42 protein-coding genes and 1 pseudogene (1 of these 43 only partly in view) are annotated in these 46,533 nt (G+C 71.9%); 17 read left to right on the top strand and 26 right to left on the bottom strand.

The window, feature by feature from the left end:
- The first annotated feature begins 564 nt into the window (after positions 1-564).
- The gene (locus tag ACFRAR_RS08775; RefSeq protein ID WP_380696304.1) at positions 565-1,275 is read left to right on the top strand and encodes a hypothetical protein; all 711 of its coding nucleotides are present in this window, start codon (positions 565-567) and stop codon (positions 1,273-1,275) included.
- 75 nt (positions 1,276-1,350) lie between these two features.
- On the opposite strand, the gene ACFRAR_RS08770 is transcribed toward ACFRAR_RS08775, so the two are convergent.
- The gene (locus ACFRAR_RS08770; protein ID WP_380696302.1) at positions 1,351-2,097 is read right to left on the bottom strand and encodes a hypothetical protein; all 747 of its coding nucleotides are present in this window, start codon (positions 2,095-2,097) and stop codon (positions 1,351-1,353) included.
- Entirely contained in the window at positions 2,094-2,351 is a 258-nt protein-coding gene (locus ACFRAR_RS08765) for a hypothetical protein (protein ID WP_380696300.1), read from the bottom strand. Before ACFRAR_RS08765 ends, ACFRAR_RS08770 begins: the two co-directional genes overlap by 4 nt.
- 959 nt (positions 2,352-3,310) lie before the next feature.
- Between ACFRAR_RS08765 and ACFRAR_RS08760 the strand changes: the two genes are divergently transcribed.
- Positions 3,311-3,526 carry a KTSC domain-containing protein gene (locus ACFRAR_RS08760; protein ID WP_380696298.1) on the top strand — a complete coding sequence of 72 codons (216 nt, stop codon included), beginning with the start codon at positions 3,311-3,313 and terminating at the stop codon, positions 3,524-3,526.
- Positions 3,527-3,584: 58 nt separating this feature from the next.
- Positions 3,585-5,402 carry an ATP-dependent endonuclease gene (locus ACFRAR_RS08755; protein ID WP_380696296.1) on the top strand — a complete coding sequence of 606 codons (1,818 nt, stop codon included), beginning with the start codon at positions 3,585-3,587 and terminating at the stop codon, positions 5,400-5,402.
- An 873-nt stretch (positions 5,403-6,275) separates the two neighbouring features.
- Here ACFRAR_RS08755 and glnA read toward each other — a convergent pair.
- Positions 6,276-7,688 carry a type I glutamate--ammonia ligase gene (glnA, locus tag ACFRAR_RS08750; protein ID WP_380696294.1) on the bottom strand — a complete coding sequence of 471 codons (1,413 nt, stop codon included), beginning with the start codon at positions 7,686-7,688 and terminating at the stop codon, positions 6,276-6,278.
- Positions 7,689-7,964: 276 nt separating this feature from the next.
- Here glnA and ACFRAR_RS08745 point away from each other — a divergent pair, with 276 nt between their 5' ends.
- Positions 7,965-8,432, top strand: coding sequence for an RDD family protein (locus ACFRAR_RS08745; RefSeq protein ID WP_380696292.1), 468 nt, complete (start codon positions 7,965-7,967; stop codon positions 8,430-8,432).
- Positions 8,433-8,626: 194 nt separating this feature from the next.
- On the opposite strand, the gene ACFRAR_RS08740 is transcribed toward ACFRAR_RS08745, so the two are convergent.
- The 7 genes from ACFRAR_RS08740 to ACFRAR_RS08710 form a co-directional block, all read right to left on the bottom strand.
- Positions 8,627-9,316, bottom strand: a complete 690-nt coding sequence (locus ACFRAR_RS08740; RefSeq protein ID WP_380696290.1) for a DUF4191 domain-containing protein — start codon at positions 9,314-9,316, stop codon at positions 8,627-8,629.
- Between the two features lie 175 nt (positions 9,317-9,491).
- A complete protein-coding gene (locus ACFRAR_RS08735) occupies positions 9,492-9,722 on the bottom strand; it encodes a hypothetical protein (protein ID WP_380696288.1) in 231 nt (76 codons plus the stop codon).
- A 195-nt stretch (positions 9,723-9,917) separates the two neighbouring features.
- A complete protein-coding gene (gene lipA / locus ACFRAR_RS08730; RefSeq protein ID WP_360349931.1) occupies positions 9,918-10,871 on the bottom strand; it encodes a lipoyl synthase in 954 nt (317 codons plus the stop codon).
- 183 nt (positions 10,872-11,054) lie between these two features.
- Complete coding sequence (lipB, locus tag ACFRAR_RS08725) at positions 11,055-11,825, bottom strand: lipoyl(octanoyl) transferase LipB (protein ID WP_380696314.1); 771 nt, start codon at positions 11,823-11,825, stop codon at positions 11,055-11,057.
- A gap of 125 nt (positions 11,826-11,950) precedes the next feature.
- On the bottom strand, positions 11,951-13,888 hold the full coding sequence (locus tag ACFRAR_RS08720) for a helix-turn-helix domain-containing protein (RefSeq protein WP_380696286.1): 1,938 nt from the start codon (positions 13,886-13,888) through the stop codon (positions 11,951-11,953).
- 66 nt (positions 13,889-13,954) lie between these two features.
- Positions 13,955-15,373, bottom strand: coding sequence for an MFS transporter (locus ACFRAR_RS08715; RefSeq protein WP_380696284.1), 1,419 nt, complete (start codon positions 15,371-15,373; stop codon positions 13,955-13,957).
- 147 nt (positions 15,374-15,520) lie between these two features.
- A complete protein-coding gene (locus tag ACFRAR_RS08710) occupies positions 15,521-16,282 on the bottom strand; it encodes a 3-hydroxybutyrate dehydrogenase (protein WP_380696282.1) in 762 nt (253 codons plus the stop codon).
- A gap of 344 nt (positions 16,283-16,626) precedes the next feature.
- Here ACFRAR_RS08710 and ACFRAR_RS08705 point away from each other — a divergent pair, with 344 nt between their 5' ends.
- On the top strand, positions 16,627-18,480 hold the full coding sequence (locus tag ACFRAR_RS08705) for a regulator (RefSeq protein WP_380696280.1): 1,854 nt from the start codon (positions 16,627-16,629) through the stop codon (positions 18,478-18,480).
- Positions 18,481-18,639: 159 nt separating this feature from the next.
- Here ACFRAR_RS08705 and ACFRAR_RS08700 read toward each other — a convergent pair whose 3' ends face one another.
- On the bottom strand, positions 18,640-19,971 hold the full coding sequence (locus ACFRAR_RS08700) for an FAD-dependent oxidoreductase (protein ID WP_380696278.1): 1,332 nt from the start codon (positions 19,969-19,971) through the stop codon (positions 18,640-18,642).
- Between the two features lie 544 nt (positions 19,972-20,515).
- Positions 20,516-21,421 (bottom strand): TIGR01777 family oxidoreductase, encoded by a 906-nt coding sequence (locus ACFRAR_RS08695; RefSeq protein ID WP_380696276.1) that lies wholly within the window; start codon positions 21,419-21,421, stop codon positions 20,516-20,518.
- A gap of 78 nt (positions 21,422-21,499) precedes the next feature.
- On the opposite strand from ACFRAR_RS08695, the gene ACFRAR_RS08690 reads away from it, so the two are divergent.
- Positions 21,500-22,006 carry a GNAT family N-acetyltransferase gene (locus ACFRAR_RS08690; protein ID WP_380696274.1) on the top strand — a complete coding sequence of 169 codons (507 nt, stop codon included), beginning with the start codon at positions 21,500-21,502 and terminating at the stop codon, positions 22,004-22,006.
- 153 nt (positions 22,007-22,159) lie between these two features.
- The gene (locus ACFRAR_RS08685; protein WP_380696272.1) at positions 22,160-23,242 is read left to right on the top strand and encodes a DUF2510 domain-containing protein; all 1,083 of its coding nucleotides are present in this window, start codon (positions 22,160-22,162) and stop codon (positions 23,240-23,242) included.
- Positions 23,243-23,328: 86 nt separating this feature from the next.
- On the opposite strand, the gene ACFRAR_RS08680 is transcribed toward ACFRAR_RS08685, so the two are convergent.
- The 7 genes and pseudogenes from ACFRAR_RS08680 to cobU all read right to left on the bottom strand — a co-directional run.
- A complete protein-coding gene (locus ACFRAR_RS08680) occupies positions 23,329-23,844 on the bottom strand; it encodes a DUF4240 domain-containing protein (RefSeq protein WP_380696312.1) in 516 nt (171 codons plus the stop codon).
- A gap of 164 nt (positions 23,845-24,008) precedes the next feature.
- Positions 24,009-25,820: a 2-oxoglutarate dehydrogenase, E2 component, dihydrolipoamide succinyltransferase gene (gene sucB, locus ACFRAR_RS08675; RefSeq protein ID WP_380696270.1), complete on the bottom strand. Its 1,812-nt coding sequence runs from the start codon at positions 25,818-25,820 to the stop codon at positions 24,009-24,011.
- 81 nt (positions 25,821-25,901) lie between these two features.
- Positions 25,902-27,308 (bottom strand): dihydrolipoyl dehydrogenase, encoded by a 1,407-nt coding sequence (gene lpdA / locus ACFRAR_RS08670; RefSeq protein ID WP_380696268.1) that lies wholly within the window; start codon positions 27,306-27,308, stop codon positions 25,902-25,904.
- 396 nt (positions 27,309-27,704) lie between these two features.
- Entirely contained in the window at positions 27,705-29,207 is a 1,503-nt protein-coding gene (locus ACFRAR_RS08665; protein ID WP_380696266.1) for a leucyl aminopeptidase, read from the bottom strand.
- Positions 29,208-29,464: 257 nt separating this feature from the next.
- On the bottom strand, positions 29,465-30,256 hold the full coding sequence (locus ACFRAR_RS08660) for an adenosylcobinamide-GDP ribazoletransferase (protein WP_380696264.1): 792 nt from the start codon (positions 30,254-30,256) through the stop codon (positions 29,465-29,467).
- A 124-nt stretch (positions 30,257-30,380) separates the two neighbouring features.
- Entirely contained in the window at positions 30,381-31,505 is a 1,125-nt protein-coding gene (locus tag ACFRAR_RS08655) for a nicotinate-nucleotide--dimethylbenzimidazole phosphoribosyltransferase (RefSeq protein ID WP_380696262.1), read from the bottom strand.
- Between the two features lie 31 nt (positions 31,506-31,536).
- Positions 31,537-32,094, bottom strand: a pseudogene (gene cobU, locus ACFRAR_RS08650) (bifunctional adenosylcobinamide kinase/adenosylcobinamide-phosphate guanylyltransferase); the annotation flags it as partial.
- A 108-nt stretch (positions 32,095-32,202) separates the two neighbouring features.
- Here cobU and ACFRAR_RS08645 point away from each other — a divergent pair.
- Positions 32,203-32,403, top strand: coding sequence for a hypothetical protein (locus ACFRAR_RS08645; protein WP_380696260.1), 201 nt, complete (start codon positions 32,203-32,205; stop codon positions 32,401-32,403).
- Positions 32,404-32,472: 69 nt separating this feature from the next.
- Here ACFRAR_RS08645 and ACFRAR_RS08640 read toward each other — a convergent pair whose 3' ends face one another.
- Complete coding sequence (locus tag ACFRAR_RS08640; protein WP_380696310.1) at positions 32,473-33,213, bottom strand: class I SAM-dependent methyltransferase; 741 nt, start codon at positions 33,211-33,213, stop codon at positions 32,473-32,475.
- A gap of 179 nt (positions 33,214-33,392) precedes the next feature.
- Positions 33,393-33,992: a DUF3043 domain-containing protein gene (locus ACFRAR_RS08635; protein ID WP_380696258.1), complete on the bottom strand. Its 600-nt coding sequence runs from the start codon at positions 33,990-33,992 to the stop codon at positions 33,393-33,395.
- 301 nt (positions 33,993-34,293) lie between these two features.
- Between ACFRAR_RS08635 and ACFRAR_RS08630 the strand changes: the two genes are divergently transcribed.
- Positions 34,294-35,100, top strand: coding sequence for a PspA/IM30 family protein (locus tag ACFRAR_RS08630; protein ID WP_380696256.1), 807 nt, complete (start codon positions 34,294-34,296; stop codon positions 35,098-35,100).
- 38 nt (positions 35,101-35,138) lie between these two features.
- Positions 35,139-35,432, top strand: a complete 294-nt coding sequence (locus tag ACFRAR_RS08625; protein ID WP_380696254.1) for a hypothetical protein — start codon at positions 35,139-35,141, stop codon at positions 35,430-35,432.
- An 81-nt stretch (positions 35,433-35,513) separates the two neighbouring features.
- Here the strand turns inward: ACFRAR_RS08625 and nadA are convergent, their stop codons facing one another.
- Entirely contained in the window at positions 35,514-36,698 is a 1,185-nt protein-coding gene (nadA, locus tag ACFRAR_RS08620; RefSeq protein ID WP_380696252.1) for a quinolinate synthase NadA, read from the bottom strand.
- 220 nt (positions 36,699-36,918) lie between these two features.
- Here nadA and ACFRAR_RS08615 point away from each other — a divergent pair, with 220 nt between their 5' ends.
- From ACFRAR_RS08615 to ACFRAR_RS08605, 3 genes are all read left to right on the top strand, one after another.
- Positions 36,919-37,839, top strand: a complete 921-nt coding sequence (locus tag ACFRAR_RS08615; RefSeq protein ID WP_380696250.1) for an NADP-dependent oxidoreductase — start codon at positions 36,919-36,921, stop codon at positions 37,837-37,839.
- A gap of 143 nt (positions 37,840-37,982) precedes the next feature.
- Positions 37,983-38,447 carry an Lrp/AsnC family transcriptional regulator gene (locus tag ACFRAR_RS08610; protein ID WP_380696248.1) on the top strand — a complete coding sequence of 155 codons (465 nt, stop codon included), beginning with the start codon at positions 37,983-37,985 and terminating at the stop codon, positions 38,445-38,447.
- 185 nt (positions 38,448-38,632) lie between these two features.
- Positions 38,633-40,000, top strand: coding sequence for a pyridoxal phosphate-dependent decarboxylase family protein (locus tag ACFRAR_RS08605; protein WP_380696246.1), 1,368 nt, complete (start codon positions 38,633-38,635; stop codon positions 39,998-40,000).
- A 73-nt stretch (positions 40,001-40,073) separates the two neighbouring features.
- On the opposite strand, the gene ACFRAR_RS08600 is transcribed toward ACFRAR_RS08605, so the two are convergent.
- Positions 40,074-40,937: a GNAT family N-acetyltransferase gene (locus ACFRAR_RS08600; RefSeq protein WP_380696244.1), complete on the bottom strand. Its 864-nt coding sequence runs from the start codon at positions 40,935-40,937 to the stop codon at positions 40,074-40,076.
- Positions 40,938-41,182: 245 nt separating this feature from the next.
- Between ACFRAR_RS08600 and erpA the strand changes: the two genes are divergently transcribed.
- Complete coding sequence (erpA, locus tag ACFRAR_RS08595; protein ID WP_380696242.1) at positions 41,183-41,536, top strand: iron-sulfur cluster insertion protein ErpA; 354 nt, start codon at positions 41,183-41,185, stop codon at positions 41,534-41,536.
- A 62-nt stretch (positions 41,537-41,598) separates the two neighbouring features.
- Here erpA and ACFRAR_RS08590 read toward each other — a convergent pair whose 3' ends face one another.
- Positions 41,599-42,273 carry a hypothetical protein gene (locus tag ACFRAR_RS08590; protein WP_380696240.1) on the bottom strand — a complete coding sequence of 225 codons (675 nt, stop codon included), beginning with the start codon at positions 42,271-42,273 and terminating at the stop codon, positions 41,599-41,601.
- Positions 42,274-42,392: 119 nt separating this feature from the next.
- A complete protein-coding gene (locus ACFRAR_RS08585; RefSeq protein ID WP_380696238.1) occupies positions 42,393-42,599 on the bottom strand; it encodes a hypothetical protein in 207 nt (68 codons plus the stop codon).
- A gap of 275 nt (positions 42,600-42,874) precedes the next feature.
- Between ACFRAR_RS08585 and ACFRAR_RS08580 the strand changes: the two genes are divergently transcribed.
- Positions 42,875-43,852 carry a carbohydrate kinase family protein gene (locus ACFRAR_RS08580; protein WP_380696236.1) on the top strand — a complete coding sequence of 326 codons (978 nt, stop codon included), beginning with the start codon at positions 42,875-42,877 and terminating at the stop codon, positions 43,850-43,852.
- A 15-nt stretch (positions 43,853-43,867) separates the two neighbouring features.
- On the opposite strand, the gene ACFRAR_RS08575 is transcribed toward ACFRAR_RS08580, so the two are convergent.
- Positions 43,868-45,280, bottom strand: a complete 1,413-nt coding sequence (locus tag ACFRAR_RS08575; RefSeq protein WP_380696234.1) for a cysteine desulfurase/sulfurtransferase TusA family protein — start codon at positions 45,278-45,280, stop codon at positions 43,868-43,870.
- A 368-nt stretch (positions 45,281-45,648) separates the two neighbouring features.
- Between ACFRAR_RS08575 and coxB the strand changes: the two genes are divergently transcribed.
- Together coxB and ctaD are read left to right on the top strand one after the other, a co-directional pair.
- On the top strand, positions 45,649-46,503 hold the full coding sequence (coxB, locus tag ACFRAR_RS08570) for a cytochrome c oxidase subunit II (protein WP_380696232.1): 855 nt from the start codon (positions 45,649-45,651) through the stop codon (positions 46,501-46,503).
- Positions 46,500-46,533, top strand: the 5' end (the start) of a protein-coding gene (gene ctaD / locus ACFRAR_RS08565) for a cytochrome c oxidase subunit I (protein ID WP_380696230.1). Its footprint extends 1,742 nt past the window's final position; the window shows 34 of its 1,776 coding nt (coding positions 1-34); it begins with the start codon at positions 46,500-46,502; its stop codon lies off the right edge, out of view. Before coxB ends, ctaD begins: the two co-directional genes overlap by 4 nt.

The raw sequence follows: 46,533 nt of genomic DNA, 5'->3' as shown, positions 1-46,533 counted from the left end.
GTCCGACGGAGGTCGGACCGGCCGCCCGGCGTGGTCCCTCGGGAAGGTGCCCTTTAGAGGTCGTAGTTCTGATCGAACATGCCTCTGACCTGCAGAAATAGTGGCCACCTAGAAGGTCATTTCACAACCAGTGCACACGCGGCGGCCTCAACGGATGAGAAGAGCCGAGAGGTGTCGGGCGGTGATGAGAGGTCGCGCGGCTGGGTGTTGCGCGTCACTACGGAGTGCCACCGAAGCGCGAACCCACCCCTGGCCGCGAGGTGGGCGAACTGGAAGGACAGAGGTGGTGACCAGGGCGACGACGATAGTCAGCTCGGACCTGATGGACGCCGCGATGCACGCGCTGACCGAGCTCGCTGGCCCGGACCAGTTGGCGGTGTTGGCCGGCGGGACGCTGGATGGGCGGCTCGCCCGCTGTCGGTAGGTTGAGTGGATGGTGGGCTGTGTCTCCTGGCGCCCGGCAGCGGCGCCACGGCGTGCGCTGGAAGAACGGTGCCCACCCCCTGCTCCTAGGATGGCTCGCCAAGACGAGAACACGGCGGACTCTGTACGGCTGGGGGCGGCATGGCTGGCTACACCTTCATCGAACTCACTGCATTGCCTACCAAGCCGCGAGGCACAGCGATCAGTCCGGCGTGGCGGTACCTAAAGGGTGCCCATGCCACCGTTCAGGGAGTGTTCGACGGGCTCACCGCTGTTCGGGTTGCCAAACAGAAGGATGATCCCCGTGGTCGGCTTGGCAGGGATGAGGCGGATCTGCTGCGGGCCGCCATCGTCTTCACCTCCAGCGGTATCGACGCCTGCGCCAAGAGGCTGCTCAGGGACACCGTCCCGCTGCTGATCAATGGCAATGCCAACGCCGCGAGAAAGTTCGACGACTATGTGAAGCAGGATCTTGCTGATGGTCCATCAGATTCTATGTCCAAAGCGATCCTCAGCCTGAACCCGCGCGAGGAGATGGTCCGGCTGTACGTCGCAGCACGCGCCAAAGCGAGCTTTCAAGGCAGCAGCGACTTGAAGTCGCGCCTCTGTGACACCCTCGGCCTGACCAATGCTCAGATGCCAGCGGCGAAGCTCAAGGCTCTCGACGACTTCTTCATCGCGCGAAACGCCATTGTGCACGATCTTGACTACGTCAACCCGAGTGGGACGAGTGAGGCCCGAAACGTGCGGAGTCTCGACGGTGTGTGGGCAGAATGCGACGCAGCTCTGGTACTGGTCGCCGAAATCATCGCCGAGGCCGCGGTGAACATTCGAGCTCTACCGAAGGTGTGAACCACCCCGCTGCCTCTGGTGGTACCTTGCGGCTCCCACTTGGCTGAACTGGGCCAACGGCAGGAACGAGGTCTTCTACGAGTAGGCTGTGAAAATGATTGATATCGCAATCCCAAGGAAAATTCCAATGCCAAGCCACCGAAATCTTCCTTCCCAGTCGGGGAGGACTATTGGGGGAGGTGGAGTTACTCTTGCCTCAACTCGTTTCGCGATCTCCGCAAGTGATATAGTCACTTGCTTGAGCTCTGCCGTGTGGACGCTGCCGCCTTTTGGATGATTCATTTGATCTGTTGCAGTGCCAAGGCTTTCAATGCTGCTTTCGAGTCGGACTGCGAGCCCGTCGAGGCTGCCATTGTTGTGAGATCCGAGAATTTCCTCAAGACGCCTGACTAGATTAGCAAGCGATTCGAAGTCGATTCTTGTAGAGAGCCGGGAAAGCTGATCCGCGGCTTGGGCTATCTGGCTTGCCACGTCTTCGTTGATGCTGTGGCTTGCATGGGTGAGAAGGCCGGCGACGTCCTCATTTATCCGATGTGAGGCGTATGTGAGACGGTCGGCTACGTCTTCATTGATGCTTCGGGCGGCCACGGAGAGCTGGCTGGCCGTGTCGGGTGAGATTATTCCGTCGTGCAGGGCATTTTCGAGCATCTGGGAAAGCCTAGGTGCCGACTTTCCCAGCTTTGCGAGTGTGGCCTTGGTTTTCGGGTCGATCTCATGGTGAATATTGATGTCGCCATGCTGGTCGCCGCCGATAAATGCACCGTTGCCGTAGTTATTTTGAATCGACTGCGACTTTTGAGGCACTGGGGCGTCGGTGGTCACCTGTCGTTCCGGGTGCTGATATTGATTTCACCATAGTGATTGTTGCCGATGAATACCCCAGAACTGTAGTTGTTTTGAGAGCCGATGGTAGTCGCCCTGTTTGGTGCTGCGGTCGCGAGTTCCTCAATATCGGCCCGGGCGTCGGTGTGGGCACCAAGAAAAGCTGCGAACAGCTCGGTCCAGTTGTCGGTGACGGCGCGCTCAGTAATCTCGCGCCGGCTCAGCGCTTCCGCGTGCTCATTCAGCATCTGCAAGGCGGAGGTCTCCTCTTGGGGGTTGCTACTGCGACGGAAGATGGCTGAGATCCGAGTGCTCAATGCGTCGACCTGGCCTTGGAGTAGGTAGGAGAGAACTCCACTGGCGGCTCCCGTACTCACTGCCATAACTGCTTCTCCGTACATGGGACGGTTCTCCTTTGAAGTAGCTGGATGGCCCTCGCATGGGTTGCACAACCCGGCCTGGACCGTCTTGCGTGCCAGGTTCGTCGACAGTATCGGCCGTAGTGCGGTCCTGGCCGGGCAACGTTGAGCGCTGTCTGAAAGGCGATGCTGGGATGTCTGTGCACCGTGTCTACTGTGCGGACAGGCGCCTTCCTCGCTCACGGGGTACCTGGGCCAGGTCGACACGGGTGGGAGGACGGCCGGAACGACGCCGTCGAGTGCGACCCCGGTCGGGAAGCCGACGGTGCAGGGCGCTGGCCGGATCGATTAGGAGCGGGACGAGAGGGTGACGGCGGCGCAAGTCCCGGAGACGGTAAGCACCGCAGTGAGCAGGCCGAGGATGACGGGGAGAGCAGGACGGCGGCGAACCGAGCGGGTGGCGCCTGCGGCTCGACGGATGGTCAGCTCAGGGGTCCGGTCGCGGACGGTGGCGAGGCCGATGTTGAGCAGGTCAAGCGCGGCGGCCAGGAGCGTGGCCAGAGCGATGCCGAGCAGGGCCTTGTGGGTGGCAGGAAGGTCCTCGGCGAGTTGGGTCGACGGTGTGGGCGCGCCGGACCTCTACCCCGCCCGGGTCCATGCTGTTGGCGTCGCTGCGGAGGAGGTTCCAGCCACTACGCCAAGGGTTCACCGCGCGGTTGCCCGGCAGCAGTGGCCTCCCATGGTTGGCACGCTGCCCGACGCCAACCTCCCTTTCCGGGCGGGCTCTTGGCGCACTGCTGATAGCATCAACGGCTAACCGGGCACCTTCCGGCGCATGAATCGCAGGAGGCGTTGTGCTGCACCAGCCGGTCCAGTCCACTAATGTCCTGTCCGTCGGCTACGACGACTGCTCCAGCACCCTGCAGATCGCCTTCCACAGCGGATCCCTTTACGAGTACACGTGCGTGCCCGTGCAGGTGCACACCGCACTGATGGCCGCCGCGAGCAAGGGCGGGTTCGTGGCCCGGTATATCAAGGGACGGTACCCGACCCGCAAGCTTGCGGGCTGACCCGGCTCTGAGTCCACTCGTTCCTGGCCAAGTCGAGGCGTGCGTGCAGATTTCTGATGTGTCGGTCGAGGGTTTCCGCTGCCTCGCGGAGATCAAGCAAGTGCCGGTCTTGCGGCAGACCGTACTGACCGGCCAGAACGAGGGCGGGAAGACGGCGCTGTTGGACGCCCTCGCGTTCTTGTTGAAGGGCACGGCACTCAGCGAGCGTGACCTGACCTACCTCGGTGAGGGTGAAGCCGAGGATGCCGACGCGCAGGCGCGCGTGGCACAGACGGTGGTCGAGGGCTCCTTCGCACTGCGTCCTCACGAGCAGGAAGACCTGGGCCTGCCCGAGCAAGTGCGGATCCGGCGCCGCTACCGGCCGGAGGCGGGTTCGTTCCTGGAGGTGCGGCGCCGCGTCTGCGAGGAGGCGGCGCTGCAGGACCTCGCATCACTCAAGCTCCCTGCTTTGAAGACGATCGCGAACTCCTACGGTGTACTCCCGGTCGGCCCGGCCACCGCGCGCGACAGCTGGGAGAAGCCGCTGCGGCAGCTCGCTGACACCATGCCGCAGGTCGACGAGTGGGTAGCGGCGGACTCTTCCATTGAAGCCGCGCTGCCGTCGCTCGTGTACTTCCGCGGCGATGCGGTCCAGGCGCCTGAGACGGTGATCCATACTTTGCTGGGGTCTCGCCTGCGGGAATACAGCCGAGCCGATGACGCCGCCAAGCGGGTCGAGGAGCTTGAGGAGTACCTCGCGAACTCGCTTACTGTGGACATCGACCGTATCCGCAAGCACGTCGCGGACCGCTGCGAACTGCCGTCGGTCGAGCTAGACCCGAAGGTGCAGGTCAAGCCTGCCCTGACTGGCGTGGAACTGACCATTGTGGACGCGGGCGGACATCGCATCCCGTTGTCCTCGGCCGGAACGGGCCGTTCCCGCCGCATCTCCCTGGCTCTCTGGGAGAGCAGCAATGAGCTGACCCAGAACGACGACGGCACCACGAGCGACGTCGTGTTTGTCTACGACGAGCCGGACACCCATCTGGACTACACTCGCCAGCGGCGGATCATGTCGCTCATCCAAGAGCAGTCGGCACAGCCAAACGCCCGGGTGATCGTGGCCACCCACTCACTCAACCTGATCGACGGGGTCGACATCTCCTCCGTGGTGCACCTGCGCACCCATCAGGGACAGGTCTGCGTGGAGGTCCTCGATGAAGGCGGCGCCGACGCGGACGTGCGCCGCCACCTGTCGACTATTGCGACGACGCTTGGGTTCCGCAATAGCGTCCTGCTGCACGAGCGGTTCTTTGTTGCCGTGGAGGGCGTATCGGAGACGTCCGCGTTCCCGATCCTGTTTCGCAAGTACACCGGCGTACCCATCCAGTCCGCAGGCGTGTGCCTGATGGCCGGCGGCAGCAACGAGGGTGCGCTGCGCTTCGCGAAGTTCCTGGCCGACCACCGGCGGGACGTGGCATTCGTGGTCGACAAGGACAGCCGTACGAACCAGAAGCAGGCCTTTCGCGACGACAAGCTCAAGGAGTACGGTTTCACTCCCCACAAGCACTGCTTCTACCTGGGCGCGCCCAACGAACTGGAGGACCTGTTCCAGAACGCGGACTGGGCTGACACTGCCAACGCCCTGTGGCCGCGAACCGACGGCTTGGGACCGTGGGAACCTGACGACCTAGCCGGGCTGCGGTCGGGCAAGAAGTTCAGTTCCGCGCTGCTGGACATGTTCAAGACCGGCTCCCTGGAGGGGCCTCAGTCCAAGGAAGACTTGATGGTCGGGATTGCCGCGCACCTGCCCAAGGAGCGCATTCCCGAGGACCTCACCAAGCTCTTCGACGATCTGGTCATGCGCGCCCGGAACGCGGGGCCGCATCTGTGGTGACTGCCGTAGACGTGGCCTGCCGGGCCGCCCGCCGCGCCTGCATGCGGCGAAGCCGCTGCTCGGGCGTTGGCTCCGCCCAAGTGTGCTGACCGACCGAGGCCACCCACTGAGTGCCGTGGTGGCCTTGGGCGTCGCCGCACCACCGACAGCCGTTCGGGTCGGGTGGTAGAACTCTGTTCGTGCGTATCACCCGTGCGCCGCCCATGAGACACCGTCCGTGTGTATCGGAGCACCTTCGCTGGGAGTAGTTACCCCGGAGCGTCATGTTCAAAGAGTCCCACACGCCACCGACAAGCGGATTTATGCAGTCCGAATGGCTCCGCTACTGACCGCGCTGGCGACCTGGGCCCTCGGACTGGGCGGCCTGGGGCAGATGCTGGGCCACATCCTGTAGGTACGGTCGCCGCCCAGGCGCGCATTGGCGTACTGATCGCCGTCAGCGGGGGCGGTTCACCCGGGCGACCACCGCAGGTTTCTCGACGGCGCTGCTGACCCCCGGGCTGGCCGCTATCCCGATCAGCTGCCAACTGGACTGGCGCGACCCGATGACTGCAGGCTCCGTTGCTTGGCGAGCACTGGTGACGTCTCACCGGAGGGGGCGCAGTGCCGGTAAGAGATCGAACCCGTTGAGTCGGGAGTCCTGAGTGATGACTACTGAAAGTAGCGAGATCGCGCACTGCCCAGTGCTGGCAAGGGTGACGGGGTGGTCATCGTGAGTTCGATCTAAGCGTGCCCATTTCACACTCGTTTCACATCGCGAGCCGCAGAGGTGTTGCAGCCGCCCCCCTCCACGCGTTTCCGCAGGTCAGGACCCTGCCTGACCTGCGGAAACGATGAGAGATCAACCTGCGTTTCCGCAGGTCAGAGGGGGTCCTACAGGTCGTAGTAGAGCTCGAACTCGTGCGGGTGGGGGCGGAGGGCGATGGGGGCGATCTCGTTGGTGCGCTTGAAGTCGATCCAGGTCTCGATCAGGTCCGGGGTGAAGACGTTGCCGGCGAGGAGGTACTCGTGGTCGGCTTCGAGGGCCTCCAGGACGGCGGGGAGGGAGGAGGGGACCTGGGGGACGTTGGCGTGCTCTTCGGGGGCGAGCTCGTAGAGGTCCTTGTCGACCGGCTCCAGCGGCTCGATCTTGTTGCGGATGCCGTCGAGGCCGGCCATCAGCATGGCGGAGAAGGCCAGGTAGGGGTTGGAGGACGGGTCCGGGGCGCGGAACTCGATGCGCTTGGCCTTGGCGTTGGAGCCGGTGATCGGGATGCGGATCGCGGCCGAGCGGTTGCGCTGGGAGTAGACGAGGTTGACCGGGGCCTCGAAGCCGGGGACCAGGCGGTGGTAGGAGTTCACCGAGGGGTTGGTGAAGGCCAGCAGCGAGGGGGCGTGGCGCAGCAGGCCGCCGATGTAGTAGCGGGCGGTGTCGGAGAGGCCGGCGTAGCCCTGCTCGTCGTAGAAGAGCGGGGAGCCCTCGGTCCACAGCGACTGGTGGACGTGCATGCCCGAGCCGTTGTCGCCGAAGATCGGCTTCGGCATGAAGGTGGCGGTCTTGCCGTTGCGCCAGGCGACGTTCTTGATGATGTACTTGAACAGCATCAGGTCGTCGGCGGCGTGCAGCAGGGTGTTGAACTTGTAGTTGATCTCGGCCTGGCCGGCGGTGCCGACCTCGTGGTGCTGGCGCTCGATCTCCAGCCCGGCCCGTTCGAGTTCCAGCGACATCTCGGCGCGCAGGTCGGCGAAGTGGTCCACCGGGGAGACGGGGAAGTAGCCGCCCTTGTACTTGACCTTGTAGCCGCGCACGTCGCCCTCGGCGGCGCCGCTGTTCCAGGCGCCGGCCTCCGAGTCGATGTGGTAGAAGGACGCGTTGGCGCTGGTCTCGAAGCGGACCGAGTCGAAGACGTAGAACTCGGCCTCGGGCCCGAAGAACGCGGTGTCGGCGATGCCGGAGGAGGCGAGGTAGGCTTCGGCCTTCTTGGCGACGTTGCGCGGGTCGCGGCTGTACGCCTCGCCGGTGACCGGGTCCTGGATGAAGAAGTTGATGTTGAGGTGCTTCTCGGTCCGGAAGGGGTCGAGCCGGGCAGTGGCGAGGTCGGGGACCAGCGCCATGTCGGACTCGTGGATGGCCTGGAAGCCGCGGATCGACGAGCCGTCGAACATCAGGGTCTCGGACGGGTCGAAGGTCGCTGCGGGTACGGAGAAGTGCTGCAGGACGCCAGGCAGGTCACAGAAGCGGACGTCGATGAACTTCACGTCGTTGTCCTGGATGAACTGCTTCACTTCGGCGGCGTTGTTGAACATCCATCCTCCTCGGCTCGCGAATTTGGCTCACCATAGGAATGGGTCGTTTCCGGTTGGTGACCCGCTCGTTTCCTAGATGTTAACCAGGGGCGCCGACTGGGGCGGCAAAAATGTACGGGACAGTACAAATCGCCCTGCCGAGCTGGGCACCTTCCCTTGAGTGATCTGGACCACGTGGAAACCTCCGGAACGACGGTTCACCCGGTCGGGGGGTACTGCCCGGGCCGGAGGGGAGGCGGTGGCAGCGGAAGCCGTCAGCCCGGTTAGTGTGGATTCGTGGACACCAGAGAAGCGTTGGGATCGTGGATCGACGGCCCCAAGGCCGCCGCCGAGAAGATGGGTACCGACTTCGGCTACCGCGGCGAACGCCTCGGGCTGCCGAAGGAAGGCCCCGGCTCGATCGCCGGCCCCGGCCGACGGATCGGCGCCCTGTTCGTGGACGGCTGGCTGGTCTCGCTGGTCTCGTACGGGCTGCTCGCCCATGGGGACAAGGGCGAGGCCAACCTGTGGACCAGCCCGCTGTTCTTCCTGGTCGCGGCCCTGCTGCTGTCCACCACCGGCACCACGGTCGGCAAGCGGCTGTTCGGCCTCCGGGTGGTCCGGCTGGACGGCGGCCGCGCGACCATCCCGCAGGTCCTGCTGCGCACCCTGCTGCTCTGCCTGGTGGTGCCGCCGCTGGTCTGGGACCGGGACACCCGCGGGCTGCACGACAAGGCGGTCGGCACCGTCGAGGTCCGGATCTGACCCGGTTCGGGAAGGGAGCCTGACCCGGTTCGGGAAGGAAGGGAGCCTGACCCGGTTCGGGAAGGGAGTCCGATCCCGGTCCGGGAGGGCATCCGGCCCGGTCCGGGAACGGCACGGCGCACGACGACACCGAACGGCCCCGCCGCGGAGCTTCCGCGGCGGGGCCGTTCTCGTGTCGTCAGGGGAGGGGAGGGCTAGCGGGCCTGGCCGCCCTTGGGCATCCGGGCACCCTTGGGCATCGGGCCCTTGGGGATCGGCGCCTTGGAGAGCAGGTCGCCCAGCGCGCGCAGGCGGTCGTTGGTCTCGGTGACCTGGGCGGCGGTGATGGCGCGGGGCAGGCGCATCAGGTGGATCTGGAGCTTCTTCAGCGGGATCTCGCCCTCGCCGTTGCCCACCACGATGTCGTGCACCGGCACGTCGCCGACCACGCGGGCCATCTTCTTCTTCTCGGAGGCCAGCAGCTGGCGGACCCGGTTCGGGTTGCCCTCGCCGATCAGCGCGATGCCGGCCCGGCCCACGGCGCGGTAGACCGCGTCCTGGCTGCGGGTGACCGCGACCGGGGTGGTGTTGGAGCTCCAGCCGCGCCGGATGTTGTCCAGCACCGCCGCGACGGCGCCCGGCTGCCCCTCCATCTGCCCGAACGCGGCACGCTCGGCCCGGCGCCCGAAGACGATCGCCATGGCCAGCACGGCCACGATGAAGCCCAGGATGCCCAGGTAGACGGGGTGCTCGATCGCGAAGCCGATGGCGAGGAACACGCCGAAGGTCAGCAGGCCGATGCCGGCGATGATCAGGCCGATCTTGGTGTCGACCTTCTTGGTCATGGTGTACGCCAGACGGATCTGCTTCAGTCGCCCGGTGTTCTCGGATGTTTCCCTCGCCATAACGGTCATGGTACTTGGCACGGGTACGGGATATCCAAGCCCGGGTACCCGTTCGCTCCAACCGTGACGCGGGAGCCCGTACATCGTCGCGCACAGCGACGCCGGGGCGCGACAGTCGTAGCGCTGAGCGACGTCGGACCGCCTCGACGTCGGACCGCCTCAGCGCCGGACCGCCTCAGCGCCGGACCGGCCGCGCTCCCAGCGCCCCCCGAGTCCCGGCCTCCGGCGTTCCCGCCCCGGCTCCCGCGCCCGCCACCGCGTCGTCGTGCTCGCGGTCCGCCGCGTACTCGCGGTTCTCGCAGACCGCCGCCCAGGCATTGCGGCGCGCGTGCCGCTGCCCGGGGGCCGACAGGACGCTCTCGGCGAACCGCAGCGCCACCCCCACCGATCGGATCCGCATCCGCATGCCGAACAGCTCCTCTCCTGGCTGGAATGGCCGAGAAGAATCGAACGCCCATCAGGGGGCCAGTGTCCCCACCCCGTGTTACCAGTCCGTGACCAGGCAGTCAAAGCGGGGTGAAAACCGAAAGGGCGGAGCCGTGGCTCCGCCCTTCGAACGGCTGGAATGGCTCGAACGGATCGAACCCCGGTCGGGAGACCGTCAGACCGCGGCCTGCTCGCGCCGCTCCAGCGCCTGCCGGTACAGCCGGCCGGCCCGGTACGAGGAGCGCACCAGCGGGCCCGACATGACGCCGGCGAAGCCCAGCTCCTCGGCCTCCTCCTGGAGCTCGACGAACTCCTGCGGCTTCACCCAGCGCTCGACCGGGTGGTGGCGCAGCGAGGGGCGCAGGTACTGGGTGATGGTGATCAGCTCGCAGCCGGCGCCGACCAGGTCGGCCAGCGCCTGGCTGACCTCCTCGCGGGTCTCGCCCATGCCCAGGATCAGGTTGGACTTGGTCACCAGTCCGGCCGCGCGGGCCTGGGTGATGACGTCCAGCGAGCGCTCGTAGCGGAACGCGGGGCGGATCCGCTTGAAGATCCGGGGGACCGTCTCGACGTTGTGCGCGAGCACCTCGGGACGGGAGGAGAAGACCTCGGCCAGCTGCTCGGGGACCGCGTTGAAGTCGGGGATGAGCAGCTCGACGCCGGTGCGGCCGGCCTCGCGGCCGGCGGTCATCGCGTGCACCTGGCGCACGGTCTCCGCGTACAGCCAGGCGCCGCCGTCCTCCAGGTCGTCGCGGGCGACGCCGGTGATGGTGGCGTAGTTGAGGTCCATGGTGACGATGGACTCGGCGACCCGGCGCGGCTCGTCGCGGTCGAACTCGGCGGGCTTGCCGGTGTCGATCTGGCAGAAGTCACAGCGGCGGGTGCACTGGTCGCCGCCGATGAGGAAGGTCGCCTCGCGGTCCTCCCAGCACTCGAAGATGTTGGGGCAGCCGGCCTCCTGGCAGACCGTGTGCAGCCCCTCCTTCTTCACCAGCGACTGGAGGGCGTTGTACTCCGGGCCCATCTTCGCGCGGGTCTTGATCCACTCGGGCTTCCGCTCGATGGGGGTCTCGCTGTTGCGGACCTCCAGGCGGAGAAGCTTCCTGCCGTCGGGCGCGACAGCGGACACGTGCGACTCCTAGAACTAGACGGGGTACCCCCAGGGTACGCCCGTGGTTGTACGGCCTTCGCCGGGCCTGCTGCCCAGCAATCGCAGGGCAACGCGGCTACCGGCCAGTAGATTCCCGTGGCCGCCGGGACGTTCCGGAGGGGACCTTCCGGGCGGGACGTCCGACGGCCGCCGAAGGGGTGGTCAGCGGCTGAGCGCCGGTTCCGGCAGCTCGGCGAAGAGCTCCGCCAGGTGCCGTTCGACCACCGGTGCCGCCTCGGCGGCGGACAGCTCGCGCTTCAGCTCTCCGGTGAGCGAGGCGACGCCCGCGTCCCGGATGCCGCACGGCACGATCTTGTCGAACCAGGTCATGTCCGGGTCGCAGTTGAGCGCGAAGCCGTGCATGGTCACCCCGCGGGCGACCCGCACGCCGATCGCGGCGAGCTTGCGGTCGTCGCCGCGCTGGCCGGCGTTGGAGGGCGCGTACTCGGGGCCGGCCAGTCGCGGGTCGATGCCCAGCGGCAGGCCCATCCGCAGGGTCAGCTTGCCGATGTCCACCACCTGCGCCGGGTCCACCACGGCGTCCGGCAGGGACTGGCCCAGCACCCAGACCCCGCTGCGGCCCTCGACCCGGGTGGTCCCGACGCCGAACTCGCCGGCGGCACGGATCAGCGCCTCCTCCAGCCGGCGGACGTAGGCGATGACGTCGATCGGGTCGGGCAGCTTGACGATCGGGTAGCCGACCAGCTGGCCGGGGCCGTGCCAGGTGATCTCCCCGCCCCGGTTGACCTCGACCACCGGGGTGCCGTCCAGCGGCAGGTCGGCCGGGTTGGTGCGCTTGCCCATGGTGTACACCGACTGGTGCTCCAGGAGCAGGACGGTGTCCGGGATCTCGTCCGCGACCCGCAGGGCGTGCAGCCGCTGCTGCTCCGCCCAGGCCTCCTGGTAGGGCACGGTCCGCTCACCTATGCCCATGTGCACGAAACGCACGTTCTCGCTCACCGCTGCCGCTCCTTGCCAGGCGTTCGAGACCAACCTCGCCACTGTACGCCCAGCCCGGACCGGGCCCACCCGGCCCGTGCCCACCCGGCCCGTGCCCGTCAGCCGCCCGAACCCGCCTGGTCCCCGGCGAGCAGCTGGAGCCGCAGCGCGAGCTGGAGCTCCAGCGAGCGCTCCGGGTGGTTCCAGTCCCGCCCGAGCAGGGCCTCGACCCGGTCCAGCCGCTGGACCACGGTGTTCACGTGGACGTGCAGCTCGTCCTTGGCCCGGGTCAGGCTGCCGCCGCAGTCGAAGTAGGCGCGCAGGGTGCGGACCAGCTCGGTGCCGCGCCGGGCGTCGTACGCCAGCAGCGGGCCGAGCGTGGCGCCGACGAAGCCGTCCACGTCGTGACCGTCGCCGAGCAGCACGCCGAGGAAGCCGAGCGCGCGGGCCGAGGCGCCCTCCCCGGCGCGGCCGAGCACTCGCAGCGCCCGGACGCAGCGCAGGCCCTCGGCGTAGGAGGCGGCCAGTGCGGACGGCCCGGCGGCCGGCCGGCCGGCCCCGACGGTGACCGGGAACCCGGCCAGCCGGGCCAGCCGCTCGGCGGCCTGCCGGGCGGTCGCCTCCGGGCCGTCGGTGCCCTCGGCGCCGCCGGTGTCGACGGGCGTCAGCAGCACCACCGTGTCGGCGTGCTCGGCGCTGACGCCGCGGGAGCCGAACAGGTAGCGCCGGGCCGCGCCCGCCAGCCGTCCCCGGTCGTCGTCCTTCCCGTCGGCCGGCTCCGCGACCAGCACCAGGTGCGGCCGGGCGAGGTCGACGCCGAGCCGGCGGCCGCGCGCGGTGAGCCCGGCCGGGTCGCGCTCGGGCGCGGTCAGCAGGTCGGTGAGCAGTTCGCCGCGCACCCGGTTCTCGGTCTCGGCGACCGAGCGGCGCAGCAGCAGGAGCAGTGCGGTGACCACACTGGCCCGCTCGAACAGCCGCCGGTCGGCGTCGTCGAGGTCGGGCCGGCCGCGCAGCACCATGGTGCCGAGCGCGTCGTGCCCGGCCAGCACCGCGCAGACCCACAGCTCGCCGTGCCGTACGGACCGGCCCTCGGCGCGCGAGGCGGTGACCGCCTCGGCCAGCTCGGCGGCGGGTGCGGAGCGTCCGGCCAGCGGCTCGCCCTCGGCGTCCAGGACCGCTATCTCGCCGCCCAGCAGGACCGCGACGGCGGCGGCGACGTCCGGCACCTCGGCGCCGCGCAGCACCAGGTCGGTGAGCCGGTCGTGGGCCTGCTCGGCGCGCTGGACGGCGGCGGAGTGGGCCCGGACCAGTTCGTTGGCGGCGTTCAGCTCGGCGAGCGCGGCCCGGGTGTCGGCCAGCGACTTGGCGGTGTCCAGGGCGATCGCGGCGTGGGCGGCCAGCGAGCAGAGCAGCGCGACCTCGTCGGGGGAGAAGGCGCGCGGAGTGCGGTCGGCGGCGAACAGGACGCCGATGACCTGCCCGCCGATCAGCAGCGGCACCCCGATGATCGCCACCAGGCCCTCGTCCAGCACGCCCGCGTCGATCGTGCCGGTGTGGTGGAAGCGTTCGTCGGTGCGGTAGTCGGGGGTGGCGTACGGGCGGGCGGTCTGCGCGACCAGCCCGCCCAGGCCGTGGCCGAGGCTGAGCCGCAGGGTCTGGAACAGTGCGGAGACCGAGCCGTCGGTGACCCGCATGTAGGTGTCGCCCGCGGCCTCGTCCGGCAGGGTCAGGTACGCGATGTCGGTGCCGAGCAGCATTCGGGCCCGGCGGACGATCGCCTGGAGCACGCTGTCCAGGTCCCGGGAGGCGGCGAGGTCTCCGGCGGTGTCGAACAGTGCGGTCAACTCGGCTTCGCGGCGCCGGTGTTGACGCAGGGTGCGGTGGACCCGCAGGGCCTGCCAGGTGGCGTCGTCGATCTCGGCGAGGACGGCGGCCGGCGCGCCGCGGCGGCGGGCGTCGGCCAGCACGTCGGCGAAGTCCTCGGTGGCGGCGCCGGAGGCGAGCAGGTCGAGCAGCCGCCGCAGCGCGGGCGCGGCGCTTTCGTGAGGGTGGTTCATGGTGCGTGCTGCCAATCGGCGTCGGTTCCGTCGGTTCCGAGAAAGCGCGATCGTATCGGCTCGGCCTCAGGCGACGGTGGGCCTGCCGACCGGGGCCGCGTCCGGGGCCGAGGCCTCCAGGGCCTCCGCGGTCTCCGTGGCCGGCGGGCCGTCCCCCTCCTCGACCGCCGTGAGGTCCTGACCCCTGGTCTCCCGGCCGCAGAGCACCGCCAGTACGGTGATCGCCGCCGCGATGGCGACGTACACCGCGATGGGGGTGGCGCTGCCGTAGTCCTTGAGCAGCGCGGTGGCGATGAGCGGCGCGGGGGCGCCGGCCGCCACCGAGGAGAACTGGGCCCCGATCGAGGCGCCCGAGTAGCGCATCCGGGTCGCGAACAGCTCGGAGAAGAAGGCGGCTTGGGGGGCGTACATCGCGCTGTGGAAGACCAGGCCGACGGTCACGGCGGCGACCAGTGAGCCGAAGGACCGGGTGTCCACCAGGCCGAAGAAGACGAAGGCCCAGGCGCCCACCCCGACCGCGCCCACCAGGTACACCGGCCTGCGCCCGACCCGGTCGGACAGCGCGCCGAACAGCGGGATCAGCGCGAACTGGATCGCGGAGGCGATCAGGACGGCGTTCAGCGCGGTCTGCTTGGAGAAGTGCGCGTGGGTCACGGCATAGGTGAGCACGAAGGTCGTCATCACGTAGTAGGAGATGTTCTCCGCCATCCGCGCGCCCATGGCGATCAGCACCTCCCGCCAGTGGTTGCGCAACACCTCGACCAGCGGCGGCCGTTCGGCGGTCTTCCGCTCCGCCTGCCGCTTCTTCTGCGCGGCCAGTGCCTGCTTGAACAGCGGCGACTCGTCCACCGCGAGCCGGATCCACAGGCCGACCCCGACCAGGACCGCCGACAGCAGGAACGGCACCCGCCAGCCCCAGGCCAGGAAGTCGGCGTCCGACTGAACCGCCGTCATCAGCGACAGCACCCCGGCCGCCAGCAGGTTCCCGGCCGGCGCCCCGCCCTGCGGCCAGGACGCCCAGAACCCGCGCCGCCGCTGGTCCCCGTGCTCCGACACCAGCAGCACGGCGCCGCCCCACTCGCCGCCGAGGGCGAAGCCCTGCACCAGCCGCAGCACCGTCAGGAGCACCGGCGCCGCGACGCCGATCGAGTCGTACGTCGGCAGCAGCCCGATCGCCGTGGTCGCCCCGCCCATCAGAAGCAGGCTCACCACCAGCAGGCGCTTGCGCCCGATCCGGTCCCCGAAGTGGCCGAACACCAGCGCCCCGAGCGGCCGCGCCGCGAAGCCGATCGCGTAGGTCAGGAAGGACAGCAGCGTCCCGGTCAGCGGGTCGCTGTGCGGGAAGAAGAGCTTCCCGAACACCAGTGCGGCCGCTGTTCCGTACAAGAAGTAGTCGTACCATTCCACGGTTGTTCCGATGAGGCTCGCGGCCACGATGCGTGGCAGTGAGCCTCCGGTGGTTTTCGGAGCGTCTGAGCCGTTCATGGTCACCACTTCCGGGTGGGGGACGGTGTCGCCACAAGGTAGGAAGCGCTTGACCCCGGGACTATGTGACTGGCACACATAGCCCAGGGGTCGAATATGGCGGACTGCCCTATGGGGGCTCCGCTCCGTCCACGGAGTGTCCCCGGCTCAGTGCGCCGTCCAGCCGCCGTCGACCGGGAGGCTGGAGCCGGTGATGTAGGAGGCGCCGGGGGAACAGAGCCAGACGGCGAGCTGGGCCACCTCCTCGGGTTCGATGAGGCGCTTCACGGCGGTGCGGTCGAGCATGATCCGCTCGACCACCTCCTCCTCGGGGATGCCGTGGGCGAGCGCCTGGGCGGCGATCTGCTTCTCCACCAGGGGGGTCCGGACGTAGCCCGGGTTGATGCAGTTGCTGGTGACGCCGTGCGGCGCGCCCTCCAGGGCGACGGTCTTGCTCAGGCCCTCCAGGGCGTGCTTCGCGGTGACGTAGGCGGACTTGAAGGCGCTGGCGCGCAGGCCGTGGACGGAGGAGATGTTGACGACCCGGCCCCATTCCCGCTCGTACATGTGCGGCAGGGTGCGGCGCAGGATCCGGAACGGGGCCTCGACCATGACCCGCTGGATCAGCGCGAAGCGGTCCGGCGGGAACTCGTGCACGGGCGCGACGTGCTGGAGGCCGGCGTTGTTGACGACGATGTCGGCGTCGTCCGGGAGGGCGTCCACGGCCGCGGGGTCACCGAGATCGGCGACGATCGCGCGGCCGCCGATCCGCTCGGCGAGCTCCTCGGCCGGGCCGGCCGCGAGGTCCACGACGTAGACCCGGGCGCCGGCCCCGGCGAGGGCCTCGGCGCAGGCCCGGCCGATGCCGGAGGCGGCCCCGGTGACCATGGCCGTGCGGCCGGCGAGCGGGCGGGCAGTAGAGGTGTCCATGGCCGAGAACGGTAGGAATCCGGCGGCCCCACTCCCATGTGGCGGGCCGCCACAGCATCCCGCTGAGCTGTGGTGTTCTCCGCCATGACGGTGACGTGCGGTCCGAACGGTGGATCGACCCTCGGAACCGCCGACGGTTCGGCGGCGGACAGCCAAACCCGAGGTGACTCCGCTTCCCCACAATGGGCGCGGTTGCTTCACCCGTTCGGTGGATTGCTCGGTCAGATCCACCCATAGCGCCCGAATGCTCGCTACATTCACGCCGATTCCCGACAGGGGGCGCCGCCCCGGGCCGCCGAAGTGCTGGTGAGGCCGGGTGCGACGTCCGAGAGGTGTTGACAGACATGCCCCAACGGCCTGCAACCGACAGCCCGGCGTACGGACCGCTCGACCCGCTCGGCCAGCACCGAGGGCCGGTCGGCCGGACCCTTCCGGACGCCCCCGACGCCCTGACCGCCGACACGCTGACCGCCGATGCCCCGGCCGCCGACGACCTGCGGCTGCCGGTGCAGGCCACACCCGACCGGCACGAGGCCCCCGTCGCGCCCGCGCCGGTCCCGGCCCGCGGCGCCGGCCACTCCGGCCCGGCCCCGCAGAACGGCCAGCTCGCGGCGCTGATCGAGGAGGCGGGCTTCTCGCACGCCGGCCTCGCCCGCCGGGTCGACCAGCTCGGCCTGGAGCACGGCCTCGACCTGCGCTACGACAAGACCTCGGTCACCCGCTGGCTGCGCGGCCAGCAGCCGCGCGGGGCCACCCCGGCGCTGATCGCCGAGGTCTTCACCCGTCGGCTCGGCCGCCGCCTCACCGCCCAGGACCTCGGCCTGGACGCCTGCGCCCCGGTCTACGCCGGCCTGGAGTTCGCCGAGACGCCGCAGGAGGCGGTGGACATCGTGGCGAGCATGTGGCGCAAGGACAACGGGCCGCAGTCCGAGCTGCGCCGGATCGCCTTCACCCCGGCGGGCCTGGTCGTCCCCAGCCGGGACTGGCTGATCGGCCGCACCGACGAGCGGGTCGCCCGGGACGGCTCCACCCTGGTCCGGCCGGACGCCGGCACCGGTCCGCCGTCCGGTAGCGCCACCTCCGCGGCCATCACCGGCGCCCCGACGCCGGGTGCGCCCGGCGCGTCCGGGGTGAGCCCGGTGCGCGGCCCGGGCGCCCCCGTCGCCCGCAGCACGGCCGGCACCACCGGCACCGCCCCCACCATCGGCCGGGTGCCCATCCAGAGCCGCCGGCCGCCGCTCGCGGTCGAGCCGCCGTACACCGATCCGGCCCGGGAGTCCCGTCCCGCCCTGCGGGTCGGCCGCGGCGACATCGCCGCCATCCGAGCCGTCGGGGACCTCTTCCGGGCGCTCGACCACGCCTACGGCGGCGGCCACGCCCGCCAGGCGCTGGTGCGCTACCTGGAGAGCGAGGCCGAGCCGATGCTGCGCGGCCGCTACGGCGAACAGATCGGCCGGGCCCTGTTCGGCGCGGTCGCCGACCTCACCAGGCTGGCCGGCTGGACGTCCTTCGACATCGCCGCGCACGGCCTGGCCCAGCGCTACTTCGTCCAGGCGCTGCGGCTCTCCCAGGCCGCCGGGGACCGCGCGCTCGGCGGCTACGTGCTGGTGACGATGAGCCAGCAGGCCGTCCACCTGGGCCACGGCCGGGAGGCGGTCCAGCTCGCCCGGGTCGCCCAGCAGGGCGTGGGCACCGCCGTGCCACCGGTCGTCCAGTCGCTGATGCACGCCGCCGAGGCGCGCGGGCACGGTCTGCTGGGCGACGTCCGCTCCTGCACCACGGCCCTGGTGCGCGCCGAACGCTCCCTGGCCGCGGCCCGGGCGGGCGACGAACTGCCCTCGTGGGCGCGGTACTTCGACGAGGCCCAGCTCTCCGACGAGTTCGCCCACTGCTACCGCGACCTCCAGCAGTGGCGGACGGCGGCGCAGCACGCCGAGAAGTCGCTGCGGCTGCGCTCGCCCGCCTACGCGCGCAGCCGGATCTTCTGCCGGCTGGTGCTGGCGACCGCCCGGCTCGGCATGGGGGACCTCGACGAGGCCTGCACCATGGCCACCGACGCGCTGCGGGCGGCGGGGGAGATGCGCTCGGCCCGCTCGCTGGAGTACGTCCGGGACTTCCACCGCCGCCTCACCCCGTACCGGGGCAGCCCGGTGGCCCGGGCCTTCGAGGAGTCGGCCCGACAGGCGGGGGTGATCTGAGGGACCCGGGTGCGTGGGGGCGCCCCCACACACCCGGGTCACCGGGGCGGGTCCGGCGGGACCGGATTCGAGCGTCTCGGGGTGCCGGTATTCCGTCGGTCCGTCACCCCGGCGGACCGACGCGGTACCGGGCGTCCCTGAGCGCCCGGCGGTCGGCCGTCAGGCGGCCGCCTCGGCCTCCCGGGTGTCGGCCGGTACGCCGAGGTCGCGCAGCACCGCCTGGGCCGCCCGCCGCCCGGAGACCAGCGCGCCCTGCACGGTGCTGGTGTCCCGGTGGTCCCCGGCGACGTACAGCCCGGCCAGCAGCCGCACCGGGCGGCGGGGGTTGTGCGGCGGCGGCATCGCGGGCAGCGCGTCCGGGACGTGCCGCACGCCGAGGAACTGCCAGCCCGTCGTGGAGGTGCCGTACAGCTCGGTCAGCCGGGCCCGGACGGTCGGCTCCAGCCCGGCGGGGCCGCCCAGGTCGAAGGCGCGCCGGCCGAGCACGGTGGTGGCGATCAGCGACTGGCCGGCCGGGGCGTAGGACGGGTGCAGTTCGCTGAGCACCAGGGAGTGCGAGACCAGCGGCGGGTGGCCGTTCGGCCGGTCGCCGTCGAGCAGCAGGACGGCCTCGCCCAGCGGGGTGCGGTCGGCCGCGTGGAAGAAGGTCGTGACGGGGTGGAAGTCCGGCAGCCGCAGCCCGGGCAGCAGCTCGGCGGCGGCGCGGGCGTCGGTGGCGACGACGACGGCCTGGGCGCCGATCCTGCCGTGTGCGACGGTCTCCACGCCGTCCGCGGCGATGGAGGTGACCCGCACCCCGGTGCGGACGGTGCCGGCGGGCAGGGCGGCGGCCAGCTGGGCCGGGACCGTCGCGATTCCGCCGGCGGGCAGACAGAGCCGCCCGCGCGCGTACGAGCGCAGCACCAGGTCGGCGACCCGGCTGCTGGTGCCGAGCGCCGGATCGGAGAGCAGGGCGCTGAGCAGCGGTCGCAGGAAGCCGTCCACGGCGCGCGGGGCGAGGCCGTGACCGCCCAGGGCACGGGCGGCGGTGGTCTCCGGCCGGGCCTGGAGCCGGCCGACCGCGGTGCCGGCGAGCCGGCCGAGCCAGCCTCCCAGGCGGGCCTTGTCCAGCGGGCTGCCGAGCGGGGCCCGGGTGGCGGCCTGCCGGGCGACGGCGAGGTGCGGGTCTCCGGTGCGGTACCGCCGGCCGGCGCTGTGCATCAGGACACCGGGTGCGAGCGGACGCAGGTCGAGGCGGTCGAGGTCGAGCGTGCGGCGGAGTTCGGGGAAGGCGGTGTTCAACAGGTGACTGCTGTCGTCGAGCCGGAATCCGTCCTGCTCGCGGGTGGCCATCCGGCCGCCGATCCGGTCGGTGGTCTCCAGGAGCTGAACGGTGAGGCCGTGGCCGGTGAGCGCGCGGGCGGCGGCGAGGCCCGCGAGCCCGGCGCCGACCACGACGACGTCCGGGTCGGACGGCCGGCGGGCGCGGCGGGTGAAGTCGTACGTGGGCACTGGGGTGCTCCCTCCCTGGTCCCGGGGCTCCGGCCGACGCAGGCAGCGGGGTGCCGGGACACGGTCCGTGGAGGGTGATGCCCAGTCAGTGTGAGCATCAGACAAGCGCATCGGGCCGGATCCGGGGGCCGGCGGAGGCTGGGCGGCACCGGGCGGGGCGTGGTCACGGACAGTGCGCCGTGGCGGCCGGGTTCGGGGGTCGGCGGGCGCGTACGGTCACCGGGGGCGTGCGACGCGCCCGCCGTGTGCTCCCATGCGCCCCCTCCCCGGGCCCCCTCCGACCCCGCCCGGCATATGCCCCTGGCCAGGGTGGATGCCGTAGTCGGAGTACGCACGGCTGCGGGCGCCCAGCCCGGGTGCCCGCCCACCCAGCGCGCGCCGCCGGCCGCACGCCCGCACCGGCCCACACGCGCTCACGGACGGCGACCCGCGCCCGCTCGCGCACCGGTCCCCGCGCCGCCCTGCACGCCCGCCCTGCACGCCCGCCCTTGTTGTGCATGCCCGCCACGGCGGCACGGCGCCACAGCGCCCCGCACGGGGCCCGTCACATCGCCGCGAGCACCGCCGAGTACACGTCCGGATGGGTGAAGCGGAAACCCGCGTCCAGCAGTCGTCGCGGCACCACCCGGTGGCTGCCGACCACCTCGACCGCCAGCTCGCCGAGCACCGCCTTGAGCACCGCCTCCGGCACCGGGAACGGCGTCGGCCGCCGCAGCGCCCGCCCGAGCGCGGTGGTCAGCTCGGCGTTGGTTGCCGGGTTCGGTGCGGTGAGGTTGAAGGCGCCGGAGAGGTCGTCGTGGTCGATCAGGAACCGCAGCGCGGCCACCTGGTCGTGCAGCGAGATGAAGCTCCAGTACTGCCGCCCGTTGCCGAGCCGCCCGCCGAGGCCCAGCTTGAAGAGCGGGAACAGCCGCGCACCCGCGCCGCCGGAGGCGGACAGCACCATCCCGGTGCGCGGGTGGACGACCCGGATGCCGGCCCGCTCGGCGGGTCGGGCGGCGTCCTCCCACTCCCGGCAGACCTCGGCGAGGAAGTCGTCGCCGGCGGGGGAGTCCTCGTCGATCACCCGGTCGCCGGTCTGCCCGTACCAGCCGACCGCGGAGGCGCTCACGAGCACCTGCGGCGGCTCCTTGAGCTCGGCCAGCGCGACGGCCAGCGTCTCGGTGCCGTACACCCGGCTCTCCCGGATCTCCCGCTTGTAGGAGTCCGTCCAGCGGTGGTCGCCGACTCCGGCGCCGGCCAGGTGCACCACGGCCTGGACGCCGGTCAGCCCGTCCCGTTCGACCTCGCCGAGCAGCGGGTTCCAGCCGATCGCCGTACTGCCGTCCGGCCGTGGGCCGGTCTTCGAACGGTGCCGGACCAGCCGGACCACCTCATGGCCGTCCGCCAGCAGGGAGCGGACGAGTGCCGAACCGATCAAACCCGTGGAGCCCGTGACAGCGATGCGCATGGCCCCATCCTCGCAGCTCCCACGCGTCCTCGACGGCCCGTCAGGGGCGCGTGCCGCCTCGCCGGGCGCCTCGTTACCATGGCGCGCATGCCTGACGACGATCTGATCATCCGTACGGCGCGGAGCGAGGACGAGCGCGGACTCGCCGTCCTCAACCACGCGACCTGGTCCCTCCTGGCCGACGTCTCCCCGCGACCGCCGGTCGAGGACCCGGTCTTCGACGAGCGGCACACCCCCGAGCAGTACCTGCTGGCCGTGCTGGACGGCCGGATCGTCGGCTACGTCCGCCAGGTCCCGGCCACCCCGCTGGCGAGCAACCGGCACGTGCGGCAGATCCAGGGCCTGGCCGTCGACGACACCCTCCGCGGCCGGGGCATCGGCCGCCGCCTGGTCGAGGCGGCCTGCGCGGCGGCCCGGGCCGAGGGTGCCCGCAAGATGGGCCTGCGGGTGCTCGGCTGGAACGCCCCGGCCCGCCGCCTCTACGAGAGCTGCGGCTTCGTCGTCGAGGGCTCGCTGACCGAGGAGTTCCTGATCGACGGCCGGTACGTGGACGACATCTGGATGGCCCGCGGCCTGGCCGACTGACCGCCGGAGCCCGCCCGCTCGCCGACCGCCCGAACGGACGTGCCCGATCCCGAACAGGCCTGCGGCAAGGGGTGGTTGGCCGTTCCGTGGTGGTGCGGAGTCGTGACGGTCCGGGCCTGTCCGGACCGCCGCCGCGCCGGGTACCGTACGGCCGTGAGCAACTCGACGCCTCCCGGGTGGTACCCGGTCCCGGGTGCGGACGGCACCCCCGGTCACGAGCGCTGGTGGGACGGCGGCGCCTGGACCGACGAGGTCAGGCCACTCCGGGGCGGCGTCGCGGGAGGGCTCGCGGACGCCGCCACCCAGACCTGGCAGCAGCCGTCCGACCAGCGGCCCGGCTACGGCTACCCCGGCGGCTCGCCCGCCCCGACGTACGGTTACCCCGGCCAGGACGGCTACCAGCCCCAAGGCGGCTACCAGGGCCAGAGCGACTACCCGGCCCAGGGCGGCTACCCGCCGCAGAACCCGGGCTACGGGCCCACCGGCTACGGCCCCGCCGGCTACTACCCGCCCCCGGCAAAGCGCAGGACCGGGACCGGGATGATCGTCGGCATCGCGGTCGCCGTACTGGCCGTGGGCGGGATCGCCGCCGGGATCGTCCTCAACAGCGGCGGCGACCGGCGGGCGGACCCGGCCCCGGGCCCCACCGTCACCGTGACCCAGAGCAGCAGCCCCACGCCCAGCCCCAGCCCGACCGTGCCCAGGCCCAGTCCCACGGTGCCCAAGCCGGCACCGGTGGTCAAGACCACCGTCCCCGACCCCCAGCACGCGATCATCGTGCCCGTCTTCGAGGGCTGGGAGACGTCGACCGAGCTCCAGCACTCGACGCTCTACCTCGGTACCGGCCGCTACACCTGCCCGACCGGGGGCACCTGCATCCGCGGCCAGTTCTCGATCGAGAAGGACACCGTCCAGGGCACCTCCTCCCGGGCGGCCGCCGAGGCCGCGATGCCCGCCTACGCCGTGGGGATCTTCTCCGGGATCAGCTCCCACACCGACGCCGGCTCCGGCTACGTCAAGGTGGCCGGAGTGCTCGGCTACGCCACCCGCTGGCACGTCCGCACCTCGGACGGCACCCAGGGCTACGTCCTGCTCGCCGCCCTCCCGGCGAAGGGCGGCGGCTTCGTCGTCATGGAGGGCGGCGTGGACGACAGCCCGTCGGCGCCGGACTTCTCGGTGCTGGACCAGCTCCTCAACGGCATCACGCAGGACAGCTCCTCCGGCAGCAGCACCTGACCCGGCCGGGAGAGGGCGCACCGGACCGGGAGGAGGCGACCGGGAGGCGGTCGGGGCGGGTGGTCGGGACGGGTGGTCGGGGCTCCTCAGTCCCCGTACCGCTCCCAGAGCTTGGGGAAGCGCTTCGCCATGGCGTCCGGGTCGTCGAAGTCCAGCGCCGGCCCGCCCGGCCGGTCGGCCTGGCGCCCGCCGACCTCGGGCAGCGGCAGCCCGGTCAGCTGCTCGTACGCCTCGTCGGCGGCGTAGCCGAGGTCCTCGGCCTCGCCGTCCTCCTCCTCGTCGAACTCGGGCAGCAGGTCCGCGAGGTCGTCCGGCTCGGCCAGGCCGCCCTCGAAGACCTCCCGGCCCTGGCCGATCAGCCAGGAGCGGAAGTAGTCGAAGGTGTCGTCGGACGCGCCGTCGAGCAGCAGGTAGGCCGCGCCCCACAGGTCGTTCCGGTAGGCGCGCCGGTACCGCGCCTGGAACAGCCGGGCGAAGTCGATCACGTCGTCCGGGGTCAGTTGGAGGAGCCGCTCGACCAGGAGGTCGGCCTGCTCGTCGGGGTCCCCGTCGGCCGCGTCGCGGGTTTCGTCGATGATCTGCCAGAAGTCCGTCTCGTCCATCACCGCTCAAGCATCCCCGTTCGGCCGCGTCAGCGCATGCCACGACTCGGGGCGGTTCGCTCACACTTCCGGGCTCGCCCGTGGCCCGGGAACGGCGGAACCCCGCGCCGTCCGGGGACGACGCGGGGTTCCGTACGCGGGGGTGCCGCAGTGACCGGGTCGGGTCAGAGGCCGAGCTCGACCTCGAACTCGCCGGCCTCCAGGATCTCCTTGACCGAGACCAGGTAGCGGGCGGCGTCGGCGCCGTCCACCAGGCGGTGGTCGTAGGAGAGCGACAGGTAGACCATGTCGCGGATGCCGATGGCGGTGCCGCCGTCGGACTCGATGACCACGGGGCGCTTGACGGTGGCGCCGATGCCCAGGATGGCGACCTGGTTCGGCGGCACGATCACGGTGTCGAACAGCGCACCGCGCGAGCCGGTGTTGCTGATGGTGAAGGTCGCACCGGACAGCTCGTCCGGGGTGATCTTGTTGGTGCGGACCTTGCCGGCCAGCTCGGCGGTCTTCTTCGAGATGCCGGCGAGGTTGAGGTCGCCCGCACCCTTGATGACCGGGGTCATCAGACCCTTCTCGGAGTCCACCGCGATACCGATGTTCTCGGAGTCGAAGTAGGTGACCGTGCCCTCGGCGTCGTTGATCCGGGCGTTGACGACCGCGTGGACCTTCAGCGCCTGGGCGGCGGCCTTGACGAAGAACGGCATCGGGGAGAGCTTGACGCCCTCGCGGGCCAGGAAGCCGTCCTTGGCCTTGCCGCGCAGCGACATGATCTTGGTGACGTCCACCTCGACCACGCTGGTCAGCTGGGCCTGCTCGTGCAGCGCCTTCAGCATGTTGTCGCCGATGACCTTGCGCATGCGGGTCATCTTGACCGTCTGGCCGCGCAGGGCGGACGGCGCGGCGGCGGCCTTCGGCGCGGCGGCCGGGGCGGCAGCGGCGACCGGGGCCGGAGCGGCCTTGGCGGCCTCCGCGGCGGCGATGACGTCCTGCTTGCGGATGCGGCCGCCGACGCCGGTGCCGGCGACGGAGGCCAGCGCGACGCCGTGCTCGGCGGCGAGCTTGCGCACCAGCGGGGTGACGTAGGCGTCACCGGCGTCGGCAACCGGGGCAGCCGGGGCGGCGACCGGGGCCGGAGCGGCAACCGGGGCCGGGGTGGCGACCGGGGCCGGAGCCGGAGCAGCGGCGACCGGAGCGGCCGGAGCCGGGGCAGCCGGAGCAACGGGGGCCGGGGCGGCGACCGGAGCAACGGGGGCCGGGGCGGCGACCGGAGCAACGGGGGCCGGGGCGGCGACCGGAGCGGCGGGTGCCGGAGTGGCAACGGGGGCCGGAGCGGCGACCGGAGCCGGAGCGGCGGCGACGGCACCGGCAGCGCCGATCAGCGCGAGCTGGGCGCCGACCTCGGCGGTCTCGTCCTCGCCGACCAGGATCTTCACCAGGGTGCCGGCGACCGGCGACGGGATCTCGGTGTCGACCTTGTCGGTGGAGACCTCGAGCAGCGGCTCGTCGACCTCGACCGTGTCGCCCTCGGCCTTCAGCCAGCGGGTGACGGTGCCCTCGGTGACCGACTCGCCCAGCGCGGGCAGCACGACCGGGGTGGCGTCGGCGGCCGGAGCGGCGGCCGGGGCCGGGGCGGCAACCGGAGCAGCCGGGGCGGCAACCGGAGCCGGAGCGGCGACCGGGGCCGGGGCGGCGACCGGCGCGGCCTCGGCGGCCGGGGCCGGAGCGGCGGCCGGGGCGCCCGAACCGTCGTCGATGACCGCCAGCTCGGCGCCCACCTCGACGGTCTCGTCCTCGGCGACCTTGATCGAGGAGAGGATGCCGGAGACCGGGGCCGGGATCTCGGTGTCGACCTTGTCGGTCGACACCTCCAGCAGCGGCTCGTCGACCTCGACACGCTCACCCTCGGCCTTCAGCCAGCGGGTGACGGTGCCCTCGGAAACGCTCTCGCCCAGCGCGGGCAGTGTTACTGAGACCGCCATGGTTTCAGCGACTCCTATCAAGTCTTGCGTACGGGAGGTACTTGCGTACGGGAAGTACCGGGAAAGGGGGGTGGGGCGTGATCAGTCGTGCGCGTGCAGCGGCTTGCCGGCCAGCGCCAGGTGCGCCTCGCCCAGGGCCTCGGACTGGGTCGGGTGCGCGTGGATGAGCTGCGCGACCTCGGCCGGCAGGGCCTCCCAGTTGTAGATCAGCTGGGCTTCGCCGACCTGCTCGCCCATGCGGGCGCCGACCATGTGGACGCCGACCACGGCGCCGTCCTTGACCTGGACGAGCTTGATCTCACCGGCGGTCTTCAGGATCTTGCTCTTGCCGTTGCCGGCCAGGTTGTACTTCAGGGTGACGACCTTGTCCTTGCCGTACAGCTCGACGGCCTTGGCCTCGGAGATGCCGACGGAGGCGACCTCCGGGTTGGAGTACGTCACCCGCGGAACGCCGTCGTAGTCGATCGGCACCGGCTTGAGGCCGGCCAGGCGCTCGGCGACCAGGATGCCCTCGGCGAAGCCGACGTGGGCCAGCTGGAGGGTCGGGGCGAGGTCGCCGACGGCGGAGATGGTGGGCACGTTGGTGCGCATGTACTCGTCGACCAGGACGTAGCCGCGGTCCATCGCGACGCCGTTCTCCTCGTAGCCGAGGCCGGCCGAGACCGGGCCGCGGCCGATGGCGACGAGCAGCAGGTCGGCGTCGATCTGCTTGCCGTTCTCGGTGGAGACGCGGACACCGGTCTCGGTGTACTCCACGCCCGAGAAGCGGGCCTTCAGCTCGAACTTGATGCCGCGCTTGCGGAACGCGCGCTCCAGCAGCTTGGAGGAGTTCTCGTCCTCCAGCGGCACGAGGTGCGGCAGGCCCTCGACGATGGTGACGTCGACGCCGAAGGACTTCCAGACCGAGGCGAACTCGACGCCGATGACGCCGCCACCGAGGATGACGACCGACTTCGGGATCCGGTCGAGCTTGAGGGCGTGGTCCGAGGAGATCACGCGGTTGCCGTCGATCTCCAGGCCCGGGATCGAGCGCGGCACGGAACCGGTGGCCAGAACGATGTGGCGGCCCTCGATGCGCTGGCCGTTGACGTCCACCGAGGTCTGCGAGGAGAGCTTGCCCGCGCCCTGGATGAAGGTGACCTTGCGGGAGGCCACCAGGCCCTGGAGGCCCTTGTACAGGCCGGCGATGACGTCGTCCTTGTACTTGTGGACGCCGTTGATGTCGATGCCCTGGAAGGTGGCCAGCACGCCGAACTCGGCGGCCTCCTTCGTCTCGTCCGCGATCTCCGCGGCGTGCAGGAGCGCCTTGGTCGGGATGCAGCCGCGGTGCAGGCAGGTGCCGCCGAGCTCGCCCTTCTCGACCAGGGCGACGCTCAGGCCCAGCTGAGCGGCGCGGAGCGCCGCGGCGTAACCGCCGCTTCCGCCTCCGAGAATGACTACGTCGAAAACGGTGCTGGCGTCGTTCGCCACGTCACGTCCTCCATGCATGGGGTGGGTCGCCGGGCCGGTCGCGGTCCGGTGGGGTCGGAAGCCTTTGTGAGGCGCCCAGTCGTGCCGGAAATACATCTTCGCACTTGTTCACGGTGGCTGATGTCCGGGTCGGGCCGAGGGGTGTCCCGCAGAGTGGTCACCGGGGCGGGAATACCCCCGACGGAAGGGCATCATCCCAGCTCAGCGCGGTGTTGACAGCCGCCGGACGGGCGTCTTCCGCGCCACTCGGCACGGCTTCTTCCGCTCTGTGGAACAAAGTTTCGCCCGCAGCGAACAGGGGTCCGTCAGGTCGCCCCGGGCTACCGGCAGGTAACCCGGCCGGAACGCCGACGGGGCCCGGCGCACGCGCGCCGGGCCCCGTCGAAGCGGGCCCCCGATCGAGGGCCCGCCGGATCAGGCCTTGCCGTTCGCCTTCTGCTCGGCGAAGCGGACCAGGGTGCGCACCGCGCTCGCGGTGCCGCCCTTCGGGGTGTAGCCGTACGGCGCGCCCTCGTGGAACGCCGGACCGGCGATGTCCAGGTGCGCCCAGCTGGTGCCCTCGGCCACGAACTCCTTCAGGAACAGGCCGGCCACCAGGCCGCCGCCCATCCGCTCGCCCATGTTGGCCAGGTCGGCGATGGTCGACTCGGTGAAGCCCTTGCGCAGGTCGGCGGGCAGCGGCATCGGCCAGGACTGCTCGCCCGCCTCGCCGGCCAGCGCGTGCAGGTCCTCGCGCAGCTCGTCGTCGTTGGCCATCACGCCGAAGGTGCGGTTGCCCAGGGCCAGCACCATGGCGCCGGTCAGGGTCGCCACGTCGACGATGACGTCCGGGTTCTCCTCGCCGGCCCGCACGAGCGCGTCGGCCAGCACCAGGCGGCCCTCGGCGTCCGTGTTCAGGACCTCGACGGTCTTGCCGCCGTACATCTTCAGCACGTCGCCCGGACGGGTGGCGGAGCCGGACGGCATGTTCTCGGCCAGGGCCAGCCACGCGGTCACGTTGACGACCAGGCCCAGGCGCTTGGCGGCCACCACGGCGGCGAACACGGCGGCGGCACCGGCCATGTCGCACTTCATGGTCTCGTTGTGGCCGGCCGGCTTCAGCGAGATGCCGCCCGAGTCGTAGGTGATGCCCTTGCCGACGAACGCCAGGGTGGCCTTGGCCTTCGGGTGGGTGTAGGCCACCTTGACCAGGCGCGGCGGGTTGGCCGAGCCGTTGCCGACGCCCAGCAGGCCGCCGAAGCCGCCCTTGGTCAGCGCCTTCTCGTCCAGCACCTCGACCTTGAGGCCGTGCTCCTTGCCGGCCGCCTGGGCGATCGCGGCGAAGCTCTTCGGGTTCAGGTCGTTCGGCGCGGTGTTGACCAGGTCGCGGGCGCGGTTCATCTCCTCGCCGATCGCGGTGGCGCGCTCCACGGCGGCCTTGGCGTCCTTGTTGCCCTTGCGGACGGTCAGCACGACCAGCTCGCCGACCGGCTCCTTGCCGCTGCCGTCGGCCTTGTAGGCGCCGAAGGAGTACGAGCCGAGCAGGCCGCCCAGCGCGACCGCCTCGACGGCCTCCGCGGACTCGGCCGGCAGGGCCAGCGCGGCCTTCTTGGCACCGGCCAGGGTGCGGGCGGCGACACCGGCGGCGCGGCGCAGCGCCTCCGGCGCGTAACCGTCCTCGGCGGCCTCGCCCAGGCCGACCGCGAGCACGAGTGCGGCCTTCAGGCCGGCGGTGGAGGGGACCTTGACGGCCTCGCCCTCGGCGCCGGTCGCGCCCAGGGTGCTGAGGACCTCGGTCAGCTTGCCCTCGAACGCCTCGTTCACGGCCTCGGCGCCGGGGGCCAGCACGATGCCCTTCGGGCCCTTGGCGACACCGACCACCAGGGCGTCCGCACGCAGCGAGGCGGCGGAGGAGGTGCTCACAGACAATGCAGTCACGTAATGCGTCCTGTTCTTTCGCGGTCCACGGCCGGCCACGGCGAGACTGCCGCACCGGCGCAGCCCGCCGTCACAGGCCGTCCGTCGGCGGGCCTCCGGGGTCCGGGGCCCCTGGCGAGCGCGTCCGCCGGAGCGGCCGCGCACGCCAGAGGCCCCGGCTCCTCGGTGCGCGCCGGACGGGCAGGACCTGCGACGGTGCAGGGCTGCGGTGCTTCACGCATGGTAGTCCGCATGCTGGGATCACGCGCCGCCCGGTGTCAGCCGAGCAAAGCCAGGGCGAACAGCGAGGCGGTGGCGGAGGTCTCGGCCATCGCGCCGAGCACGTCCCCGGTGATTCCGCCGAACCTGCGCACGCACCGTCCGAGCAGCAGCCGGGAACAGCCCGCGCCGACCACAACGGCCAGCGGGAGGCGGAGGGCTGACCATCCGTCGAACAGCCCGCACGCGGCCAGGACGAGCGCCGCGACGGCCGTTCCGGCGGCAGCGGCGGCAGCCGGCACGGTGCTCGCCACCATCGCCCCGAGCCCGCCCGGCCGGGCGGCGGGCACCGACCTCAGACAGCCCCAGGTGAGCGCGCACCGGGCGGCCGTCGCCGAGGCGAGTACCGCGAGTGCGCCGCGTAGCGGAGAGTGACCGAACTGCCCGGCCAGTGCGGTGATCTGGGCGAGCAGGACGAGGACCAGGGTCAGTACGCCGAACGGACCGATGTCGGACTGCTTCATGATGCGCAGCGCGTCCTCGGCCGGCTTCCCGCTGCCGAGCCCGTCGGCGACGTCCGCCAGCCCGTCCAGGTGCAGGCCCCGGGTCAGCGCGGCGAGCACCGCCACCGCGGCGACCGCGCCGAGCGGTCCGCCCGCCCGCCAGGCCACCAGCGCCCCGGCCGCGGCCGCCGGCGCCCCCAGCACCAGCCCGACCAGCGGAGCCGCCGTCATCGCCCGGGCGGCCGCGGCCCGGTCCCAGCGCTCCACCCGTACCGGCAGGACGGACAGCGTCCCGAACCCGAACCGCAGGCCGTCGGCCCAGCCGGCCCGGTCGTCGGGGTCCGTCATGGGTGCGTTCCTCTCAAAGCAAGAACGCCCCTGCGAAGGGGCGTTCTTCGGACAGTCGGACAGCCAGGTGTTCGCCGGGGCGTGGCGGAACCGGGTGCGGTGGCACCGCGGGAGCCGCCCGGTCCTACAGCTTCCGCAGCAGGTCCGCCGCCGAGGGCAGCCGCGGCTGCTCCCTGGGCACCCCGGGCGCCGCCGGCACGAACGGCTTCGGCGCCTCGTCCGCGAGCACGTCCCCCGCGGCCTGGAGCAGCGGCAGCGCCAGCAGCGCGCCGACGCCCTCGCCCATGGTGATGCCCTGTTCCTGCACCGGCGTCAGGGTCAGTCGGTCGTACGCCTTCGCCTGGGCGGGCTCGCCGCTGGACTGCCCGGCCCGCCACCACTCCGGCGCGCGGAAGGCGATCCGCTGCGCGACCAGCGCGCAGGCCGCCGAGACCACGCCGTCCAGCACCACCGGCAGCCGTCGGACGGCAGCCTGGAGCAGGAAGCCGGTGATCGCCGCGAAGTCGGCCCCGCCGGTGGCGCCGAGCAGCGCCAGCTGGTCGCCGAGCACCGGCCGGGCCCGCCGCAGCGAGTCCCGGATGGTGGCGCACTTGACCATCCACACCCGGTCGTCGATCCCGGAGCCGCGCCCGGTCACCGCCGCCGCGTCCGTCCCGCACAGCGCGCCGACCAGCACGCCGGCCACCGTGGTGGCGCCGACCCCGAGGTCGCCGAGCAGCACCAGGTCGGTGCCGGCGTCGGCCTCCTCGTCGGCGACGGCCATGCCGGCCCGGAACGCCCGGACGGTCTCCTGCGGGGTGAGCGCGTCCTCGACGTCGATCCGCCCGGAACCGCGCCGGATCCGGTGGGCGACCACCTCGTCCGGGAAGTCGAGCGGGTCGGCGTCCACCGCGACGTCGACGACCCGGACCTGGGCGCCGTAGCGCGCGGCCAGCCGGGACACCGGGGCGCTGCCGTCGAGCACGGCCCGCACCCGGTCCGCGGTGCCGCCCTTGGCGGGCATCCGGGAGACCCCGAGCGCCGCCACGCCGTGGTCGGCGGCGAACAGCAGCACCTTGGGGGCGGAGATCGGCAGCACCGGGGAGCGCCCCTGCACCGAGGCGAGCCAGCTGCCCAGCTCCTCCAGCTTGCCGAGTCCGCCGCGCGGGCGGTCGGCCGCCTGCCAGCGTTCCTCGGCGCCCCGCCGGGCGCTCTCGTCGGGGCGCTCGACGAGCGAGGAGAACGTATCGAGATCCACGGTCGTGTCCATCGTCCGGAAGGCTACACGCCGAACGTGTTCGTCAAACGGCTGGCTTGACGGTCAGCACCTGGCCCGCCACCACCAGCAGGACCCGCTCCGAGGCGTCCGCCACGGCCATGTTGAGCCGGCCCAGGGTGTCGCGGAAGCGGCGACCGGCGGCGGTGGCCGGCACGACGCCCATGCCGACCTCGTTGCTGACCGCGACGGCGGTGCGCCCGGTGGCCGCCCAGGCCCGCGCCAGGGCCTCGCAGCGGCGCCGCACCGCGGCCTCGCCGCCGTTCGCCCAGACCTCGTCGTCCCAGGCGCCGCACTCGTCCATCACGGCCGTCAGCCACAGGGCGAGGCAGTCGACCAGCACCGGCGCCGGATCGGCCGGATCGGCCAGCACGGCCTCCAGGTCGCAGGTCTCGGCGGTGCGCCAGCTCGCCGGCCGGCGCTCCCGGTGCAGCGCGACCCGCTGGGCCCACTCGGCGTCGCCGTCCCGGGTGCCGCCGGTGGCCACGTACAGGACGTCCGGGCGGTCGGCCAGCAGCTGTTCGGCGCGGGTGGACTTGCCGGAGCGGGCGCCGCCGAGCAGCAGCGTGCGGGGGAGCGGGGGTGGGGTCGCCATGCCGTCCATCCTGCCGGACCAGGCATACGGAAGATCCGGCCGGGCAGGCTATGGTGCGCAGCAACACAGGCAGCGTGGTCAGTGGGAGGAGCCGGCATGGTCTGGACGTGGCGGTACGAGAAGGCGGACGGCAGCGCGGTGACGCCCGGCGGCGGTCAGGAGGAGTTCGCCGGCCAGGGGGACGCCGAGACCTGGATCGGGGAGACCTGGAAGCAGCTCGCGGAGGACGGCGTGGAGACCGCGGTGCTGCTGGAGGACGAGCGGGTCGTCTACGCGATGAGCCTGAGCGAGGCGTAGTCCCGACGGGGTGGAGCGGCCGGCGCGGCCGTTCCACCCCGGCTTCTTCCCCCCGCGTGCGGGCCCGGGCTACTTGACCCCGATCACGTGCAGCAGCGCGGCGACCTGCCGGTACGGGTCGGTGCGGCCGGCCCGGTCCTCGGCCTCCAGGAGCTGGGCCAGCTGGCGCCCGTCCACCGGCGGGGCCGCGTCGGCCGGGGCGTTGTCGGTGAAGACCCGCACGCCGTACCAGTGCCGCAGCGGCACCGACACCTCGGAGAGGGTGACGGTGAGGTCGGCGAGCCGGTCGGCCCGTGCGGCCAGTCCCAGCCGGTTGTAGTACCGGTCGGTCTCGAAGGCGTGCAGGGCGGCCCGCCAGTCCCCGGCGGCCGCGGGCCGCAGGGCGAGCGCGTCGCGGTTGCGGACCAGCAGCGAGAGCAGCCCGCCGGGCGCCAGCAGCCGGGCCAGCGAGGCGATCATCGGATCGGGGTCGGGCAGGTACATCAGCACGCCGTGGCAGATCACCACGTCGAAGCTGCGCGGGCCGAACCAGCGCCCGCACTGGTGGCCGTCGCCGCTGAGCAGCTGCATCCGGCCGCGGACCTCCGGCGGCTCCTCGGCGAGCGCCTCCTGGGCGGCGCCGAGGGCGGCCGGGTCCGAGTCGAGCCCGGTGACGTAGTGGCCGGCCCGGGCCAGCCGCAGTGCCTGGGTGCCCTGGCCGCAGCCGATGTCGAGGACGCGCTGCGCGCTGCGGCCGGCCAGCTGCTCGGCGAGCTGGCGGGCGACGAGCTCCTGGCGGACGAAGTCGCGCAGTCCGCCGAACCGGTCCAGCCAGGCGGCGGTGCCGCCGGCGTAGGAACCGCTGCGCGAGGGCAGCCGGCGTTCCTGGGCCAGCCGGTCGTGGCCGCCGGCCCCCTGCCCGGGGAACGAGCCGCCCTGCCCGGGAAGTGCGTAGAGGCCGGGCCCCTCCCAGGAGGGCGGGGCCCAGCCGGAGTCGACCGGTTCGGCGGTCAGGGCTTCTCCCCGCGCCGCACCTGCGGCTTGGGCAGGCGCAGCCGGCGCATCTGGAGGGTGCGCATGATGCCGTAGGCGACGGCGCCGCGGGTGTTCTGCCCGGCGAAGCGCTCGGCCAGCTGCTTGCGCAGGCCGAGGCCGAGGCGGACGAAGTCGAGGACCACGAACACGAAGAACAGCAGGAACAGCAGCGTGGAGAGCAGCTGGATGGCCTGCACCTTGACGATGCTCAGCACCAGGATGACCACGGCGGCCGGCAGGAAGAACTCGGCGAGCGACCAGCGGGCGTCCACGTAGTCGCGGGCGAACTTGCGCACCGGGCCCTTGTCACGGGCCGGCAGGTGGCGCTCGTCGCCGTTCACCAGCGCCTGGCGCTGCTTCTCGCGCTCGACGCGCATCCGCTCGCGCCCCTGGCGGGCGGCCTCCTTGCGGTCCTTGGGGACTGTCACCCGGGTGCGCCGGTTGGCCTCGGCCTCACTGCGCTTGGGGGTGGGGCGGCCCTTCTTGGCCTGCGGGTCGCGGGCCTGGGGCGTCTCGTCCTGCTTCTCCAGCACGGTGGCGGAGGCGGCGGCATCATCTGAACGGCGTCGGAACACACCACCAGCCTACGGGGTGCGGCGGCGCTTCCGGGGGCGCCCTCGGACCCGAACACATATCGGTACCGCGTGGTCGCCGTCCGAATCGGGTTTCCCCGGGCCTTCCCGTAGGGGATCAGTCGGATGGACGATGGGGGGTATGAGGGGCGGATCCACCCGGGGGAGGAGGAAACGCCACTGGTCGCTGTAGCAGTCTTGTTGCAGGCAGGTGCACTGCGGCGACGGGCTCGCTGCACATACACTCGTCGTGTCTGGTAACGAGATAGAGACCGCAGGCCGGAGAAGGGGGCACCCGAGGCCCATGAGCGACGGAATCATGAAGCGTATGGGGCTGATCTTCCGCTCCAAGGCGAACAAGGCCTTGGATCGGGCGGAGGATCCGCGTGAGACGCTTGACTACTCCTACCAGAAGCAGCTGGAACTGCTGCAGAAGGTACGGCGTGGTGTCGCGGACGTCGCGACCTCGCGCAAGCGGCTCGAACTCCAGTTGACCCAGCTCCAGCAGCAGTCGGCCAAGTACGAGGACCAGGGCCGCAAGGCGCTGTCGCTCGGCCGCGAGGACCTGGCACGCGAGGCGCTGACCCGCAAGGCCAACATGCAGTCGCAGATCACCGACCTGGAGACGCAGTACCAGCAGCTCCAGGCCGAGGAGGAGAAGCTCACGCTCGCCTCCCAGCGGCTCCAGGCCAAGGTGGACGCCTTCCGCACCAAGAAGGAGACCATCAAGGCGACGTACACGGCCGCGCAGGCGCAGACCCGCATCGCCGAGTCCTTCTCCGGGATCTCGGAGGAGATGGGCGACGTCGGCCTGGCGATCCAGCGTGCCGAGGACAAGACCGCCCAGATGCAGGCCCGGGCCGGTGCCATCGACGAGCTGCTCGCCTCCGGCGCGCTCGACGACGCGAGCGGTCTCGGCCGCAAGGACGACATCGAGGCCGAGCTGGAGCGTGTCGCCGGCGGGTCCGACGTCGAGCTGGAGCTGGCCCGGATGAAGGCCGAGCTGTCCGGTCCTTCCTCGTCCGGTCCCGCCGCGATCGAGCAGGGCCAGCCGCAGCAGCAGCCCCAGCAGCAGCCGCAGGACACCCCGCGCATCAACTACAACAAGTGATCTGAGTTCGACCCCACGAAACCAGGGAGACGCGCGGCATGATCATGAGGGTCATGGGTGAGGGGCAGTTCGAGGTGGGCGAGGACCACCTGAACCTGCTCAACGAGCTCGACGCCGAGCTCGTCACCGCAGTGGAGTCGGGCGACGAGACGCTCTTCCGTCAGGCCTACGGCAAGCTCATCGACGCGGTGAAGCAGTACGGCACCCCGGTGCCGCTGGATTCGCTGGAGCCGTCGGAGTTGATCCTGCCGAGTGCCGACGCGACGATCGACGAGGTCCGCGAGCTGTTGATGGCCGACGGCGAAGGCGTGATCCCGGGTTTCCCCGAGTAGCACCTGCGACTGCTGCCAGACGAATGGGCGGGCCCCCTCGGTGGGAGGGGGCCCGCCCATTCGTCGTCGCCGACCGGGGGGTTACGGCAGGGCCAGCATCCGGTCCAGCGCGGCCTTGGCGTGCTTCTCGGTCTCCGGGTCGACGGTGATCACGTTCGGCACCCGGCCCTCGACCAGCGACTCCAGCGCCCAGACCAGGTGCGGCAGGTCGATCCGGTTCATGGTCGAGCAGAAGCAGACCGCGCGGTCCAGGAAGACGATCTCCTTGTCCGGGTGCGCCTTGGCCAGGCGGCGGACCAGGTTCAGCTCGGTGCCGATGGCCCACTTGGAGCCGGGCTCGGCGGCGTCCAGCGCCTTGATGATGTACTCGGTCGAGCCCACCATGTCGGCGGCCGCGACGACCTCGTGCTTGCACTCGGGGTGGACCAGGACGGTGACGCCGGGGATCCGCTCGCGGACGTCGTTCACCGAGTCCAGGCTGAACCGGCCGTGCACCGAGCAGTGGCCGCGCCAGAGGATCATCTTCGCGTCGCGCAGCTGCTCGGCGGTCAGGCCGCCGTTGGGCCGGTGCGGGTTGTAGACCACGCAGTCGTCCAGCGAGAAGCCCATGTCCCGCACCGCGGTGTTGCGGCCGAGGTGCTGGTCGGGCAGGAAGAGCACCTTCTGGCCCTGCTCGAAGGCCCACTCCAGGGCGCGCTTGGCGTTGGAGGAGGTGCAGATCAGGCCGCCGTGCTTGCCGGTGAAGGCCTTGATGTCGGCGGAGGAGTTCATGTACGAGACCGGGACGGTCACGTCGGCTATGCCGGCGTCGGTCAGCGCGTCCCAGCACTCGGCGACCTGCTCGGCGGTGGCCATGTCGGCCATCGAGCAGCCGGCCGCGAGGTCCGGCAGGACGACCTGCTGACGGTCGCCGGTGAGGATGTCCGCGGACTCGGCCATGAAGTGCACGCCGCAGAAGACGATGTACTCGGCCTCCGGGCGGGCCGCCGCGTCACGCGCGAGCTTGAAGGAGTCACCGGTGACGTCGGCGAACTCGATCACCTCGTCGCGCTGGTAGTGGTGGCCGAGGATGAAGACGCGGTCGCCGAGCGCGGCCTTGGCCGCCCGGGCGCGCTCGACGAGGTTCGGGTCGGAGGCCGGGGGGAGGTCACCGGGGCATTCGACACCGCGCTCGCTGTTCGGGTCGGCCTCGCGGCCGAGCAGCAGCAGAGCGAGCGGTGTCGGGGTGGGGTCGACGCCGTGGGTCTCGGTGATGGTGGTGGTCACGGGCGGGTGCCCTTCTGTGCGGCCGAGCTAGCGGTGGGGCCTTTTCGTCTAACTGACGCTATCTATGATAACCGGTTGGTGTCGGCGTGACGATGGCCATCCTGTCGATGTGACGAGAACCGCTCGCCGGAAAGGCTCCCTCAGCGGGCCCGGATAGCCAATTCGAGGGTGTCGAGCGTTGTCGAATCGATATTTCGAAGCCCCGGGGTATGGCTGAGCCATGAAGGCAATTGCGATCAACCGCTACGGTGGCCCCGAGGTGGTCGAGTACACCGACCTGCCGGACCCCAAGGTCGGGCCCGACTCCGTTCTGGTGGAGGTCCGGGCGGCCGGAGTGAGCCCGGTCGACTGGAAGGTCCGGGACGGCGCCCTGGACGGCATCCTCGACGCGCACTTCCCCCTGGTCATGGGCTGGGACCTGGCCGGGGTGGTGCGCGCCGTCGGCGGCGGGGTCACCGAGTTCGCCCCGGGCGACGAGGTGTACGGGTACGTCCGCAAGGACGCCGTCGAGCACGGCACCTACGCCGAACTGGTCTCCGCCCCGGTCCGCACCCTGGCCCGCAAACCGGCCGCGCTGGACTGGGCACAGGCCGGCGGCCTGCCGCTGGCCGGGCTCACCGCCCTGCAGGGGCTGCGGGCGCTGCGCGTCGCCGAGGGGGACACCGTCCTGGTGCACGCCGCCGCGGGCGGGGTCGGCCACCTGGCGGTGCAGCTGGCCCGGGCCGTCGGCGCCCGGGTGATCGGCACCGCGGCCGAGCGCAACCACGACTTCCTGCGCGGCCTCGGCGCCGAGCCGGTGGTGTACGGCGAGGGCCTGGCCGACCGGGTCCGCGCGCTCGCCCCCGACGGGGTGGACGCGGCCCTGGACCTGGTCGGCCGGGGCGCCGTCCAGGTCTCGGCCGAACTGGTGGCCGACCCGGGCCGGATCGCCTCGGTCACCGACTTCGGGGTCAAGGCGATCGGCGGCCGGTACGTCTGGGTCCGCCCGGACGCCGCGGACCTCGCCGAACTGGCCGCGCTCGCCGACGACGGCCGGCTCACCGTCACCGTCGCCTCCACCTTCCCGCTGGCCCAGGCGGCCTCCGCCCAGGCGCTCAGTGCCGAGGGCCGCACCCGGGGGAAGATCGTGCTGCTGGTCTAGGGCCTGTCCAGCCCTCCTCGGCAGCGGTGAAGCCGCCGAGGTCATCCGCCAGAATGGTGACAAACCGTTTCGGCGGTGGCCGCCCGTCGCCCGCCGCCGGAGCGCCCCGCCGACCTCCGTACGATCCGTGGAGCCCCTCACCCATGAGCAGTAGCCGAGCGCACGAGGTGGCCGGGGCCGACCTGGACGAGACCGACCGGCTCCTGCTCGCCCGGCTCGGCATCGACGGCCGCGCCTCGTACGCCGAGATCGGCCTCCAGGTGAACCTCTCCGCCACCGCCGTGCGCCGGCGCATCGACCGGCTGCGGGCACGCGGCGTGGTGCGGGGCTTCACCGTGGTGCTCGACCCGTCCGTGCTGGGCTGGCAGACCGAGGCCTTCGTCGAGGTCTACTGCCGCGAGCGCACCGCCCCCGAGGAGATCCTGGCCAGCCTGCGGCAGTTCCCCGAGGTGGTCGCCGCCTGGACGGTCACCGGCGACCCGGACGCCCTGGTGCACCTGCGGGCCGCCGACATGCGCCACCTGGAAGGCGTCATCGAGCGCATCCGGCGCGAACCCGGCGTCCAGCGCAGCCGCTCCTCGGTGGTCCTCTCCCAGCTCATCGGGTGAGCCCTCCCGCTCCGCGCAGGAATCCTGCGCGGAGCGGTTCGAAGACGCTCGAAACCTGCCTGACCAGCCGCGTTCCGACGCGCGGTGAGCCACTCGTGCTGCCTACGCTGATCACGTCCGGTCGTCGCGGTGAAGCGTCCCGCAGACCGGACGCCCCCCGACACCACACGCCGAGAGGGACAGCCGTGTCCGCAGCACCCGACCGCATGCACCGGCCCGACAACGACCTGGTCGACCTGGTCTTCGACTACATGCGGGACCGGCTGCAGTACGACCCCGTCCCGCTCGACCACCCCGGCGACGGCGAGCACCTGCGCGCCCGGCTGGCCGGCCTGCTGAACCAGGACGGCAACAACCCGGCCGACGTGCTCAAGCTCTACGACCACGAGCTGTCCCGCGCGGTCATCTCCGCCGACAGCCCGCGCTACCTGTCCTTCATCCCGTGCGCCCCGACCAAGGCCGCGCTGCTCTTCGACATGGTCGTCTCCTGCGCCTCCCTCCAGGGCATCTCCTGGCTGGAGGCGGCCGGCGCGATCGCCGCCGAGAACCAGGTGCTGCGCCTGATCGCCGACCGCGCGGGCATGCCCCAGTCGGCCGGCGGCACCTTCGTCTCCGGCGGCTCGGCGGGCAACCTCTCCGCCCTGGTCGTCGCCCGCGACACCGCCCGCCGCCGCCTGGGCGTCGGCCCGGAGGCCCGGCTGCGGATCGCCGTCGCCGACCAGGTGCACTCCTCGGTCAAGAACACCTTCAACATCATCGGAGTCGAGGCCTTCAAGGTCCCGGCCGTGAACCGTCGCTTCACCGGCGAGGCCCTGCGCGCCGCCCTCGCCGCGGACCCGAACCCGGAGACGGTCATCGCCGTCGTCGGCACCGCCGGCACCACCAACGAGGGCATCGTCGACGACCTCAAGGGCCTGGCCGAGGTCGCCCGCGAGCGCGACCTGTGGTTCCACGTGGACGGCGCCTACGGCGGCGCGGGCCTGTTCGCCCCGTCGGTGCGCGAGCGCTACGACGGCATCGAGCACGCCGACTCCTTCGTGGTCGACCCCCACAAGTGGCTGTTCGCCCCCTTCGACTGCGCCGCGCTGCTCTACCGCAACCCGCAGCTCGCCCGCGCCGTGCACACCCAGGACGCCTCCTACCTGGACGTCCTGCACACCGAGGGCGACGAGTGGAACCCCACCGACTACGCCTACCACCTGACCCGGCGCGCCCGCGGCCTGCCGCTCTGGTTCTCGCTGGCCGTGCACGGCGTCCAGGCCTACACCGACGCCATCGAGGCCGGCCTCACCCTGGCCCGGAAGACCGCCGAGCTGATCCGCGAGTCCGAGCACCTGGAGCTGCTGTTCGACCCGCAGCTCTCGGCGGTCTGCTTCAAGCGCAAGGGCTGGACCAACGACGACTACTACCGCTGGTCGCAGCAGCTGCTCGCGGACCAGATCGGCTTCGTCACCCCCACCGGCTGGGACGGCGAGACGGTCGCCCGCTTCGCCTTCCTGCACCCGGGCACCACCATGGAGATGGTCGAGGAGATCCTGGACACCATGGTCTGAGCCCGCTCCTCGTCACGGCCCCCACCGGCGCGTTCCGGCGGGGGCCGTACGCCCGCTCACGCCCCACGCGTGTTCACAGGAACGCCCCGCTCGGCAGGTACGGCGTCGGCGGCCGCATCCCGCGCACCCCGACGAAACCACCGGCCCGCGGCGTCAGCCCGACCTCCAGCCCGACGTCCAGCGCCCACTCCTGCTCCGCGGTCAGGTACTCGACCCGCGCCTCGACGCCGTCCGGCACCCGGGCCAGCGCCTCCCGCAGCAGCCGGACGGCGATCCGCCTGCTGGTGGCCGCGAGCAGCCGCACCACGCCGCCGTCCCGGTAGCAGTAGCCGCTGCCGGCCAGCGCGTCGGCGATCAGCAGCTCCTCGAAGTGGCCCAGCATCAGCTCGTGGTCCGGCCCGTGCGCGGACCCGCGCAGCCGCCGGTCCACCGAGTCCAGCAGGTGCAGATGGGTGCTGCTGCCCCGGTGCACCGGGATGTCCCCCGGATCGAGCAGCCCGCTCCGGTCCACCCGCCCGGCCAGCCGCATCGCCGGGTGCAGCGTGAACCCGGCCAGCCGGTAGCGGCGGGCCGCCGCCGGGGAGCCCGAGGCGCAGACCATGCCGCGCAGACAGCCCCGGGAGTGTGCCGCCGCCCGTTCCAGCAGCAGCCGCCCGACGCCCTTGCCCTGCGCGGACGGCCGGACCGCGAGCAGCGAGGGCGCCCACAGGCCCTCCCGGCGGATCGACAGCACCGCCCCGACCGGCTCGCCGTCGATCGAGGCCAGCCAGCAGCCGCCGGGATCGGTGCGCGCCAGGTGCCTGGTCCGGGCCAGCCGCAGCGGCGTCCGCCCCGGCGGGGCCGGGTCCGCCGGGGCGACCTCGCCGAACGCGGCGGCGGAGAGCTCCTGGACGACCTCGGCGTCCGCGGCGGTGTCCCTGACCGGGCGAAGGATCATGAGGACCATCCTGGCGGCCGGTGGGCCGCCGTGGGGCCGGTTCACCCGGATCCACGCCTCGGGCGGTGACCGGGCCCGCCGGGGTGTGCGAGCATGGGGAGCGTAGGGGACCCGGGTGGAACGCCCGGCCCATGGACAACCAGCCGCGAGAAGCCGCAGAAATCCACCACCGCCAGGGAAATGAAACCGGACGGCTGTTGGTTGGCACTGGCGGCAAACCGTCGTCAAAGACCGGGAGAAAGCAGATGACCGTCCAGGACGAGACCACCGTCGAGAGTGGCATCCTCCTTACCGATGCCGCCGCGGCCAAGGTCAAGGCCCTGCTGGAGCAGGAAGGCCGCGAGGACCTGGCGCTGCGCGTCGCCGTCCAGCCCGGTGGCTGCTCCGGCCTGCGTTACCAGCTGTTCTTCGACGAGCGCTCGCTCGACGGCGACGTGATCAAGGACTTCAACGGTGTCAAGGTCGTCACCGACCGGATGAGCGCCCCGTACCTGGGTGGCGCCTCCGTCGACTTCGTCGACACCATCGAGAAGCAGGGCTTCACCATCGACAACCCGAACGCCACCGGCTCCTGCGCCTGCGGCGACTCGTTCAGCTAAGCCCGCTGCGGAAAGGCGGCCCCGGGGATCACCCCGAGGCCGCCTTTCCGTTTCCCCGGGCCCTACTGGGCGGCGCCGTCCGGGGTGACCGGGTCCGGCCCCATGTGCGGGTCGCCCTGCAACGGCAGCTCCTGGCCGCTCGTCCGGTCGACCACGGTCCGCCCGGCCAGCGGCGAGCGCAGGTCGGTCGAGACCGACTGCCGCTTGGCCAGCGCGTTGCACTTCTGCCCCGGCTCGACCGTGGGCGGGCCCGGCACCACCAGCACCTCGACCCGGCCCGGCTGCGACTCGTCCGCCTTCAGCGCGTAGGTGGTGCAGACCCCGCCGAAGAAGTAGACGGTCAGCTTGGTGGTGCCGTCGACCCGGTAGGCGACCGGCGGACGGGCCGGCGCGGCCGACCCGTTCGGGTCCGGCTCGCCCACCGCGATCCCGTTGCCCGGGGGAGTGGACGGGGCCGGCTGCCCGGGCGCGGGCGAGGCCGGGGTGGGCGTGGCGTCGGACGGCTGCACCTGGCTCGGCTGCGCATGGGTCGGCTGCGTGGTGCCCGGGGAAGCGTCCGCGGAGGCCTGCGGGGAGGTGCTCGCCGAGGCGGAGGCGGCGGGCGTGCCGCTCGCCGCCGCGTCCGAGGAGGGCTTCGTGCCCCCGTCGCAGCCGGCCACCGTCACCACCGCCGCCAGTGCCAGGGCCGCCAGGGCCACCACCCGTCGACCGCGCCGGGGCATCGTCTCCAGATCCATCTGCACATCCTCCCGAGGGTTCAGCGGTGCCGCCCGCTCGGCCGCGCCGCGCGGATGTGACGTGCCCCGGACGGATTCGGTTCCGTACCGATCCGGTTCCGTACCGATCCGTTCCGGTGTCAGAACCCGTACTCGGCCATCCCGGCGACCACCCGCCGCGCCCCGGAGGGGACCCGGAAGCCGGCCGGGGCGGGGAGGGCGGGCTCCGGGCCGGCCGCGACCTGCGGCCAGAACCGGCGCAGCCGCCGGGAGGAGTCCACCAGGGCGTCGAGGGACTCGCCGTCGTCCGCCCGCAGGACGGGCACGGGGGAGTGGTCGGTCATCATCGGGCATCGCTCCGATCCAGAGCCGTGGCCACGCTGCCACGGTCGGTGTCGAGGCCACGCGCGGCGGCCTCCTGAGGCCGACCCTAGGCAGCGGTCCGGGCCGCCCACCAGTGCTACCGGGAGGTAGTACACATTCGATGCCGGGGGGTGTCACCATGGCCGTGCGGGCGGCAACTTGCGGCACTCTTGCCTGGGCGCCCGCCGGGGCCCGGTACCGTGGGTGGGTTCACCCCCGCTCGACCGTTGGCCCCGCAGCCACCCTGAGGAGACCTCCCGTGCGTATCGCCGTCGCCGGCTCGATCGCCACCGACCACCTGATGACGTTCCCCGGCCGGTTCGCCGACCAGCTCGTCGCCGAACAGCTGCACACCGTGTCGCTGTCCTTCCTGGTCGACGCCCTGGACATCCGCCGCGGCGGCGTCGCGCCGAACATCGCCTTCGGCATGGGTGTGCTCGGCCTGCGCCCGGTCCTGGTCGGCGCCGCCGGCGCGGACTTCGCCGAGTACCGCAGCTGGCTGGAGCGCAACAACGTGGACTGCGACTCCGTCCACATCTCCGAGACCCGCCACACCGCGCGCTTCATGTGCACCACGGACGAGGACCACAACCAGATCGCCTCGTTCTACACCGGCGCCATGGCCGAGGCCCGCAACATCGAGCTGAAGCCGATCGCCGACCGCGTCGGCGGCCTGGACCTCGTCCTGATCGGCGCCGACGACCCGCAGGGCATGATCCGCCACACCCAGGAGTGCCGCACCCGCGGCTACTCCTTCGCCGCCGACCCCTCCCAGCAGCTGGCCCGCCTGGAGGGCGACGACATCCGCGAGATCGTCGACGGCGCCGCGTACCTGTTCACCAACGAGTACGAGGCCGCGCTGATCGAGAGCAAGACCGGCTGGGACGGCGACGAGCTGCTCGCCCGCGTCGGCACCCGGATCACCACCCTGGGCAGCAAGGGCGTCCGGATCGACCGCAAGGGCGAGGCCCCGATCCTGGTCGGCTGCGCCAAGGAGGAGGCCAAGGTCGACCCGACCGGTGTCGGCGACGCCTTCCGGGCGGGCTTCCTGACCGGCCTGTCCTGGGACCTGGAGCTGGAGCGCTCCGCCCAGCTCGGCTGCATGCTCGCCACCCTGGTGATCGAGACCGTCGGCACCCAGGAGTACGAGCTGCGCCCGGCCGCCTTCCTGGCGCGCTTCGAGGAGGCCTACGGCGCCGAGGCGGCCGCCGAGGTCGGCGCCCACCTGGTCAAGTAGGTTCGGCCCCGCTCCTCAGGAGCGGCGCAGCACGAGGTAGGCCGAGCCCCGGTCGCCGCCGTACTCGGCGGCCGGGGCCTCGCCCGCGTACTCCTGCCCGCGCATCCCGCACCAGGCCGGGATGTCCAGCCGTGCCGCCTCGTCGTCGGCCAGCACGGCGACCGTGCCGCCGAGCGGCACCTCGCCGATCCGCTTGGCCAGCTCGATCACCGGCAGCGGGCAGCGCTTGCCGAGGGCGTCGATCACCAGCGGCGATTCCTCGGCCGCCGGCTCCGACTCCGGCTCCGGCCGCGGCGCCGGCAGGTCCAGCCCGAGCGGCGCCCGGACGCCGGCCACCAGCTCCGGAAGCACCGCCAGGAAACGCTCCACGTCCGCCTCGGCCGTCCCGTACGGCAGCGAGACCCGGACGTTCCCCTCGGTGAGCACCCCCATCGCCGCCAGCACGTGGCTGGGCGTCAGCGTGGACGAGGTGCAGGAGGAGCCGGAGGAGACCGCGAAGCCCGCCCGGTCCAGCTCGGTCAGCAGCACCTCCCCGTCCACGTACAGACAGGAGAAGGTGACGATGTGGGGCAGTCGCCGCACCGGGTCGCCGACCACCTCGACCTCGGGCACCAGCCGCGGCACCCGGGCGCGGATCCGTTCCACCAGCGCGTGCAGCCGGGCGTTCTCCCGATCGGCCTCGGCCCGGACGGCGCGCAGCGAGGCGGCCGCGGCCACGATCGCCGGGACGTTGACGTAGCCGGGCACCCGGCCGCCCTCGCGCTCGTCGGCCGGCAGCGGCGAGGCGTACCGGACCCCCTTGCGCACCGCGAGCACCCCGACCCCGGGCGGGCCGCCCCACTTATGGGCGCTCGCGGTCAGCAGCGACCAGCCCGCCGGGACGTCCACCCGCCCGGCGCTCTGCGCCGCGTCCACCAGCAGCGGGACGCCGGCCTCGGCGCACAGCGCGGCGACCTCGCCGACCGGCTGCACCGTCCCCACCTCGTGGTTGGCGCTCTGCAGCGCGGCCAGCGCGGTGTCCGGGCGCAGCAGCGCGCCGAAGGCCGCCGGGTCGACCCGGCCGGTCCGGTCCACCGGCGCCACCGAGACCTCGCCCCCGTCGGCCTCCCGGCGTTCGGCGACGTGCAGCACGCTGGAGTGCTCCACGGCGGAGTGGACGAAGTGGCCGCCGCGCCGCCGGTTCCCGGCCAGGGCGCCCAGCAGGCCCAGCTGGACGGCCTGGGTGCCGCTGGCGGTGAAGGCGATCTCGTCCGGCCGGGCGCCGAGCACCGCGGCCACCGTCTCGCGGGCGGCGTCCAGCAGCATCCGGGCCTGCCGGCCGGAGCGGTACAGCCGGGCCGGATCGGCCCAGCCCTCGTCCAGGGCGGCGGTCAGGGCCTGCCGCGCGACGGGGTGCAGGGGGGCCGTCGAGGCCGCGTCGAAGTACACGGTCACATTTAACGACACACCCGCCCGCGGCCCGGTCCGGCCGTGCGGCTCACCCGCCGTCAGTGGATCATCCCGAATGTCCGCTTCATCCACGTCCGACGGGCCGTCATGGACGTCCTCCGAGGTCATCCCCCGATCGGGCGTACGGACCTCGAATGCCTACGATGACCTGCGGCGCAGCCACCGCCGGGCCTGATCGGGCTAGCAGGCGGCGCGTTACCGGGGGCTGCCCGTCAGGAGCGCATAAGGCTGGAGTAGGGTTTGGCCCGCATAAGCATTCAAACCGTGCCCGTGGACGGGTCGCCGGGGAGGCTCACACTCCTCCCCGGGGCGACGCGAAGGCGGGCGAGACTTCGGGAAGGCGCTACGTGAGTCCCAACGGCTCCGACCGCTCGCCGCGGCGCACGATGCGGCGGAAGCTGCCTCAGGCGCTGGCACTGGGCCTCGTCATCGCGACCGCCACCGGCTGCTCGGCCAACGACCTCCCCAGGCTTGGCCTCCCGAGCCCCGTCACGAAGGAAGGGCCCATGGTCCTCCAGATGTGGCAGGGCTCCTGGATCGCGGCGCTGGTGGTCGGCGTACTGATGTGGGGTCTGATCATCTGGAGCGTGATCTTCCACCGGCGCAAGCGCACCGGTGTGGAGGTTCCCCCGCAGACCCGGTACAACGTGCCCATCGAGGCGCTCTACACCGCGGTCCCCATCATCATCGTCTCGGTGCTCTTCTACTTCGTCGCCCGCGACGAGTCCAAGCTGATCGCCACCTCCGAGAAGCCGCAGCACTACGTCAACGTGGTGGGCTTCCAGTGGAGCTGGGCGTTCAACTACGAGAACACCGAGCACCCCGACCCGGCCAACAAGGATGCCGCGTACGAGGTCGGTACGCCCAAGGACGCTCCGACGCTCTGGCTGCCGGTCGACGAGACGGTGCAGTTCCGTCTCACCTCGCGTGACGTCATCCACGACTTCTGGCCCGTCAACTTCATGATGAAGATGGACGTCGTGCCGGGCGTGGTGAACAAGTTCGAGGTCACCCCGACCGTCAAGGGCGAGTACATGGGCAAGTGCGCCGAGCTCTGCGGCGTCGACCACTCGCGCATGCTGTTCAACGTCAAGGTCGTCGACCGCGCCGACTACGACAAGCACCTGGCCGAGCTTCGTGCCAAGGGCCAGAACGGCGCGGTGCCCTCCGGCCTCATCGGCATGGGAAGTGAAGAGAAGTGACAATCCTCAACGAGCCCGCCGCGGCCGGCG

The organism is Kitasatospora sp. NPDC056651 (assembly GCF_042792155.1).
In the GTDB taxonomy this organism is placed as follows: Bacteria; Actinomycetota; Actinomycetes; order Streptomycetales; family Streptomycetaceae; genus Kitasatospora.
This window is presented reverse-complemented; position numbering and strand designations above follow the sequence as displayed.

Coding starts and splice junctions, on each gene's coding strand:
- ACFRAR_RS08600 (WP_380696244.1), bottom strand. CDS start 40,937: ATGATCCTTCGCCCGGTCAGGGACACCGCCGCGGACGCCGAGGTCGTC.
- ACFRAR_RS08720 (WP_380696286.1), bottom strand. CDS start 13,888: ATGAACCACCCTCACGAAAGCGCCGCGCCCGCGCTGCGGCGGCTGCTC.
- ACFRAR_RS08740 (WP_380696290.1), bottom strand. CDS start 9,316: ATGGCGAGGGAAACATCCGAGAACACCGGGCGACTGAAGCAGATCCGT.
- ACFRAR_RS08590 (WP_380696240.1), bottom strand. CDS start 42,273: ATGGATCTGGAGACGATGCCCCGGCGCGGTCGACGGGTGGTGGCCCTG.
- ACFRAR_RS08630 (WP_380696256.1), top strand. CDS start 34,294: ATGAGCGACGGAATCATGAAGCGTATGGGGCTGATCTTCCGCTCCAAG.
- ACFRAR_RS08625 (WP_380696254.1), top strand. CDS start 35,139: ATGATCATGAGGGTCATGGGTGAGGGGCAGTTCGAGGTGGGCGAGGAC.
- ACFRAR_RS08715 (WP_380696284.1), bottom strand. CDS start 15,373: ATGAACGGCTCAGACGCTCCGAAAACCACCGGAGGCTCACTGCCACGC.
- ACFRAR_RS08775 (WP_380696304.1), top strand. CDS start 565: ATGGCTGGCTACACCTTCATCGAACTCACTGCATTGCCTACCAAGCCG.
- ACFRAR_RS08660 (WP_380696264.1), bottom strand. CDS start 30,256: ATGACGGACCCCGACGACCGGGCCGGCTGGGCCGACGGCCTGCGGTTC.
- ACFRAR_RS08645 (WP_380696260.1), top strand. CDS start 32,203: ATGGTCTGGACGTGGCGGTACGAGAAGGCGGACGGCAGCGCGGTGACG.
- ACFRAR_RS08705 (WP_380696280.1), top strand. CDS start 16,627: ATGCCCCAACGGCCTGCAACCGACAGCCCGGCGTACGGACCGCTCGAC.
- ACFRAR_RS08615 (WP_380696250.1), top strand. CDS start 36,919: ATGAAGGCAATTGCGATCAACCGCTACGGTGGCCCCGAGGTGGTCGAG.
- erpA (WP_380696242.1), top strand. CDS start 41,183: ATGACCGTCCAGGACGAGACCACCGTCGAGAGTGGCATCCTCCTTACC.
- glnA (WP_380696294.1), bottom strand. CDS start 7,688: ATGTTCAACAACGCCGCCGAAGTGAAGCAGTTCATCCAGGACAACGAC.
- ACFRAR_RS08710 (WP_380696282.1), bottom strand. CDS start 16,282: ATGGACACCTCTACTGCCCGCCCGCTCGCCGGCCGCACGGCCATGGTC.
- ACFRAR_RS08610 (WP_380696248.1), top strand. CDS start 37,983: ATGAGCAGTAGCCGAGCGCACGAGGTGGCCGGGGCCGACCTGGACGAG.
- ACFRAR_RS08680 (WP_380696312.1), bottom strand. CDS start 23,844: ATGGACGAGACGGACTTCTGGCAGATCATCGACGAAACCCGCGACGCG.
- ACFRAR_RS08655 (WP_380696262.1), bottom strand. CDS start 31,505: ATGGACACGACCGTGGATCTCGATACGTTCTCCTCGCTCGTCGAGCGC.
- ACFRAR_RS08585 (WP_380696238.1), bottom strand. CDS start 42,599: ATGATGACCGACCACTCCCCCGTGCCCGTCCTGCGGGCGGACGACGGC.
- lipB (WP_380696314.1), bottom strand. CDS start 11,825: ATGGGCATAGGTGAGCGGACCGTGCCCTACCAGGAGGCCTGGGCGGAG.
- ACFRAR_RS08690 (WP_380696274.1), top strand. CDS start 21,500: ATGGCGCGCATGCCTGACGACGATCTGATCATCCGTACGGCGCGGAGC.
- lpdA (WP_380696268.1), bottom strand. CDS start 27,308: ATGCATGGAGGACGTGACGTGGCGAACGACGCCAGCACCGTTTTCGAC.
- ACFRAR_RS08735 (WP_380696288.1), bottom strand. CDS start 9,722: ATGCGGATGCGGATCCGATCGGTGGGGGTGGCGCTGCGGTTCGCCGAG.
- sucB (WP_380696270.1), bottom strand. CDS start 25,820: ATGGCGGTCTCAGTAACACTGCCCGCGCTGGGCGAGAGCGTTTCCGAG.
- ACFRAR_RS08695 (WP_380696276.1), bottom strand. CDS start 21,421: ATGCGCATCGCTGTCACGGGCTCCACGGGTTTGATCGGTTCGGCACTC.